The sequence below is a fragment of the Corynebacterium yonathiae genome, assembly GCF_027570195.1.
In the GTDB taxonomy this organism is placed as follows: domain Bacteria; phylum Actinomycetota; class Actinomycetes; order Mycobacteriales; family Mycobacteriaceae; genus Corynebacterium; species Corynebacterium yonathiae.
The window spans coordinates 1-55,489 of record NZ_JAKMUZ010000004.1 but is presented as its reverse complement, the minus strand read 5'-3'; the positions used below and the strand labels follow the sequence as shown (position 1 = coordinate 55,489).

The following is a 55,489-nucleotide window of genomic DNA, read 5'->3' as shown; positions in this document are numbered from 1 at the left end:
CTGCCTGATGATTGCACGACTGGCGACGGCACTCTTACCGGCCTGTCCATCATGGCGTGTATGGCAAAGTCCGGAAAGCCCCTCAAGGAATTGGCATCGGTGATGACCGTACTGCCGCAGGTGCTCATTAACGTGCCGGTTTCTGATAAGAGCGTCATCATGGATGCCCCCGAAGTACAGGAGGCCATCGCCCAAGCCGAGGAAGAACTTGGCGAGACCGGCCGCGTCCTGCTGCGCCCATCCGGCACAGAGGAAGTATTCCGCGTCATGGTAGAGGCCGCGGACAAGGAGCAAGCTCGTAAGGTTGCAGGGAGGCTTTCCGCCATCGTTTCTTCGGTCTAGAGTCACCGCTTGGTGCGGAAGATTTTTGTAATCCGAGGGAACCTTTTGGCGCAATCCCCAGTCCAATGAAGGTGAGAACTTTTACCGCATATGGATTTGGGGGAATACACCAGTGTCTGAGGTCTTTCTTCGCCCCTCGGAGGCGATGTCCGCACTACGACAAGCCGTAGCCGATAACGACGAACAACGCGACGCCCACTGGGCTGAGGCGCCGAATTTTCCGGTGGCGGCGGCCGGACGTAGTTTTGGCGGCCACGGTGAGCGTATTCGCGATGTTTTGGCGCGCATCCATGAGCGTGGTGGACAGCGGTTGGATAACTTGTCCGCCACCGCCCACGCCGCTCATGAACAGGTGCGCGCCTTCGCCGATTTTGATGAGTCCCTCGGCAGCTCCTTTGCACGCGGCAGGGAGGCTGGCAGCAAGTGAGTACGCTGACAAAATCCCTGTTGGGGGACTATTCTAACGCTATTTCTCAATTTCAATTCGCCTGCCTAGGTAGCTACTCGGGCCCCAGCATGCCGATGAATCTACTAGGAGAGTTAGTCGGTGCGGTTGATGGCATTGCGCCCGAAAATTTGGTGAAAAACACCGTTGCGGCCGTGGGCGGGAACCGTCCGAAAGGCGGCGGGGCTGGCCTAGCGGACTATTTGCAGCAGGATGATTCCCAGATTGCGCAGGGCACAATGCGCGAGCATCTGTGCGGGGTGCAGGATGACTTCGACATCGACCGTCAGGATGCCGCACACCTGACCAGCTCGGCGGAGCAATGCTCGGGTGCTATTGCTGACGTCGTCGATGTCTCCGATACTGCCTTAACCGAGCTCATCTCAGCAGTTATCCCGTTGCTGAACATCTTGTCCATGGTTGCTACCAAACATCCGCTGGCTAGGTTTATTATTCCCATTCTTTCCACCATCGGTGGGCGCGTTATCGAAGAGACGAATCACAATATCGCCAGCACCTGTCGTGACCGCGATGATGCGATCGAGTTGTGCTATAGCGAGTTTGAATCGCGCTGCGAGTGCGTGTGTGAGCGCCCCATGCCGAAAGAATGCCCTGTGCCGGAGAAGCCCACGGATGATGCCTGCCCGGCACCCGTAGAGAAGTGCCCAGAGACTCCAACTCCCACGAAGCCGATGCCGGAGCCTGATTCCAAGCCGGAATCACACCACACCACCTCCGTTCCACCACAACCGACGCCTCCTTCGCCACCGCTTACTCAACCTGAGGAATGTCGCGCGCCGGAGCCAATCAGCACACCCGAGCCCGACCCCGAGCCTGCAGCCAAGACAGAAATGCACACGGAGACCTCATCAGAGCACAGGGCTGAGTGCCATTGCCATGAATGCACTGAGCAATCAAGCACCGACCGGCCAGTACAGTCGGAGCGCGAAGTAGAGACCACTAGGCCGGCGCAGGCGGAGATTATCCCGCCGCAGGAGGCACCGGAACAGCCGCAGCAGATAGAAGAGCCATGCCCGGAACCAGAATCTAATCCAGAGCCGAAGCCCAAGCCAGAAATGGATACCGAACCCGCCTCTGAATCGGACACAAGCGAAGAACCACTGTGCCCAGAGAATACCGGGGAGAGTACTGAAGAATGTGTCGATACTACCCAGACCAGCTCAGAAGACTGTGAGATTGAATCCTCCTGTAGCGGTAGCCTCGGCCTGGTCGGTGCCGGAATCGCTTTGGTTGGCGTGGGCCTCATTGTTGAGGCCGCCGCGCAGTGCTTGGAGAATATGTCCGAAGTGGATTGCCCGGTGCAAAAACCCGAGCCAGTACCTGAGCTAGAACCGGAGCCATGCCCTGAGCTTAAGCCAGAGCGCGAACCAGAGCCATGCCCTGAGCCAGAACCAACCGGAGACGATGGTGTCATGACACCTCCTCCTGAGCTTTCTCAGGTAGAGGAGCCAACGCCGCCACCGGAGAAGGCGGCGCACCTCCAAGCCGCTGGTGCAGCGGAGACGCCAGCCCCAGCACCGGCAGTCGAACAGGCTCCTGTGCCTGCGCCAGCGCCGAGCCCGGAACCGGCCCCTGCACCGCAGCCTGAGGCAGCGCCTCTGCCGGAGGCAGGACCCGCGCCAGAAGAACCATCCATTAAGGCACGAAAGGCAGGTCAGTGGTAATGAATAATGATTTTGCGGAGTTTGCGCAGGGCTTTCGGGAAAGGACGGCTAAACGCCTGCTGGAATTTGAGAAAACGCTAGCAAAAGCGCAAGACGAGCTTGAAAAATCCGCAGATAAGGCCATGCAGGAGGCGCGAAGGGAACGGGGACAGGTGGGACGTCGGCAAGCGGTAGCACAAAGGCCTAGATATGACGCTGCCCCGGCGCGCTCACGAAACGCGTCGGGGCAGGTGCAATCTGTGCTGCGGCGGGGCTAAAGCCTTAGGCGTCGCGGGTTACGCCGGCACGCTCAGCCAAGTCTTCGCCCACCAGGCTTTCTACCTTCTTCGCGCTTGCCTCTGGATCTGCAAAGGCGGCGTAGGTGGAATCGTCATTTAGGGTGGCTAACAGGAAGCCGGTGACCAAACCGCGGGCGATTTCGGTGGGGCCGGACTGGAAAGCGGCGGTGCCGATTGCCAGCTTGCGCAGGCGATCCTCAGTAAAGCCGGCGTGGCTGCCTTTGTCGATGGCGCGGAAGCAGACCGGGCCATTCCAATTATGGGCCAGCTTGGCGGGGTTGCCGGCGTTGAAAATGTCTTCCTTGCCGGCACCGATGACCAAGCCCGGGGTATTGATGCGACGGGCGGCTTGCACCGCGGAAGGTGCGGTGATGGAAGGATAAATGGCAGCGACGGCGGCGACCTTCTTATTGTCCAAAGCGCCAAGTACGGCCGTGCCACCGCCCATACCGTGGCCAATCATGCCGAGCTTGCCCGGAGAGACCGTAATATTGCCAGCGCCGAGCTTTACCCCAGCGGCAATCTGCAACGCGGATTCCATATCCGCAGCTAGGTTGCGGTGGTTGGGGAAGGGGCCGGTCTCAGAATCGGGGGCTACCACGACGATGCCCCAACTAGCTAGGTGGCGCAGGGTAGCGTGGTAATCCTTAATCTTGTGCATCCAGTCATGGCCAAAGGCCACGGCGGGCAGGCTTTGGCCCTCCGCAGGGGTATAAACCTTGCCGGTGATTCCGGCATAGTCAAGGTCGCCAACCAGAACTCGGTTGCGGCCACGCTTCGACAATGTTGCTAGATGTTTATTCAAATTCGCAGACACGCATTCCAGGATAGATGAAGATCACCCGCTAGGCGGGAAAGGGTGCGGATTTAGCTGAGAAATGTCTGCGCATTATCCAGCTCAGTCGCGGGTGTGGCGGCAAGGCTTTACTAAGCCCCTCCTAACTTGCGCCCCTGTGCGTAGGGGAGTGCAATGTGTGGGCAACTACATACTCGTTTATTTTTATTTCTGGGAAGGCAGGCTGCGGTACATGACTACCGGCGTCGTTGATGTGGAAGGACTTTCTACTCGTTATGGGATGGAGGTAAAGACCGAGGTCATAGATCGTGTGGCACATGCCTCCGATGCCTCGCACTACCTGTATACCCCCAAGGCAGTCATTGAAGCTCGCTCCGCCGAGCATGTGGCCGCCATCTTCCGTGCGGGCCGGCAGCAGAATGTTCCGGTAACCCTGCGCTCCGGCGGCACCTCCCTGGCAGGCCAAGCCTCCGGTGACGGTTACTTGGTGGATGTGCGCAAGCATTTCCGCGGCATTGAAGTTCTTGATGAAGGAAAGCGCGTGCGCGTTCAGCCCGGCGCGACCGTGCGCCAGGTCAACGCTCGCCTAGGCCTGCGCAACCGCAAGCTTGGCCCGGATCCGGCAAGCGAGTCTGCCTGCACCATCGGCGGCGTGGTGGCCAATAATTCCTCCGGCATGGCCTGTGGTACTGAGCTCAATACGTATAACACGTTGGAATCGCTGACCTTTGTACTGCCCACCGGCACCGTAATTAACACCGCCGATCCGGACGCAGACCGGCAGTTCCAAGAGCAAGAACCGGAGCTGGTGGACACGCTTATCCGCCTGCAGCGCCGCGTGCGCGATAACCAGGAATCCGTGGATATTATCCGCCGCCACTTCCAGCTGAAAAACACGATGGGCTATGGGCTCAACTCCTTCCTAGATTTCGATAGCCCGGTCAAGCTCTTTGAACACCTGCTTATCGGTTCGGAAGGAACCCTGGCCTTCATTGCGGAAGCGGTTTTCCGCACGGTGCCGATTTCCAAGCTGACCACCACCACGGTGGCTGTATTTGATGACCTCACCGCTGCCACCAAGTCACTGCCGGCCCTGCTGGATACCGGGGCGGTCACCCTGGAGCTAATGGACTCCGCCTCTATTCGCGTGGGCCAAGGCTTTGATAAGGTGCCGCAGGCCATCACTGGTTTCGATGTGGACCAGCAGGCCGCACTGCTCATTGAGTACCACGCGGACGCAGAAGAAGAATTGCGCGAGAAAGAGGGCAAGGGCTCACAGCTTTTGCGTGAGCTGCCGTTGCAATCGCCAGCCGCTTTTTCGGCCGATGCTGCTTCGCGCAATACCGCATGGAACTTCCGAAAGGGTCTATATGCCCAGGTGGCTGAGGCTCGTCCGTCCGGGACGACCGCTCTATTGGAAGATATCGTCGTGCCCGTGGGAGACCTAGCTGATACCTGTTCTTCTCTGCAGGAACTCTTTGCCCGCTATGGCTATGACGATGCCGTCATTTTCGGCCATGCCAAGGACGGCAATATTCACTTCCTGCTCACGGACCGCTTTGAAGGCGATGACGCCATCGGCCGATATAACGATTTCAACGAGGGCATGGTGGACTTGGTCCTCTCGGCCGAGGGCAATCTCAAGGCGGAACACGGCACCGGCCGCGCCATGGCACCGTATGTGCGCCGTCAGTATGGCGACGAGCTCTATGAGGTTATGCAGGAGCTCAAGCGTGCTTGCGATCCCACCAACACCATGAATCCAGGCGTCATCTTGGACGATGACCCCGATGCACATATCAAAAACATCAAGCTCAACCCCACCGTGGAAGAGGAAGTAGACCGCTGTGTGGAGTGTGGCTACTGCGAGCCGGTCTGCCCGTCGCGCGACCTCACGCTTACCCCACGCCAACGCATCGTGGTGCGCCGCGCCCGCAAGCGCGCGGAAGAAGCTGGCGATACCCAACTCGTGGCCGAGCTGGATGAGGCCTATGAATACATGGGTATTGAGACCTGCGCCGTGGATTCGATGTGCCGCACCGCCTGTCCAGTAGGCATCGATACCGGCAAGTTCATCAAGCGTCTGCGCCGCGAGGAAGCCCAGCCAGCGCAGCAAAAGCTATGGGGCGCTGCCGCCAAAAATTGGCAGGTCGTTAGCCAGGGCGCTGGGCTAGCGCTGACCGGAGCACATCTGCTGCCTACGGACCTAGTCAAGAAGGTCACCGATGTGGGGCGCAGCCTCATCGGCACCGATAACCTGCCGCAATACCAGCCGGAGTTGGGCAAGGGCGGCAAGTCCCGCGGCCGCTTGGCTGGGCGTGTAGGAGACCGCTACGCGCAGACCACCGGCATTTACCTGCCAGCTTGCGTAAACACCATGTTCGGCCCTCAGGGCAGTGGCAAGGGCGCGACCGATTCTTTTATTGCCCTCTTGGAGCGCGCCGGGGTAGCGCTGGAGGTTCCGCAGGGCATCGACAAGCTCTGCTGTGGTACACCATGGTCTTCCAAGGGCATGCAGGCCGGCCACGATGCGATGGAGCAGCGCGTGCGCGATATCGTCATGGAGGCCACTGATGGTGCGCGCCTGCCGGTTATTGTGGATGCCAGCAGCTGTACCGCCGGTTTCAAGGACATGCTGGAATCCGTGGGCATTACCGTCATTGACGCCATTAGCTTTACCGCCGATACCCTCCTGCCGCAGCTCGATGTACAGCACCCGGTCGCTTCCGTGACCGTGCACCCCACTTGCTCGTCTTTCCAGCTCGGCATGATGGAGGATTTAGAAACGGTAGCCCGCGCCGCGGCGACTGAGGTCCACATTCCTACCGACTGGAATTGCTGTGGTTATGCCGGCGATCGCGGCATGCTCCACCCGGAGCTTACAGAGGCTGCTACCCGCGCCGAGGCAGCGCAAGTCAAGGAAATCGGCGCGCAATATCACGCCTCGACCAACCGCACCTGTGAGCTTGGCCTAACCCGCGCCACCGGCGAGGATTACCACCACATTTTGGAACTTTTGGAGCAGGCGACGCGCTAGTTTTCCCAGCGCATTAGCGGGTGGGTGTCATGCCCCGCTTGCCGACGCCCCGCCCGCCTAGAGCTTTGCCCTTGGTGCTGTAAAATCAGCAACCATGTGTGGAATTGTTGGATATATTGGTCACGCTGGTGGTGACCGTGATTACTTCGCCCTCGACGTAGTTCTGGAAGGGCTGCGCCGTTTGGAATACCGCGGCTATGACTCCGCTGGCGTAGCAATGTACGCCGATGGAGATATCAGCTGGCGTAAGAAGGCCGGTAAGGTCGCTGCGCTGGATTCTGAGATTGCAGCCCGCCCGTTGCCTGACTCTGTGTTGGGCATCGGCCATACACGCTGGGCCACCCATGGTGGCCCCACCGACCTGAATGCGCACCCGCACGTGGTCGATGGCGGCAAGCTGGCCGTGGTGCACAACGGCATCATCGAGAACTTTGCCGAGCTCAAGTCCGAGCTTTTGAATAAGGGCTATAACTTCGTCTCGGAGACCGATACCGAAGTTGCCGCCACGTTGTTGGGCGATGTCTTCCACAACGAGGCCGCTGGTGACCTGACCAAGGCGATGCAGCTGACCTGCGCTCGCCTAGAGGGCGCATTTACCCTGCTGGCCATCCACGCCGAGCAGGCCGATCGCATCGTTGCCGCCCGCCGCGACTCCCCGCTAGTTATCGGCTTGGGCGAGGGCGAAAACTTCCTCGGCTCCGATGTCTCCGGCTTTATCGATTACACCAAGTCTGCCGTGGAGATGGACAACGACCAGGTAGTTACCATCACCGCCGACGAGGTGGAAATCACCGACTATGAGGGCAACCCTGCACAGGGCAAACCTTTTGAGATCAAGTGGGATGCCGCCGCCGCGGAAAAGGGCGGCTTTGATTCCTTCATGGAAAAGGAAATCCACGATCAGCCCGCTGCTGTGCGCGATACCCTGCTGGGTCGCTTCGATGAGCAAGGCCAGCTGACCCTCGACGATCTGCGCATCGATGAGACCGTGCTGAAATCCATCGACAAGATCATCGTCATCGCCTGTGGTACCGCAGCCTACGCCGGTCACGTGGCGCGCTATGCCATCGAGCACTGGTGCCGCATTCCTACCGAGGTTGAGCTCGCTCACGAATTCCGCTACCGCGATCCGATTGTGAACGAGAAGACCCTCGTTGTTGCGCTATCCCAGTCCGGCGAGACCATGGATACCTTGATGGCCGTGCGCCACGCCCGCCAGCAGGGCGCCAAGGTTATTGCTATCTGCAATACCCAGGGCTCGTCCATCCCGCGCGAATCTGATGCTGCGCTCTATACGCACGCCGGTCCGGAAATCGCCGTGGCTTCCACCAAGGCTTTCTTGGCGCAGATTACCGCTACCTACCTGCTTGGTCTCTACCTGGCCCAGTTGCGCGGCAATATGTTTGCCGATGAGATCCAGAGCGTTCTTGCGGAATTACGCCACATGCCGGACAAGGTGCAGAACGTCATTGACGAAGAAGACCAAGTAGCGAACCTGGCCAACTCCATGAAGGACGCGGAATCCGTGCTCTTCTTGGGCCGCCACGTCGGCTTCCCCGTGGCTCTCGAGGGCGCACTAAAGCTAAAGGAAATTGCCTACCTGCACGCCGAGGGCTTTGCCGCCGGCGAGCTCAAGCACGGCCCAATTGCGCTTATTGAGGAAGGCCAGCCGGTCTTCGTTATCGTGCCATCCCCACGTGGCCGCGACTCCTTGCACTCCAAGGTCGTCTCCAATATCCAAGAGATCCGCGCCCGTGGTGCCATTACCATCGTGATCGCGGAAGAAGGCGATACCGCCGTGGAGGATTACGCAAACCACGTCATCCGCATCCCTAAGGCACCAACCCTCATGCAGCCGCTGCTGGCTACCGTGCCGCTGCAGATCTTCGCCGCTCACGTAGCCAAGTCCAAGGGCTACGACGTAGACCAGCCGCGCAACTTGGCTAAGTCCGTGACCGTGGAGTAATCCACCCCAAGCGTTCCCAGTTAAGCCCCCCTTACTTGCCGCGTTTCATGCGTGGTAGGAAAGGGGGCTTTGGCATTTCTTTGCAGCTTGAAGCTGTTATGCTTTTGAGAGCAATTGTTGTCGGTGAAAGGAGTAGGCAGTGCTCATCCGTCGTGTTTTCGCCTAAAACACCAAAGGAAGAACGGATTTAAGCATGCCTATTTTATTGAACGACCTTTCTCTAGTATGGCCCGATGGCACAACCTGCTTCAGTGGCCTAAACGGTGCCTTTTCTGGCCCTTTAACTGCGCTAATTGGGGATAATGGTGCCGGGAAGACAACTCTGTTAAACCTCATCATTGGACATATCTTGCCTACTGCCGGAACGGTGGAAAAGCCGGATTCGGTAGCGTACCTGCCACAAGATCTTGCTTGGAATGAAAATGATGTAGTAGCAGACATCTTCGGTGTTACCCAAGTGCTTGCAGCGATTGCCGCAGTCGAAGCTGGCGAGTATGACCCCGAACTCTATGAGTTAATTGGGGAGCAATGGGACGTCGGTGAGCGCATTACCGCTGCCCTTTCTGCCGCTGGATTGGATATCCCGTTGGACCGCCCTATCGAAAGCCTCTCTGGAGGGGAAGCGGTCCGCGTCGCTTTGGTGGCGGTGTTCTTGTCCGAGCCAGATTTCATTATCCTCGATGAACCGGCCAATAACCTCGACGGAGCTGCAAAGAAACATCTGAAAGATATGTTGGTAAATGCCGCGGCGCCGGTGTTAGTGGTAAGCCATGACAAAGACCTGTTGGATGTAGTTTCCGAGGTAGCGGAGCTAAGGGATGGGAACCTACGCTTCTTCCAAGGCAATTATTCCGCTTACCTTGCCACAATTGATGCAGAACAGGAAGCTGCTCAAAAGGCAGTATCTACCGCCAAAGCGACTTATAAGCAGCAACTGCGCGAACAACAAGCAATGCAAACGCGGATTGCGCGTGATGCGCGCCGAGGAAGGAAGTTCGCAGAGTCGAAACGCAAACCTGGCATGACGATGAAACTTGATAAACAGCGCGCCGAAAAGACGGCATCACGCAGAGCGCGGCTGCATTCGGGCGCAGTCGAAGCAGCCCAACGCTCTATAACTCGAGCTGAGCGAAACATACGAGATGATGACTCGGTGTATATCGAGCTGCCACGAACTGAGCTGCCAGAAGGAAAGCGGGTTATTTCGGTGCCCGGGCTATCGATTGTTGGCCCAGAACGCGTGCGCTTGTCAGGACCAAATGGAAGTGGAAAAACCACGCTCTTAAACCGAATTAACTCAGGTGAAGCAGGCTACGTTATCGACAACTCAGGGTACTTACGTCAACGAATTGAGTTAGACCATTCTCTCAGCGTGTGGGACGTGGTTACCAACGCGAATCCACAAGAGGAACCGCAGTTTATCCGCGATCAGCTTGCTCAGTTGTTGTTTCAATCTGACTCGGTTCATGCGTTGACAGGGACCCTTTCGGGAGGCGAAAGGTTTAGGGCGGAATTCGCCAGAGTGCTTTTGGCGGATCCGGCACCGCAATTGCTAATGCTCGATGAGCCGACCAACAACATTGATATTTCAACTGTTGATTGGCTGGTCTCGGTATTGAAAAAATATCGGGGCGCATTGCTGGTGGTGAGCCATGATGAAGATTTCTGCTCGCGGATAAAACTCACGAGGCAAGTTTCCATAGAGGACATTGGATGAGCCGACTCCTAGGTCGAGCTATCGCGGGTGAATGCGCCCCTACCCGCCCGAATTCAGCAAAAGGGTGAGCAGTGGCACAATGGTGGACATGCTGAAAACCACCATTGATCTCTCCGCCATTGCGCACAACGTCCGCCTCATCAAGGAAAAGGTGGGGCCTGAGGTCAAGCTCATGTGCGTGGTTAAGGCCGATGCCTATGGCCATGGCGCGGCTAAGGTTGTACCGGTGATGGCGCGCGCGGGCGCGGATTGCTTTGGCGTGGCAACCTTGCGCGAAGCAGTGGATCTGCGCCGGGCGGGCGTGGATGCGCCCATTGTGGCGTGGATCTGGCAGACGGATGAAATCCTCGAAGAAGCACTTGCCAATGGAATCGAGGTAGCGGTCAACTCTCTTGAACAGGCGCATAAGTTGGTCAAGGCTAATTTTCCCGCTGAGGTTTACGTCAAGGTGGAAACCGGCATGCACCGTTCCGGCGTGGATGAAGAGGATTGGGCGGAAACCTTTCAGGTGCTGCGGGATGCCCCGCATATCAAGGTCCTAGGCCTCATGTCCCACTTTGCTTGCGCCGATGAACCGGATAATCCGCACAACGATGCCCAAGAAGAGGCATTCCGCAAGTCCCTGCGGCTCGCGCGCGAGATTGGGTTGGAGTGCCCAGTCAATCACCTCGCTAATTCACCGGCAGCGCTGACGCGTCCTTCTTCTTATTTTGAACAGGTGCGTGTAGGTGCTGCCTGCTATGGCTTGGAGCCTATTGCAGGGCGCGAGCATGGCCTGCGCCCTGCAATGACCTGGTCCGGGCAGATTTTCAACGTTAAGCCCATCCAACCTGGCGAGGGTACGTGCTACGGACTGACCTGGAAGGCGGATAAACCGGGATTTTTAGCCACCGTGGATTGTGGTTATGCCGATGGCCTGCCGCGTGGTTATCAAGGCGATCTGCACGTGGGCATTGGCGGACACCTGTACCCACAGGTAGGCCGCATCTGCATGGATCAGATTGTGGTGGACCTAGGCGAAAATCCCCATGGCGTAGACACGGGACAAGATGCCGTAATTTTTGGCAACGGGGGAGTATCGGCTACGGATCTCGCCACGGCGGCAGGAACCATCAACTATGAGGTGGTGTGTCTGCCTGATGGTCGTACCGAACGCGAATACATAGGAGAAGATGATGCGCAGTAGCTTCCCGGAATCCGGCAGCCGCGACCTATCAACGGTGGAAGAAACCTATGCTTTCGGGAAAGAGCTGGGTGCGGGCTTTGAGGCTGGCGATGTGGTGATCCTGGACGGGCCGTTGGGGGCTGGAAAAACGACGCTGACGCAGGGCGTCGCCAAGGGCATGCAGGTCAAAGGACGGGTAACCTCGCCGACTTTCGTCATTGCCCGCGTGCACCGCTCAACTGTAGGTGGTCCGGATCTCGTTCATGTTGATGCCTACCGCCTGCTCGATGAAGGCGGTGCTAATTCCGGGGATCCGCTAGGGGAGCTCGATGCCTTGGACTTGGACACGGAGCTAGAAGACGCCGTGGTTATTGCCGAATGGGGAGGGGGACTAGTAGAGCAGATTGCGGAGCGCTACCTGTTTATCAGCATCGACCGCGAGCCGGCGGAATACGCGGATGCAGACCAGGATGTTCGCCGCTTTACGTGGTCGTGGCGGGGCGGCCTATAGCACGCATGTCCGCCTAAAGTGTGGATAAGTGATGAATATCCTAGACGGAGAACTTGCCGCGGGTATAACCAGTACGTAATTCTATTGGGGTGTTGAATTTTCTCGCCTCTAGTCCTTTGCTATCTCTCTTCGTCATCATGGCGGTGGGTCTAGCGATTGGTAAGATTAAGATCTTCGGCATCTCCCTCGGTGCCGCGGCTGCGATGTTTGTGGCGCTGGGTCTTTCTACTGCCAATCCTGATATCCAGATTCCGCCTCTGGTCTATCAATTTGGTTTAGCGATTTTCGTTTATGCCATTGGTCTAAGCTTCGGCCCCTCCTTCGTCCGCGAGTTCAAGACCCGCGGCTGGAAGCTCACCGTATTTATGTTGGGCATGCTGGTTATCTTGGTCGCGGTAGGCTATGGCCTCATCCGTGCCTTTGGCCTGAGCGCGCCAGAAGCCACCGGCATGTTTGCCGGTTCGCTCTCCTCCACGCCAGGTATGGCCGCCGTGGTAGAAATGGTGGGCGATTCTACCCCGGTTGTCGGATACTCCTTGGCTTACCCGGGCGCGGTGATAGGCGCGATTCTCGTTGCCGCCATCGGCGCTAAGGTGCTCAAGGTCAACCATGAAGAAGACGCCCGCGCGGAGGGCATGATTCCCGCTGAGCTCGTGGCCAAGGGCGTGCGCTTGACCAAGAACTTCAATGACACCGCTGGTCATATCTACCGTGTAACCGGCCAGACTGTCGTTGCTACTCGTATCATTTCTGACGAAGATCGCCACCGCCTCGCCGTCCCAGAAATGCCGCTATGCGAGGGCGAAGCATACCTCCTCAATGGCTCCGAAGAGGCCGTCGATAAGGCCATTGAGATTTTGGGTGAAGAATACCCGGTGGAGCTGACCGAGGAAGCCGGTCTAAAGTACGCCCGCGTTACCGTGTCTAACCCGGACATTGCGGGTAAATCGGTCCGCGAGATCAAGGCCCTAGACCACGGGTTTATCATCGCTCGTATTCGTAAGGGCGATAAGGACCTCGTTCCGCATCCAGATACGGTGCTTAACTATTCGGATCGTGTTCGCGTAGTAACCAGCCCGAGCCGCTTGTCTTATGTACGCAAGTATCTCGGTGACTCTGAAGCTGCTTTGGGTAACGCGGACCTGCTGTCCATGGCTATCGGCCTGACGCTGGGCATGTTGCTTGGCCTCATTCCGATTCCGATGCCAGGCGGTTCCACCTTGCAGCTGGGCTTCGGTGGCGGCCCCGTGGTTGTCGGCCTGCTATTGGGCTACCTCAACCGCACCGGCCGGCTGAACTGGCAAATGCCGTTCCAAACTCGTGAGACCTTGTCCAATATGGGCCTTACGCTGTTCCTCGCCGGAGTGGGCACCTCGGCCGGCGCTTCCTTCCGCGATGCCCTAACGGATCCGTCCTCCCTGACCATTATGGGCGTGGGCCTCATTATCACCTTGACCTCCGCTATCCTGATTGGCGTCATCGGCATGCTGGTGCTGAAGCTGAAGTGGGACGAGGCCATGGGCTGTGCGGCTGGCATGACCACCAACCCAGCAGTCTTTGCCTATATTCGCGACCAAACCGGCACTGAGCTGGCCGGTCGTGGCTGGGCTACGGTGTATCCCACCACGATCATCGGCAAGATTATTGCCTCGCAGGTATTGCTCCTGCTGTTGCTATAGCGCCAATACACCGCGTTAATTACTCACCCACAGGGGCGCCCGCCTACACTGGCAGGCATAACCCTGTGGGTTTTGTGTTGCGGTTAGACAGGTAGCATCGGTTGCCAGAATTACCGCCGCCCGCCTGAAAGTTTAAATTTTTCAAGGAGCTTTTCTCACCCCATGACTAAATTCGCTCGCAACCTTACCGCCGCCATCATCGCCATCTTTATTGTTGTCATGATGGTTCTCTTGGCCTCGTCTACCTTGCGCGAGGACAATCCATTGGAGGGAAACCTCAGCTCCACGCTGTCTAAGACCCCGAAAAACCTGGAGGCGATGAGCCTTATTCCTTCCGATGTCTACGGCAAGGACTATGCCGCTATTGGCTTCATCTGCCCGGGCATGAAGGAAGATAAGGTCAAAGAGGCTCAGATCGATACCAAGGACATCACCTTTGAAGATGGCAAGGTCCCAGAGGGCAAGAGCTACGCCGTCGCCATCTCCCAGAACACTGAGCCCTTCATCGAAGAGCTGGACCCGGAAAAGGTCGAGGTATGTGAAATGATCGATACCCAAATCAAGGCCATGGAGCAGCAGGGCCAGAGCCTGGATGGCGGAGTACCGATGGTCCAGGGCGCTCAGCCTTTGGCGTTCCAGCGTCAGGATGGAACCTGGAAGCTGGTTGGCTAATGCGCGTCCTCGCGATCGACACGGCAACCACCGCCCTGGTCGCTGGGGTAGTGGATACCGCCACTGGGCAGACCACCGAGCGGGTGCTCGAAGATACCCGTGCGCACAATGAGCTGCTCATACCTACGATCACTGACGTCCTCGCAGAGGTAGGAATGGAGTATTCCGATCTCGATGCGGTAGTCACCGGCATAGGTCCAGGCCCGTTTACCGGCCTGCGCGTGGGTATGGCGACAGCCTCCGCGCTTGCCGACGCCCTCTCCATTCCCCTCCACGGCGTATGCACCCACGATGCAATTGCCCATGCTGCCTGCCACCACGCCAACCCCGCAGATGCGGGCAGCGAGGCTACCGCCTTGGTGGCTACCGATGCACGCCGTAAAGAAATCTATTGGGCCACCTACCGCGCTACCGATTCTGGTGTGCAGCGCATCTCTGGTCCTGAGGTAACTAAGCCGGCAGATGTTAAGGTGGGACTTAACGCTACGGTCGAGGTCATCATCCCCGAGCGTCTCGCCGCACAGCTACCGGAGAAGCTGACTGAGCTGCCGCACCGCGCGGCCCATCCCACCGCAGCAGCCCTAGTGGCTGTAGCTGACCTCACTGCGGAACCAGCCCCCGTTGTGCCGCTCTACCTACGCCGCCCGGATGCGGTCCCGCCGAAGCAGCAACAGCTGTCGGCCGCCATCCCCAAGGTGGAACTGTGAAGCTGCGCGAGTTGACCCCGGCCGACGCGCCTCGGTGCGCCGAGCTGGAAAAGGTCCTTTTCCCCGGAGAGACCCCATGGTCCAGCGGAGTTTTCCGCCAGGAAATGGCCCAGCCCTTCAACTTCTATTTCGGGGTAGAAGGCGCGCTCGACTCCGCGCACGAATCCACAGTGCTGCTAGGTTATGCGGGAATCGGCATGATGGGGCCAGCGGCTGATCCAGAATTTGAAATCCACACCATCGGCGTCGATCCCGCCGCACAGCGCCGCGGCATCGCTCGCATGATGATGGACAATATTTGCCATATTGCGGATCTTAAAGACGCCCCGGTCTTCCTCGAGGTACGGGTAGGCAACGAACCTGCTATCGGCCTTTATGAGGGTTATGCCTTTGCCAAGCAGGGGATTCGTAAGAATTATTACCAACCTTCCGGAGCAGATGCGCACGTGATGGTGCGCCCGCGCCAGTCCGAGCGTTAAAGATAATTAAGGAGCAGTCATGAAGATCATGGGCATCGAGTCCTCCTGCGATGAAACCGGCGTGGGCATCGTCGAGCTTAGCGAGGACGGTCACATGGAGATCCTCGCAAATGCCGTCGCCTCCTCCATGGAGCAGCACGCCCGTTTCGGCGGCGTCGTCCCGGAAATCGCCTCCCGCGCTCACCTTGAAGCCATGCCGCAGGTCATGCAGGCGGCGCTCAAAGAGGCCGACATCGCCAAGCCAGATGCCATCGCCGCCACCGTGGGGCCCGGCCTGGCCGGCGCGCTGCTGGTGGGGGCCTCGGCAGCTAAGGCCTATGCCGCAGCCTGGGGCGTGCCTTTCTACGGCGTGAACCACCTTGGCGGCCACGTTGCCGTGGCCAACCTGGAAGGCGAAGAGCTGCCGCACTCGGTGGCCCTTTTGGTCTCGGGTGGGCATACGCAGCTGCTGGAGGTAGAGGCCGTCGGCAAGCCTATGCGGGAGCTGGGCTCCACGCTGGACGACGCCGCCGGTGAGGCCTACGACAAAGTCTCGCGCCTGCTTGGCCTCGGCTACCCGGGTGGCCCGGTGATTGATAAGCTCGCCGCGCGCGGTAAAGCCACCATCGATTTTCCACTCGGTATGTCCCGCGCCGAAGACCTGCGCGGCCCACACCGCCACGATTTTTCCTTCTCTGGACTAAAGACTTCCGTGGCTCGCTATGTCGAGCGTGCCGAAAAGGCAGGGGAGACCATCAGCGTGGAAGACGTCTGCGCTAGCTTCCAGGAAGCCGTGGCCGATGTCCTGACCGCCAAGGCTGTCCGCGCCTGCGAAGATACTGGCGCCCGCGTCCTGCTGCTGGGAGGAGGTGTGGCCGCAAATTCCCGCCTGCGCGAGTTGGCCGCCGAGCGCTGTGCCGCCGCTGGGGTCGAGCTGCGCGTGCCGCGCTTTTCCCTGTGTACCGACAATGGCGTGATGATCGCGGCCATTGGTGCGCAGCTTATTCATGAAGGTGCCCAGCCCTCTGGCCTCGGAGTTGGCACCGATACCCAGCTGGATGTAGAAGATCCGCAGTTAACCTAAAGTTCTTCTTTCTCGCCCTGCAGGCGGGGTGCGGGGCCGGTACCCTAAAAGGCGTTCATGCCCTCTTGGCTTTGTGAAGGAGCTCTCTCATGACCGTCGGTTTCCTTGTCAACCCTGATCTCACCCGCCGCAAGCTGGAATTCGAGCTGGAGCACGCCAATCAGTTCTTGGGCGGCACCACCGAGGACCGCGTCTCCGTAGTATTCCAAGAAGACGGCACCACCTATGCGGCGCTCTACAACCCCGAAGCCAAGGCTGAAGGCGCCGAGCCCAACCCAGTAGCCTCCCTGGCGCGCAACGCTGCCGCCACCGGCAATGCCGCCTTCTTGCAAGACCCCATCCGCTCCATTTGTGGTCCGGTCATTTTCGTTGATGCCGAGGGCGAAGATAAAACCATCGATACCGTCATCGAGTCCGTGGAGCAGGGCATTCGCGCCGTCAAGAATTATCGGGAAGATAACCCAGAGGAGTACACGCTCTGGCGCGCGGCCGTTATCAATTCCACCAAGAGCCTTTAAGCTCCACTCCCTCACAGGTAGGGTTCAAGCGCTTTTCGCGCGCTCGTAATACGGTGTTCACATTCTTATGGTGTTCTAGGGAGCCGTACTGCTTTTTCTAAGACTCCAAAAGGTGAATACTGTATGCTCCGTTCAACGCGCTTTGTCGCCTCCCTCGTTACCGCCCTTGCCGTGGGCGGTGCCGCCACCATCGTGCCCGCCACCCCGGCGCTGGCTGCTGATTCGCCCATCTACCGCACCATCCTGCAGCCGGGCGAGGACGAATCCCAGGTAATGGTTACGTGGCGCACCAAGTCCAAGGCGGACGAAGTCCTCGAGGTTACCGGCCCGGAAGGCACCCAGACTTTCCGCGCCGAGGAACGCGATTACGGCGCTCTGCTTTATAAGTCCCAGTTCGCCACCGCCACTGACCTGCAGCCGGATACCGAGTACTCCTACCGCGTTGGCTCCGAGGAAGGCGGCTGGTCCGAACCAGAGACCTTTAACACCGGCTCCAACGGTGATGAGTGGTCTTTCCTCACCGTTGCGGACCCGCAAATCGGCGTGGACCTCAAGGTCGATGACCAAGCGGAGCAGTGGCGCAAGACCATCGCTCACGCGGCTTCCCATGTGCCCAATGCCAACATGATCTGGTCCCTAGGGGATCAAGTAGAAGGCTGGGGCGCCCAAGTGCCGCAGTACGATGCCTACTTCTCCGCCCCGGAAATCCGCCACATCCCGACCAATACCGTTCCGGGCAACCACGAGACTTATAACCTCACCATGAAGCATCATGATGAGCATTTCTCCAACCCCCACCAGGCCGACGATATCCGCGACCACTACTTCGAGCGCAATAACGTGCTCTTCATCGGCCTAGACTCTAATGCTTCCTCCGACGCCGATATTGCTCGCCACGAGCAATTCCTGCGCGAGGCCGTGGAATCCCGCGGCGCGGATAATGACTGGATCGTAGTTGGCATGCACCATGGTCCTTATTCCCAGGGTTCGCACCATTTTGATAAGGACGTTACCAACTTGCGCGAGAAGCTTACCCCGGTACTTTCCGAGCTCAACGTGGATGCCGTGCTCTCCGGCCACGACCACATCTATACCCGCAGCCACCTGATGAAGAACAATAAGCCGGTCCTGCCGGAGAAGAAGCCGCAGCGCGGCGATGTCCTCGAACCCAAGGATGGCGAGGCCCTGTACCTGACCACCACCACCGCGGGTGGCGGCAAGTTCTACGATTTCACCGACGTCAACAATAAGAAGCACAAGGGCGCGCGCATGGAGACCATCGATCCAAAGCTCGCCCATGAATCTACCGCCATGTGGCGCCAGGACTACACCGAGGACTACATGCGCGTCGACGTCTCTGATGACAAGCTCACCTTCGCTACCTTCAACGAAGCCGATAACACCCTGGTGGACAAGGTTTCGCTCAAAAAGAAAGACCGTGGCGCTGCGCCTGCCGACGACGCCACCGACCCCACCGAGCCCGACACCCCAGAGGTGCCAAAGGATCCGGAAAGCGGCAGCTCCCTGAGCTCCGGCGATGCTTTTGGTGGGCTCAGCTCCAAGAAGTAGCCAACACCGCGACCGGTGCGGCTAGCGCCCGGTGGGGCTAGCGCTCAGTGTGGCGCAGCCACGCCAATACGGCTTTTACCCGCCGGTTAGAGTCCTCGGACCGAAACCCTAGTTTCATAAACACATTGGAGACATGCTTGCTTACCGCTCCTGCGCTAAGAACGAGCGTGTCTTCAATTTCTGTATTGCTCAACCCTTGCGCCATCAGTCCCAGCACCTCTCGTTCGCGGGCGGTGAGTTGGGCGAGACCGGTGCGCTTTGCAGACAGCAGTGCCGTGACCACTTCTGGGTCCACGACGGTACCGCCGCGGGCGACCTCGTCGAGAGTGCGCACGAATTCTTCTACATCAGAAACGCGCTCTTTGAGCAGGTAGCCAAATCCCCCGTGCTCCAAGAGGCGGTCGAGGTAGCTTGCCGCTACGTATTGGCTAAGCACTACCACTGGCTGGGTGGGGTTGGACGCGCGCAGGTCGTGGACGGCGCGCAGTCCGTCGTCGGTCATGGTGGGAGGCATGCGCACATCGCTGATAATAAGGTCGAAGGTTTCTTGCCCAGCGATTGCGCTCAGTTCTTCGGCATCCATGGCGGCTGTAACGCTATGGCCCAAAGAGCTGAGCAGCTGCTCGAGCCCCGCGCGCAGCAGCGCGGAATCTTCCGCGAGTAAAAGTTTCATTCCGCCTCCTTCAGCGGCAATTCGAGCAGCAGCCGGCCGCCGCGTTCACCTGCGGCAGCATCATGAGCCGCGGCAAAGTTTAACGTTCCGCCTAGTGCGGCGGCACGCTCGCGTAGCCCCGCCAAGCCGGTACCGGCTCCCGCCGTGGCGGCTGCGTTGGTCGTGGAGCTGAGGGCCGGGCCGGTGCCATTATCAACGATGTCCAGGCGCAGCATGTCCCCGAAAGAAACCCTTACCATCGCCTCGGTGGCCGCGCCGTGCTTGGAGGCATTGGTAAGTGCTTCGGCCACCGCATGATAGGCCAGCAGGGCAGTGGTCTCGTCCACGGAGCGTTCCGGCCCGTCCACGTGTAGTTCAGTCTCCAGCCCGGAGTGGGCGAGTAGCTCGTCGAGGGCAGGGATAAGTCCGGCGTCGAAAAGCACCTGCGGGGCAATACCGCGCACCGTCGCGCGCAGGGAAGCCAGGGCCAAAGAGGCGTTATGCTCCGCATCAGCCAAGGCAGGAAGCGCCTCGGACGGGGCCTGCAACTTTGCCGCCGCCAAGTTGAGCTTGAGTGCGGTCAGGTACTGCTGCGGTCCATCGTGCAGCTCGCGCTCGATGCGGCGGCGCTCGCCGGAGAAGGCATCGATAAGCGTGGTGCGCGAGGCCGCCAACTCCTCGGCCGATGGGCTCAATGCCAGTCGGGTCAGCGCGGTCGACGCCACAACCAGGAGGCGGTTTATCCCCACCAGTAGCGCCACCAGCAGTGCCGCGGCCAGCCAGCAGGTTAAGAAAATCAGCGGCCGGTTGGTGGTAGACCATTCGCCAAAGGAGAATTCGGCTTTGGGTACAAACGGCGCTATCACCAGCACACCCGCTGTAAAACCCAAGGCTGTCCACGCGGCAAAGCATGCAGCCGAAATCAATAGCTGCACAATAAGGTGGTAAAACTGCTGCCAATCAAACCAACGGCCGGAGCGCCGCGGCGGGATCTCCACGCCCATCCACTGCGCACCCAACCTGCCGACAAACTCCGCAGCCCGACCCACTAGCGGAATCCACGGCAACATCAGCACCGAAACCACCAATGCCGGGATACACAGGGCGCCGAGGACGAAGCTCCACGCGCAGGCTTTGAGGGTTCGCATAACCCATGAGCCTAGCTGCCTTACCCGGCGTGGGGCAGTAGAGCTAGCTCTACCATTTTCCGGGCAGCCCGCCCCATGTCTTTCTTCTGCGCGGCCGAGTGGAATCAAAGGCATGTTAAAAGCAGAAAACCTCACTAAGCGCTACGGCCGCCGCACTGTACTCAAGCGGGTCACTGTTTCCATCGCCCCGGGCGAATTCGTCGCCATCATGGGCCCTTCCGGCAGCGGTAAAACCACGCTCCTTAACCTGCTATCCGGGCTGGATAAGCCCACGTCCGGCCAAGTTAACGCGCCGGGGCGCAAGCAGCGTGCCTTTGTCTTCCAAGACTATAACCTCTTGGAATCCCTCAATGCGCAGCGCAATGCCACCTTGACCGCGCGCTTTTCCGGCCGGCGCCCGTCACGCAGCCGGGTGGCGGAGGTCTTTGATTCGCTCGGCCTTGCTGGCCTGGAGCGCCGCCTGCCCGCACAGCTTTCCGGTGGTCAGCAACAACGCGTGGCTGTAGCCCGGGCACTGCTGGCTCAGGCACCCTATATCTTCGCCGACGAGCCCACGGGCGCGCTTGACGACGCCACCGCATCCACCGTCCTTTCCCACTTGCGCGCCGCCGCCCGCGAGGGAGCCAGCGTGATTATGGTGACCCACTCCCACCTTGCCGCTGAAGCGGCCGACCGCGTTATTTCCCTTGAGGAGGTAGCCCATGCTGGTGTGGCTTAAGGACTTGCAGTCCAATTGGCTCTCGTGGCTAGCCGTGGCGCTGACCCTGGTGGTCTCTTCCACCTCGTGCACCCTGGCGCTAGCGATGCTGGTCGCCTCCTCCGGGGCCGAAGAAAACCCCGCCGGCCCAGTGGGCGGCACGGTACTCGGCATGGCCCTGTGCGTGGTGGTGTTGGTGACGCTGTCGCAGATGCGCCTTATCATCGCCGAGCGCGAGCCGGTCTACCGTTCCTGGCGCATGGTGGGCATGCCCGGGTGGATGATTATTGCCTTCATTCTGGGGCAGGTCGCAGTAGTCAGCGCGGCCGCAGGGCTCCTTGGCGTGCTGCCGGCCGGCCCGCTGCTCGCTCCGTGCGTACGCGCGCTACGCAGCGATGGCATCCCCATGCCGGACCTTGCCATTACCGGCCAGGTCACGGTCATTGCGGTCATAGTCTGCATGTCCGCAGCGCTAGTTGGCGCGCTGCCTCCACTGCGCCGAGTCTTCCGGCCGCGCACCACCGCACACCCGGCCTGGACCGTGGTGAAATTCTTGCTCGCGTCCGCGGCCATCGGCAGCACGGTTTACGGGTGCCTGCACATTGCCGATCCCGGCGATCTTCTCTCGGCCGAGATGGGCTTGGTCATCCTCGTCGCCCTCTTTTGGCCCTGGCTTATGCCCACTATCGACCAATGGACCCGCGCGGCCGGCATCGCTGGGGCCAATGTGCGCGTGCGTCGCAACTTTTCTACCCCGCACATCGTGCCGTGGGTTCTCGTCGGCGGATTTATCGTCGCCGTAGGCTCTGGCCTGCGCTTTGAAAGCGCCGCAGGCGCCGGCGGAGCCCTATCGTCCTGGCAGGTCTTCGTCGCCCTTTTAGGGCCTGTCTTTGCCCCCAGCATCGTGAGTGCCGTGCTCACCTCGCTGCTCATGCACGGGCGCATTGCCTCCGATATCCGCGGCCTCACCCTCGCCGGCGCCGCTCCTCTAGCCTGGATCCGCGTGCAGGTGGGGGAGGCGGCCTGCCTCACCCTGACTGCGGCCGGCGTGGTCTGGGCGCTGTGCTTGGCGACGCTCCTCCCACTCCACCGCCTCCTTACCCCACAGGTTTTCTTCGCTCGGACTCTGATGGAGGAGCTGTGGTGGCCGGCGTATGCCGTAATCTTCGGTGCCATGTTTATCGCCTTGGGCGTCGTCAAGCTGGTGCTTGCAGCCTTCGTGCAAGCCCGGGCTCAGCAGCGTTCAAGGTAGTGTTGCAGGCGCCAAGGGGGAGATCGCTGCGGGCGTAGAAATGTGGGCCGGGTCATTGTTGAGGGTTAGCAGTCGCGAGGGTAGAGTGCTAATCAGGTTGTTTGACCCACAGTTGTTCACCCGCGACGACGGCTGTGCTGGACATCCACAACCGGCACGCGCGTGCCATACCGGCGCGCATACGAACACTACGGAGGAAACATCATGGCAAACATTAAGCCTCTCGAGGACCGCGTCCTCGTACAGATCGTAGAAGCTGAAACCACCACCGCTTCCGGCCTGGTTATCCCAGATTCTGCTAAGGAAAAGCCGCAGGAAGCTACCGTCGTTGCAGTAGGCCCAGGCCGCACCAACGACAAGGGTGAGGTCACCCCGGTAGGCGTCAACGAGGGCGATACCGTGGTCTTTTCCAAGTACGGCGGCACCGAGCTGAAGTACAACGGTGAGGAGTACCTGCTGCTGTCCTCCCGTGACCTGCTCGCTGTCATCGAGAAGTAGGCCTCACTATGGCAAAGCTTATTGCATTCGACCAAGAGGCCCGCGAGGGAATCCAGCGCGGCGTCGATACGCTGGCTGATGCCGTCAAGGTCACCCTCGGCCCGCGCGGCCGCAACGTCGTGCTGTCCAAGGCTTTTGGCGGCCCCACCGTCACCAATGACGGCGTGACCATCGCCCGCGATATCGACATCGAGGAACCATTCGAGAACCTTGGTGCCCAGCTGGTTAAGTCTGTTGCAGTCAAGACCAATGACATCGCAGGAGATGGCACTACCACCGCCACCTTGCTGGCTCAGGCACTCATCTTCGAAGGCCTGCGCAACGTCGCAGCCGGCGCTAACCCAATCGAGCTTAACCGCGGCATCGCGGCGGCGGCCGAAAAGGCCGTCGAGGAGCTCAAGGCCCGCGCCACTGCAGTCAACTCCTCGTCCGAAATCGCTCAGGTAGCCACCGTCTCCTCCCGCGACCCGGAGGTCGGAGAGATGGTTGCTGGCGCCATGGACAAGGTAGGCAAGGACGGCGTGGTCACCGTCGAGGAATCCCAAACCATCGACTCCGCAGTCGATGTCACCGAGGGCATTTCCTTTGACAAGGGCTATCTTTCCCCGTACTTCGCTACGGAAGAAGAGACCTACCACGCCGTGCTGGACGACGCCGCTGTGCTTCTCGTCCGCAATAAGATCTCCTCGCTGCCGGACTTCCTGCCGCTGCTGGAGAAGATCGCCGAGACCAACCGCCCAACCCTCATCATTGCAGAGGACGTTGAGGGCGAGCCGCTGCAGGCGCTCGTCGTCAACTCCATCCGCAAGGTGCTCAAGGTCGCGGCCGTGAAGGCTCCGTACTTTGGCGAGCGCCGCAAGGGCTTCATGGATGACCTGGCTGTCGTTACCGGCGCCACCGTCATCGATCCAGAGGTAGGCGTCAACCTCAACGAGGCTGGCCTCGACGTGCTGGGTTCGGCCCGTCGCGTGACCATCACCAAGGATGACACCGTTATCGTCGATGGAGGTGGCACCGCCGAGGCAGTAGAGGAGCGCCGCGAGCAGATCCGTCGCGAAATCGAGCGCACCGATTCCACTTGGGATAAGGAAAAGCTCGAGGAGCGCCTGGCAAAGCTCTCTGGTGGCGTGGCCGTCATCCGCGTCGGCGCCGCTACCGAAACCGAGGTCAACGAGCGCAAGCTGCGCGTCGAAGACGCCATCAACGCCGCCCGCGCGGCCGTGGAAGAGGGCGTCATCGCCGGCGGCGGTTCCGTGCTGGTCCAGATTTCCAAGGAACTCGAGTCCTTCGCCGAGGGCTTCGAGGGTGAGGCAAAGGTCGGTGTTCTAGCCGTCGCCCGTGCCCTGACTCGTCCGGCATACTGGATCGCCGAAAATGCTGGCCTTGACGGCGCAGTTGTTGTCTCCCGCGTTGCCGAGATGTCCAACGGCGAGGGCTTCAACGCTAATACCCTCGAGTACGGCAACCTCATCGATAATGGCATTATCGACCCGGTCAAGGTCACCCACTCGGCCGTGGTCAACGCCACCTCCGTGGCCCGTATGGTTCTTACCACCGAGGCCTCCGTGGTGGAAAAGCCGCAGGAAGAACAAGCTGCTGACGCCGGTCACGGCCACCAGCACTAATCCTTCCCAACATCGCCCGCCCCGCTTCTCGCGCGGCGGGTTTTGTTGTGCCTAGACTAGGGCCGTGGAATATATCAAGGTCACCGGCGCTCTTGGCCCCATTCGCAAGGCCAATGGCGTCAAACCCGCACTCTTTTCCGCGAATTCCGAGGGTGCCTGCCCCAAGCGCAGCGGCGCCGGTGTGGTCTACGTGGAGCCGGGCGTGATGAACGGGTGGACTCCGGATATACCGTCATTTGCATTGATCACAATCTTGCTGTGATTGCCCATGCGGATCACGTCATTGACTTGGGTCCCGGAGCCGGTTCGGCCGGCGGTCAGGTGGTCTTTAGCGGCACACCAGCAGACTTAGCCGAACAGCGCGACTCGGTGACGGGGCGTTTTCTTGCCGACGCCCTCGTCTCCCCCTAACTTTCCTGCCTTAAGCGTTGACCGGCGCGGCGGCGCGGCGACGCTGGCGAAGCTCTACCACGCGTTCGGATTCGCTCATTCCGCCCCATACGCCGTAGGGCTCGGCGGATTGCAAGGCATGCTCGCGGCACAAATCAATGACCGGGCAAGAATTGCAGATGGCTTTGGCGCGATTCTCGCGCTGGGCGCGGGCGCGGCCGCGCTCGCCATCCGGGTGATAAAATACGTCCGAGTTTTCTCCGCGGCAGGCGCCTTGTAGCTGCCAATCCCACAGGTCAGCGGTGGGACCGGGAAGCAAATGAGGCTGAGACACGTTACTAAGCTCCTTTTTAAGGGCGAGAATTCTTGTGTGGCTTCCGCAGTGTCGCGAAAAGCAACCTCACGTAGTGTTTCGCGCGCGGGTAAACGGTGGGTTACCGATTTTTGACTTTTAAGTATTGTCCTCGCAATTCCTTCACCGACACCACGGTTTACCAGCGCAAACGCCGAAGGTTAACGGTTCATGAATTTTCCGCCGTGCCGGTTGCATAGCCAAGGACACCGCGCCTTGCCTTTGCATAAACTTCCCGTGTGCCAATATGGTTAGTTACCGGTTTAAAACATGTCAGAGGGTGCATTCGTGAGTGATAAGGAACAGGAGCTAGCGGATCTCGTTCCGCATGCCGTCGACGGCAGCCGTCGAGCGCTGCAAAAAGTCCTGCAGATCATTCACCCGCAGGTCCTGCGTTACTGCCGCGCCCGCATCGGGGGCGGCCGCCAACCCACCGCGGAAGATGTGGCCCAAGAGATTTGCCTAGCAGTGGCTACCTCGATTGGTTCCTATGAGGACAAGGGCCGTCCTTTTATGGCCTATGTTTATGGCATCGCATTTAATAAGGTCACTGATGCTCACCGCGCGATGGGCCGCGATAAGTCCACGCCTACCGAAGAAATTCCGGAAGACTCCGCGCGTGAAGCCACTCCTGAAGAGTGGGCGCTAGAGGCCGACGGTAGTAACAGAATGCGCGCCTTGCTCGATACATTAAGTGATAAGGCAAAAAACATCGTTATTCTGCGCGTGTTCAACGGTTTGTCGGCAGAAGAGACCGCGGAAATTGTGGGTTCCACTCCAGGCGCGGTCCGTGTGGCACAACACCGAGCACTAGCTCAATTGCGAAAGACCCTCCAAGCCGCGCAGGAAACTGCACGCTAAAGGGCTTATAGCCCAATCTCACAGCAGATATTTCATAACAGAAAGGAAGGGGGAGAGACACCATCATGGCTCCTAAGCACCACGGCGATAACGACGACCTAGTGGACCAGCTCCAGCCCTTGGTCGATGATGATGCATTCCTCACTGAGCTTTCGAAAGGGAACGACCCTTCCGACCGTCAGGATGACCTGGCGGGGTTGCTGCTGGAGTTAAAGGGGGACGTCGACAAGCAAATGCCCCCGGCCCCACTGGTAGAAGGCGCTGAGGCGGAGCCTGAGGTTATTGACCTTGGTAAGGCACGCAAGCGTCGCCGCGGCGGGCCTTTCGTGCATGGTCTCATTGGCGCGGCCGCCGCAACCCTAGTCATTGCTGGAGCCGGTGGCGCAATGCTGCATGCCGGAACCTTTGATAAAGGGGATAAAACCCGCAATGTAGAGCTGGCCGGAACGCTGGAAGAGATGGAATCTCGCGCGGCCGAAGGCGATATTGAAGGCGCTCGGGAACTGATGAGGGATGCCCGAGCTAAGCTGGACGAGGCCGAAGGCAAGGAAGAAAAGGCCATCGCCGCCAACCGCGAGGCGGAACACAAGCGCTCTGCGCACCCGAAGCCCGCCCCGCACACCGTGACGGAGACCGCCACCGAAACCGTGGCGGAAGAAGCTTCCCAGCCGGAACAGCAGCCGGAACAGGTTACCGTGACCGAAACTCAGTACGCCACCGAAACCGTGGTAGTCACTGAGCAGGCGCAGCCTAACCCGCAGCCCAACCCCAACGTGGAGGGTGAGCCGACGACCACCATCGAGCTGGGGCAGCAGTAGAGCTAGCGGCCCTCCAAGCCATCTAAGTAGCCCAAGGCATAGTCCCAGGGGACATAACGGGAGGGATCCGGCTCGGCGCCTGGTTCATGCACCGGCGCTAGCTCCCCTTCGAGCGTGGCGCGCATATTGGCGGCCATAATATCCCACTCATAGAAGTGGTTTTCCTGGCAGTCCTCGCACAGGAAGAAGATGCCATCGATGCCGCGCGGGCCGAGGATGGACGCGAATTTCTGCACCAGCGCGAGGTCGTGGATGATGGCGATTCGGTCGTCGTCGGTAAGCGGCATGACCTGCTCGTCCTCCTCCAGGAAGGAGGCGGGGTCATTCGGGTCATCGGCGAAAGGATCGCGGGGCATATTGGCGAAGAAGTTCACGCCTGCGAGCCTATTGAACTTACCCTCCCGAGGCAATTTACCCCTGCCCAAATGGTGTCGTCGGCCGGCAAAGCACTACAGTTGTGGTAGCCGCTAAACCTGTTAAGGAGAGACCTCGATGAGCGAGAACCGTATTCATACTGGTGGAGATGACCCGAACAAGGTGGCCCTGCGCGGCCTGACCTTTGACGATGTGCTTCTGTTGCCCGCCGAATCCAATATCGTGCCCTCCGAGGTCGATACCGGCGCGCAGTTTACCCGCAATATTCGCCTCGGCGTCCCGCTTGCCTCGGCCGCCATGGATACCGTGACTGAGGCCCGCATGGCCATTGCCATGGCCCGCCAGGGTGGCATCGGCGTGCTGCATCGCAACCTTTCTACCGAGGACCAGGCCGAGCAGGTAGAAATAGTCAAACGCTCCGAGTCCGGCATGGTCACCGACCCCATTACCGCCCGCCCGGACATGACCATTAGGGAAGTAGACGCGCTGTGTGCTCGTTTCCGCATTTCCGGCCTGCCGGTGGTAGATGAGGACGGCACCCTAGTCGGTATTTGCACCAACCGCGATATGCGCTTCGAGCCTGACTTTGACCGCAAGGTCAGCGAAGTTATGACGGCCATGCCGCTTGTTGTTGCGCGCGAGGGCGTATCCAAGAAGGAGGCCCTCGAACTGCTCTCGGCCAATAAGGTGGAAAAGCTGCCCATCGTCGATGCGGATAATAAGCTCACCGGCCTGATCACCGTCAAGGACTTTGTCAAGACCGAGCAGTATCCCAATGCGTCTAAGGACTCGGCCGGGCGCCTGTTGGTTGCGGCCGGCATCGGTACCGGCGAGGAGTCCTACCAGCGCGCCGCCGCGCTTGTCGACGCCGGCGTAGACGCCCTCGTCGTCGATTCCGCCCATGCCCACAATAACCGCGTGCTGGAAATGGTCTCCCGCGTCCAAAAAGATTTCGGTTCTAAGGTCGATGTCATCGGCGGTAACCTCGCCACCCGCGAGGCGGCCCAGGCAATGATTGATGCCGGCGCGGATGCCATCAAGGTCGGCATCGGCCCGGGCTCCATTTGCACCACCCGCGTCGTCGCTGGCGTGGGAGCGCCGCAGATTACTGCCCTGATGGAAGCTGCCGCAGTAGCTGGCCCGGCCGGTGTACCGGTGATCGGCGATGGCGGCATGCAGTACTCCGGCGACGTCGCTAAGGCCTTGGCGGCCGGCGCCGATACCGTCATGCTGGGATCCATGTTCGCCGGCACCACCGAGGCACCCGGTGACATCGTGGTCTACCAGGGCAAGCAGTACAAGCGCTACCGTGGCATGGGCTCCATGGGTGCCATGCAGGGCCGCGGCCTCTCTGGCGAGAAGCGCTCCTACTCCAAGGACCGCTACTTCCAGGCAGACGTGCGCAGCGAGGACAAGCTGGTTCCGGAAGGCGTTGAGGGGCGCGTGCCTTTCCGCGGCGATATCGATGCCATCGTGCACCAGATCATCGGTGGCCTGCGCGCTTCCATGGGCTATACCGGCTCCGCTACTTTGGCCGAGCTGAAGACCAAGCGCTTCGTTCAGATCACCGCCGCAGGTCTAAAGGAATCCCACCCACACCACCTGCAGCAAATCGCAGAAGCACCAAACTACCGCTAGGAATATCATGCGTGAATACGCCGAAATCGGCATCGGCCGCGAGGCTCGCCGTACCTTTGATCTAGAGCAACTATCCATCGTGCCGCAGCGCCGCACCCGGTCCTCCAAGGACGTGGACACCACCTGGAATATCGATGCCTATACCTTCGATATTCCCTTTGTGTCCCACCCCACCGATGCGCTCGCCACGCCCGAGTTCATCATTGAAATGGGCAAGCAGGGGGGCTTGGGTGTCATCAATGCCGAGGGCTTGTGGGGCCGCCATGAGGACCTCGAGGGCGCCCTGGCCCGCATTTACTCGCAGCCGGGCGATAATTCCATCATTCAGGAGCTACACGCTGCCCCGCTTGACGACGCCCTCCTTACCGAACGCATCTCCCAAGTCCGTGACTCCGGCGTCACCGTTGCTGTGCGCGTTTCCCCACAAAATGCTCGCGAGATGGCCCCGAAGGTCATCGCGGCCGGTGCTGAGTTGCTGTTTATTCAAGGCACCTTGGTTTCGGCCGAGCACGTAGCTACCGGCGGTGAGCCGTTGAACCTCAAGGAGTTCATCGGCTCACTGGATGTTCCGGTTATCGCCGGCGGAGTTACTGACTACACCACCGCGCTGCACCTGATGCGCACCGGCGCGGCCGGTGTCATCGTGGGCGCGGGCGTGACGACCAACGCCGAGACCGTCGGCATTGACTCGGCCATGGGTACCGCGATTGCTGACGCCGCCGCAGCTCGCCGCGACTACCTCGATGAGACCGGCGGCCGCTATGTACACATCATCGCCGATACCGAGTTTGAAAACTCCGGCAGTATTGCCAAGGCCTTTGCCTGCGGCGCCGATGGTGTGGCTCTTGGCCCATTGCTTGCCCAAGCTCGCGAGGCTGGCGGAAAGGGCTGGTACTGGCCTGCTACGGCCGGCCACCCGCGCTTCCCACGCGGCTTTGTCCAGTTCTCTGGGGCTGATACCGATTTGGACGTTGATTTCCTCACCACCGGCACCCCGGCCGAAGCTGCAGAAGAGTCTGCCGCTCCTTCGCTGGAAACCGTGCTGCACGGACCCTCTAGCGAGCCATTCGGTCGCACCAACTTGGTCGGCGCGCTGCGCCGTTCCATGGCAAAGTGTGGCTACACCGACCTGAAGTCCTTCCAGAAGGTCGAACTCGCTGTTCGTTACTAACCGTACGAGAGTCCCCGACGCGGCTGTGCTTTCTTGGCGCAGCCGCGTTTTGCTTCAAAGCTCTTTCTCCTCTGGAGAGGTAAAGCGTGGCGGAGAAGGAGAGTGGTTAGGAAATCAACTGCCAACCGCCTTCCCGCTTCCATGTGGTCTCGCGTGCCATCGGCTGCCATTGTCCTGCATCTTGGACTGGGCACACGCGTGCGCCCGCTGGATTGAGCTCTACGACTTTCTCTTCTGTGGCCGCGCGTAGGACTACCGAATTATGCGCAACCTCTGGGTACCCCACGTGCTCTGCCTGCCGAGTTCCGCACAAGGGAATCCACTCATCCCACTTGCTTCCAAAGACTTCTTCGGCTGGAAGTGTTACCTGCTGCGGGCCTTGTTCATCCAGCACAGACGTCACCTCGGCGGTGGTAGGAGTGGCGTCACAACCGCACAACAACAGTCCCGTGGTGAGCACAATGGCCAAGCGCTTCATAAGCTATCAGTTTAGTGGGTTAGACTATGGGGCGTGACTAAGCCAAATACTACCCCGCGCCCCGTCCTCGTAGTGGACTTTGGCGCTCAGTACGCGCAGCTTATTGCCCGTCGCGTGCGCGAGGCCAAGATTTACTCCGAGGTTGTCCCTCACTCTGCGTCCGTGGAGGAAATTAAATCCAAAGATCCCGCCGCGCTAATCCTGTCGGGCGGTCCGTCTTCTGTCTATGCTGACGGCGCCCCGGCTTTGAAGCCAGAGCTGCTTGAGCTCGGCATTCCGGTTTTCGGCATCTGCTACGGTTTCCAAGCCATGAACCATGCTCTTGGTGGTACCGTCTCGTCGACCGGCGAGCGTGAGTACGGCCGCACCGACATGAATGTCAAGGCAGGCGTGCTTCACGATGGATTGGAGGCCACTCACAAGGTGTGGATGTCTCACGGTGATGCCGTATCTGCCGCTCCCGAAGGTTTCGAGGTTACGGCAACGTCGGCCGGTGCTCCGGTTGCAGCCATGGAGTGCCTAGACAAGAAGATGGCCGGCGTGCAGTACCACCCTGAGGTGCAGCACTCGCCGCACGGCCAGGAAGTGCTTACCCGCTTCCTGACCGAGATTGCGGGCCTAGAGCAGAATTGGACGGCCGATAATATCGCCGAGCAGCTCATCGCGGACGTTCGCGCTCAGGTGGGCGAGGAAGGCCGCGCCATCTGTGGCCTTTCCGGCGGTGTGGACTCTGCTGTGGCGGCCGCACTGGTGCAGCGTGCCATCGGTGATCGCCTCACCTGTGTTTTCGTAGATCACGGCTTGCTGCGTGCCGGCGAGCGTGAGCAGGTGGAAAAGGACTTTGTTGCCTCCACCGGCGCGAAGCTGGTGACTGCGGATGAACGCGCTGCGTTCTTGGAGAAGCTGGCAGGCGTTAGCGACCCTGAAGCCAAACGTAAGGCCATTGGCGCGGAGTTTATCCGGTCCTTTGAGCGCGCGGTTGCGGGCGTGCTTGACGACGCCCCCGCAGGCTCCACCGTCGATTACCTTGTCCAAGGCACGCTGTACCCAGACGTGGTGGAGTCTGGCGGCGGTGACGGCACGGCGAATATTAAGTCTCACCACAATGTTGGCGGTTTGCCAGATGACGTGGAGTTCGAACTGGTCGAGCCGCTGCGCCTCCTGTTTAAGGACGAGGTTCGCGCCGTCGGCCGCGAGCTGGGCTTGCCAGAAGAGATCGTTAGCCGTCAGCCATTCCCCGGCCCAGGTTTGGGTATCCGCATTATCGGTGAGGTAACCGAGGAACGCTTGGAGACGCTGCGCGAGGCGGATCTTATTGCCCGCACCGAGCTGACCAATGCCGGCCTGGATGACCAGATTTGGCAGTGCCCGGTAGTACTGCTGGCCGATGTCCGCTCCGTTGGCGTGCAGGGCGACGGCCGCACCTATGGCCACCCCATCGTGCTGCGCCCAGTGTCCTCGGAGGACGCCATGACCGCAGACTGGACCCGCCTGCCATACGAGGTACTGGAGAAGATTTCTACCCGTATCACCAACGAGGTGAAGGATGTCAACCGCGTGGTCTTGGACTGCACCTCCAAGCCCCCGGGAACCATTGAGTGGGAGTAAAACGGTATGCGTAGAAGGCGCTCAGACTATCTCTGAGCGCCTTTTCGCTCGTTTTAGAGGCGGCGCTTACTCGCGCGGGGTAAACGGCGGCCGCCACACGATGCGGCCACCCACCCGCTCGAGGCGGCCACGCCGGGGTGGGGCGTTGGGGTCATCGTCATTGACGCCATTATGGTAAGCGCAGCACATGACCAGGTTTTTCATATTCGTCTCCCCACCGTTGCTCCATGCCTTGAGATGGTGGACTTGGGAGAGATCGGCCGGCTGGTTACAGCCCGGCCAGGCGCAGCGTGGGTTTTCTGCAGCGGCCATGATGCGCTGTTTATCATTGGCCACGCGTGCCGTGCGGTAGAGGTTGACCGGCCCTTCCTCGGGGTGCACGAGGGTGACGTAGCCGGTTTCTCTATCGCCAGAAAAGCCGACGTCATTGAGCACACGTCGCAGATATTCGGTTCCGCTAATGGTGGCGCCATTGGTCAGATCGAGCTCGATATCGTCGCCATGGCCGTCGCGGATACGGATGAATTTGTCCAGCGGCACGATAGCATTGGTTATCACCTCTGCCCGTGCGGCCACCGCTTGGTCGAAGAAGATCTTTTCTACCGCCTCGAGCGATTGCTTTCCTGTAGCAGCCAGTGCGGCATTGAGATCCGCGATGAAACTGGAGGTTCCGGTGATGGCCAGCGTCCAGTAGTCATTGGGACGTCGATAAGTGCGCACGCCTGGAGTAACGGTGTTGTCTTTCATCTCGCGCAGCCGCCGGCGGGCGTGCTTGAGAATATGGCTCATCGCGCCGGTCATTGCACAGCACTCCGCGCGTAGCTCCCAGGCCTGTTTCTTGCTGGGTGCGCGGTTAACTATGCGCTCTAGGGCGGTGAGCGTGGCGATGGAATGGGTGTTGCGGCGGGCGTCGGCAATAGCGCAGCGCTGCAGGCGCGTAAATTTGGTGCGGCCGAAATAACTCTCGCACAAAAGAAGCAGATCGGCCGCGATGGCATCGGGTGCGCCGTGGTCCATAAGCTCGGACCCAGACATACCTTGGCACCCGGCGATGATGTCCATGCCGGGGCTCAAGGCAGTGAGGTAGGTCTCGAGTGCGTTCATACCTGCAACGCTACGGCGCACCCTGCACCGCCGCGCGGCCGGTGCAACCGCTGCGGCCGATTCTGTGGATAACCCGGCCCGTATACCCTTGGAGGGCCGGAAAGCTGTGGATAACTCCGAAAAGTGTCGGATAGATTAGGCAAATGCGAGCCGGCGCGTGCCATCCACATGGGGGAAGACGAAAAAGCTTAGCCCAAAGACCGCCAGCCACACCAGGCCGGCGCCCCACGCGGGCAGGGCCACGATGGGCGCGAGCATCACCATCAGCCACAGAATCATCAGAGGCACGAGCTGCGTGATGGTAGGAACCAGAGTGACATTGCGCTTGGTGGCATAGGCACGCATCGCGCGGCGGTACGGGTGGGCGAAGACGAGGACGAAGGCTGCCACAAGGCATACGAGTGCTCCGGTCAAGGCGGCGAAGATATGCGCGCGGCTGGCCAAAAGTGCCACGGCCGCGCCGATGAGGATGGACGAGCCCAAGCGCACCCATGGCGGAGTGGGGATGGGGGTGGTGTGCTCGCGCATGGCACCGTAGGCAGCGTTGAGGTTCATGCCGCTAAGGCTACCATTCGAACATACACTTGCATGTGTCCGGGTGAGGGTTCATACTATCCGGGTGAGTCAAACGAGCGTTCGTCTAGAAAAAGCGGTGGCCGGGCTAAGTGGGCCGGACCGTGTGGCGATGCTGCGTGCTCGCATGCGCGCTATGGAGCGCGGCCCGGAAGAAGAGCTGGTAGATACCCTCCCTGGCCTGGCCTGCTTGCTTCCTGCAGGTGGGCTGGCGCGCCGGCAGGTGGTGCACTGTGCGAACTGTCCAGCGCTGGTGGTGGAGCTTATCTGTCACCTCACCGCCCGTGGCGGGCATGTGGCAGTGGTGGGGTGGCCGGATTTGCTACTCGCACACGTGGCCGATAAGGGCGATATCGAACGTGTGGTGACCGTGCCGGATCCGGGCCTGGAATCCTGGATGGTGACGGGAGTATTGGCGGAAGGGCTAGACCTTGTTGTCCACCATGGGCCGCCCGGTGAGGTGAGCCCTACCAAGGCTCGGCCGGTGCTGGCGAAAGTGCGTGGCGGGCACGCGGCGGTGCTGACGGTAGGCACGCGCCTGCCCGGCACAGCGGTGGGGATAAGGGCAAGGGTGAGTACTTACCGGGGCGTCGGCAAGGGCAGTGGGCGCATTCGCGGCGTGGACATGGAGGTGGAGGTGACCTCGAAGCAGGGTGCCTCGCGCGGGGTGCTCACGGTGGGTGAGCGCCGCCGGTTGGAGGCCGTATGAGGGTAGCGGCCGTGTGGTTTCCGGATTGGCCCATCCAGGCTGCCGGCGGGCAGGGTCCTATGGTAATTGCGCGCAATCACGCGGTGGCGGTGTGCGATAGGAGGGCGCGCCGGGCGGGCGTGCGGCGCGGGATGCGCCTGCGCCAGGCCCAAGCGCTGTGCCCCGAGGCCGCAGTGGTGGAGGCCAATCCGGATCGGGATGGCGCGGCGTTTGCGGAGGTCGCGGCCGGCTTAGATGCGGTGGCGTCCTCGGTGGAGGTGTTGCGCCCAGGCCTGGCGATTGTGGATGCGGGCGCGGCTCTGCGCTACCACGGGGAGAAAGCACTAGAGATGCTTGTCGACGCCTCTTCGTACGCCGGCTTCGACTCCACCCTCGGCGTCGCCGATGAGATTGCCACGGCCGTCATCGCGGCCCGGCACCGTGGTGTGGGCGCAGTGGTGCCGGAGGGCGGCTCGCGGGAGTTTTTGGCCACCCAGCCCATAGGCGTGCTGGCGGCCGATGAGGCCTTGGGCTTTGAGGCTGGGTTTATCGCACAGCTGGATAAGCTGGGTGTGCGACGCCTGGGCGACTTAGCCGCGCTGCCGTTTAAGCAGGTAGCCACCCGGTTTGGTGAGCCGGGCCGGCGTGCCCACGAACTGGCCCAGGCCCGTGCGGATAGGCGCGTGGCCCCAGAGCTGGCGCGCCCGGATCTGGCGGTGGAAATGGAAGAGCGCATCGAGCGTGTGGACGCGGCCGCCTTCGCAGCTCGCCAGTTAGCGGCCCGGCTGCATGCCCGCTTGGAGGAGGCCGGCAAGGTGTGCCTGCGGCTGCGCGTGGTGGCGGAGTTTGGCACCGGTGAGGAGCTGGCGCGGGTATGGCGCACACAGGAAGCGCTGACGGAACAGGCCACCGCGGACCGGGTGCGCTGGCAGCTCGATGGTTGGCTCACGCGCGCTACTGGTGAGGGCGCGGCCATCCGCCGCCTAGCGCTGGAGCCGGTGGAGGTTGCTGCCCCGTCCGCCACCGGTCTCTGGGGCGGGGAAGGATCGCAGGAGCAGGTCAAACGCGTGATCGCCCGTGTGCAATCGCAGCTGGGGGTTGACCGCGTGCTGCAGCCGCGGGCAGTGGGCGGCCGTGGGGTGGCCGAGCGCATCGAGTACGTGCCCTATGGCGAGCAGCGTGACGCACCGCCGCAGGGCGAGTGGCCCGGCCGCATTCCCGCGCCCCTGCCTGCACGGCTGGGCGGTGGTCCGAATCATCCGGCCGCGCGCATTCGGCTTATCGACGCCGCCGGGCGCCCCGTCTTTGTTACTGCCGAAGCCCTCTTGTCCGGGGTGCCGGTGGCCTTGAGCTGGGGCGCGCATCGCTTTCGCGTGCTGGGCTGGGCCGGACCCTGGCCGGTGGATACGCAGTGGTGGACCGATACTCCACAGCACGTAGCGCGCCTGCAGGTGGTGGGCCAAGCCGAGCACGAAGAGCATCAGCGGGCGTGGCTTTTGGTATGGGCCGGTGGGCGCTGGCGGGTTGAGGCGACTTACTAATTGCGAATATCGACCACGAGGCGAGTGGGGTTATCGAGCACCTGCACGGAATAAGGCTTGCGAGAGGTCATGCCGATGACAAATTGGCAGCGGCCCTCGTAGGTGCCGCCATTGACCACTTGGGTGACAATTCCTTCCGTAGGGGCATCCACCACGCCGATGCGGGGATCATCTTTGCCGGCTTCGAAGGGGTAGACCACGCCGTCGATATTGACATTGAGTGCGGTCTCTCCGGAGTGGTCAATGGTCTTGCCGGAACCCTGCTGTGTGGGTGTATCGGCGTAATCCACGAACCAGCCGGGAGCGCCGCCGCCATCAAGCTCGAAGACGACGCGCTCAAAACCCTCGTGCCGGCCGATGCGCACGTCGGTCACCGTAAGTTCGGAGGGCGCCTGCGGCCGGAGGGTTTTCATCTCCATATTGGCCTGGCCTAGCGGATTGAGCTGGGAGTTATCCGCAGACGCGGCCATGGTGGTGCGGTCCGTCTCGTGGGCAGCGCAGCCGCTGAGGAAAGCTGCGACGAGAAGCGTTGCGGCGAGACGAACTTTCAACATGTCCCCTAGGTTATATTTTCGGCCGTGAACTGTATAGCTGAGGGGGTACTTCGTGGCCGAATTGTTGCCAAGGGTGTGAGCTGAAAAGCAGAAAGGTTAGGCTTAGGTATATGACCGAGTTCTGTTCAGATATCCAGGTAGAGCCGCTGCCAGGCACGGCGAAGAAGGAATCCGTCTATGTGCTTTTCGAGTGGCCGGGCGGATGGTCGCGAGACGTGCTCGACGGCGATACCTTTGGGCCGGAGCTCACAGCGCAGCTCAAGACCAAGCTGAAGGGTATGGCAGGGCTGCAGCTTATTCGCCGGCCGGGCCGCGATGGCCGCCAAGTAGGCAAGATGCACCGTTGTTACCTGGTGTGGGCCGAGCAGGGCGTGATGGAACTCGTGCTGCTGACGGGCCCGGAGAAGATCCTCGATCTGGACCTGACCGGGCCTGGCCGCAATGGGGGTGGCGCTTTGGATACGCCGCTGGTGCTGGTGTGCACGCATGCGAAGCGCGATACGTGCTGTGCGGTCAAGGGTCGCCCGCTGGCCGCGGAGCTGGTGGCGGACTATCCGGATATGGTGTGGGAGACCTCGCACACGAAAGGGCACCGATTCGCGCCGTCGGTCATGCTCATGCCGTGGGGCTATTCTTTTGGCCGAATGAATAAAGAAGCCGCCGCGCAGATGATTGCGGCGGCGGCGAAGGGGAAGTATTTCTACCCGGTAAATCGCGGGCGCGGTATTTTCGGCCCGCGCGGCCAGGTGGCGGAGTTGGCGGTGGCCCGCTCGCTTATCGACGCCGGCGAGGACCTCGCCTACGGCCAGCTCACCGCCACCGACAGCGGCGAGGTCAGCCACGCTGACGGCCGGCGCTGGCGCGTGGCGCTCGAGGAGCGCGAGGTAGAAGGCGTGGTGTCTTCCTGCGGCGATGCGCCGAAGAAAGGCCAAGCCATCGTAGCGACCGGCGTGGAGCCGATCGCGGAGTAGGCCGCGCGGGGCGGGGGCGGCGTCGGCAAGCGGGGGCTAGCGGCGCATGACCTTGGAAGAGAGCCAGTTGCCGAAGAACTGGGCGGCCTGCACCAGCACGATGATGATGAGCGTAGCCACGACGGTGACTTCCCACTCGAAGGCGCGGTAGCCGTAGACGATGGCGAAGTCGCCCAAGCCGCCGCCGCCGACGTAGCCGGCCATGGCGGACATATCCACGATGGCGATGAACAAGAAGGTGTAGCCCAGAATCAGCGGGCCGAGGGCCTCCGGAACGATGACGGAGGTAATGATCTTCCACGGCGAGGCGCCCATGGAGCGGGCGGCCTCGATAACACCGGGATCGATAGCCACGAGGTTTTGCTCCACCACGCGGGCCACGGAGAAGGTCGCGGCGATGACCATGACGAAGGTCGCTGGGCCGCGGCCGATGGAACCTCCCATTACGGCGACGGTCAGTGGCTGGGCAAAGGCCAGCAAAATGATGAAGGGGATGGGGCGGACGAAGTTCACCAGCAGGTTAACAATGACGTAGACAAACCGGTTTTGCAGGATGCCGCCCGTGCGGGTGGTGTAGAGCAGCATGCCTAGGCCAAGGCCGAGGATGCCGGAGACGATGAGGGTGGTCGAGACCATGATGAGGGTGTCGACGATGGCGTCGGCGAGCGAGGGGCCAAGGCGATCCCAGTTGGCTTGGGCGAGGTTGGTGACGGTCATCGTGCAATCTCCTCAATCTGGGTGGTGGTAGAAAGCGTGCGGTAGAACTCTTCGATGGCGTTATTATCGCCGCTGAGTCGCACGGTCAGTTTGCCAAAGGAATGCTGCTGCAACGTGGTGATACCGCCGTGCACGACGGCGATGGACACGCCGGCTTCCTTGAGCCGAGCGGCGGCGGTGAAGAAGCCAGATTCCTCGGTGAGGTTGATGGTAAACAGGCGGCCTTCGTGCGCGAGCAGGTCGTCGGTTTCGACGACGTCGGGTTCGTTGCGCAGCGAGGTGGCCACGAACTTGGCGGCCACGGAGGTCTGCGGGTTGGAGAAGACTTCGTAGACGCTGCCTTGTTCTACTACGCGGCCGTTTTCCATCACGGCGACCTTATCGGCGATGGAGCGAACGACTTCCATCTCGTGGGTAATAACGACGATGGTGATGCCGAATTCCTTGTTCACCCGGCGCAGCAGGTCGAGGACTTCCTGCGTGGTGGTGGGGTCGAGGGCGGAAGTGGCTTCGTCGGCAAGCAGCAGCGAAGGGTTGGTGGCCAGCGCACGGGCAATGCCAACGCGCTGCTTCTGGCCGCCGGAGAGCTGCTCCGGGTAGCTCTTGCCCTTGTCTCCCAGGCCGACGAAGTCCAGCAGCTCTTGCACGCGCTGGGCGCGCTCCTGCTTGCTGACGCCCTGCAGCTGCAGCGGGTATTCAATATTGCCGGCCGCGGTGCGCGAGTTCATCAGGTTGAACTGCTGGAAGATCATGCCGATATTGCGACGAATGCCGCGCAGCTTCTTCTCGGACATGCCAACGATATTGGTCTCGTCGAGCAACAGCTCGCCGGCGGACGGGGTGTCCAGGCCGTTGATCATGCGCACGAGGGTGGACTTGCCGGCGCCGGAATAGCCAATGATGCCGACGATTTCGCCGGGCTCGATGGTCATGGAGACATTGTCGAGGGCCTTGACTCGTGCCTTTTTCTGTTTAAAGACTTTGGTGATCTCGCGGAACTCGATGCGGGTGCCGCGTTGAGTGGAATCTGCCACGTGTTTGCGTCCTTAGCTAGGAAAGTGCCAAACCCCGCCGGGGGCTCCGGCGGGGTAAAAGCAAGGGTGATTAGTCCAGATCTGCTTCGAGCTTATCCAGGATCTTCTGCAGATCCTCCTGGCTGCGCTCCACCTCGACGGAGGTGCCGGCAGAGTCTTCGTCGACGCCCTCCTGGACGGCGTCGCTGTGCCATAGCTCGGCGAGCTTCTTGATGTCCTCGTTATCGGCATCTTCCTCGCGAACGGCGAAGACGTTGATGTACGGCTCTGCCTCTTCAGAGCTCGGATCGTCCTGGAAGATGGCGGTGGCTGGGTCGATGCCGGCGCGCTCCAGGAAGGAGTTATTGATAATCGCCGGGGTGCCCTCGCCGTGTGCGGACGTGGTCTGTGCCGCGTCTACCGGGGTGACCTTGACCTTGGACTTCGCCTCGTCAATATCCAGCGGCGTGGGCTCCAGGTTGTTCTTGTCCTTCAGAGTGAGAAGGCCGGCCTGAACCAGCACGTTGATGGCGCGAGCCTGGTTGGTGGAGTCATTCGGGATGGCGACTTCTTCGCCCTCGATGCCGTCGAGGGAGTCGTGGTCCTTCCAGAACAGTGCCAGCGGCACGATCTCGGTAGCCACGATAGGCACCAGGTTGGTGCCGTTGCCGTGGTTATACTCCGCCAAGAACTTCAGGTGCTGGAAGTTATTGGTGTCCAGCTCGCCCTGGTCCAGAGCCTGGTTCGGGGTGTTGTAATCCGCGAAAGGCTGGATATCGATGTCATAGCCTGCGTTCTTTGCTTCCTGCTCGAACGCTACCCAAGCCTTCTTTGCGTCATCGGTGGTGCCGACTTTGATGGACTTGGAGTCATCGGAGTCGGAAGAGCATGCCACCAGGCTGGTGGCAGCGATGGTTACGGCGGCGGTAGAAGCCACTACGCGACGGATCTGCATGGGGAATCCCCTTCTTGTAGGAGTTGAAATAATTTGCTTGTTTAGCAACTTAGCAATCAGCGAACCGCTTTGTCTATTGCGGCCATCACGTCCCACCGGCTTGGCTAGAACAATGATTCGATACTACGCTGTCTGGAGTGGAATTTAATGGCGGAAGGGCACTGTCGTGGTCGCGGGTGGAGCGCATCCTCTCCGGCCGCGAATCTGCTGCGCCCGTGCCGGTGGATCACCTTCACGGACCTACGGTTCCTGCCCAGCGCGGCCAGTCCACCGTGCCCTTTGCGGAGCTGCACGCGGTAAGTTCCTATAGTTTTCTTGACGGCGCTGCCGAGCCGGAGGAACTGGTGGCCCGGGCTGTGGAGCTAGGCCTTGAGGGGTTGGCCATCGTGGACCGCGATGGTTTTTATGGCCTGATGAAATTTGCTGAAGCCGCAGCTAAAGTGGACCTTCCGGCTGTATATGGTGCGGAGCTATCGCTCGCGGAGGGTTCGGTGACCGTGCTGGCGCGTACCCCGGAGGGCTATCGCCGCCTGTCGCGCCTCATCGCGCTCGCCCGGATGGAAGCCGGGGAGAAGGATTGCGTGGCTTATCCGCCCTTGGATGAGGTGGCGCGCGAACTGGAAGGGGAGTGCTTCTTTCTGGTGGGGCCGGAGGTGCTAGCAGAAATCGATAACTTGCTCGAAAGAATAAAAATAGACAGCATAGTTCTCGAATATTCGTGCAGCATGTCCCCCGAGGATGCGGATCGGCACCGTTTCCTCGATAAATACAATAACCTGCGGGCCATCGCAACCGCACGGCCCGCGGCCGCGACCCGCGACCAAGCTCGGCTCGCCGCCGCCAAGCGTGCCCTGGCCCGGCGCGAATCCCTCGCGGCCGCCGCGCCGCACGCCCACCCCATGGGAGCTGGCTGGCTGCGATCCGGCGAGCAGATGGCGCAACTCTTGCCGGATCGGCCGGAGCTCATCGCCGAAACCGTGGCGCTCGCCCGCGAGTGCTCCTTTACCTGGGACGCCCTTGCGCCCAACCTGCCGCATTTCCCCGTGCCGGAGGGGTATACCGAAATGAGCTGGCTGGAGCATGAGGTCTGGCGCCGCGCCAAGGACCGCTATGCTTCGCGCCCGGCCGAGATTAGGCAGGCGGCAAGGAAACAGATTCGGCATGAGCTGGACGTCATCAAGCAGCTGGGCTTCCCCGGCTACTTCCTGATCGTGTGCGACCTGGTGGATTTTTGCCGCCGCGAGAATATTCTGTGCCAAGGCCGCGGCTCGGCCGCCAACTCCGCGGTGTGCTTTGCGCTGGGCATTACCAATGCGGAGCCCATCTCTGCGCAGCTGCTTTTCGAGCGTTTTCTCTCCCCAGACCGTGATGGCCCGCCCGATATTGATATCGACATCGAGTCCGGCCGCCGCGAGGAAGTCATCCAGTATGTCTACCGCACCCACGGCCGCGATCGCGCCGCGCAGGTGGCCAATGTCATTACCTATCGCCGCAAGGGAGCGACCCGCGATGCCGCCCGCGCGTTGGGCTACCCGCAGGGCTCGGCCGATGCGTGGTCGAAAGGTACCTCCGAGCCGCCTGCCGACGTCTCCTCTTTAGCCGAGCAATTCCTCGGCCAGCCCCGCCACCTGGGCATCCACTCCGGCGGCATGGTGCTGTGCGATCGGCCCATTGCGGACGTCGTTCCTATGGAATGGGCGCGCATGGACAACCGCTCCGTACTCCAGTGGGATAAGGATGATTGCGCGGCCGCCGGCCTGGTGAAATTCGATCTTTTGGGCCTGGGCATGCTGGAGGCGCTGCACCACATGATTGATGCCGTGCGCGCCACCACCGGCCGCGAGGTGCACCTGTGGGAGCTCGACCTCGCCGAGCCGGAAGTTTATGACATGCTCTGCCGCGCCGATGCGGTGGGCGTCTTCCAGGTGGAATCCCGTGCGCAGCTAGCCACGCTGCCGCGCCTGAAGCCGCGCCGCTTCTTTGACTTGGTGGTCGAGGTTGCGCTCATTCGCCCCGGACCTATCCAAGGCGGGTCCGTGCACCCCTACTTGCGCCGCCGCGATGGCCTTGAGGAGGTGACCTATGACCATCCGGTGCTGGAAAAATCCCTGGGCAAGACGTTAGGCATTCCGCTCTTCCAGGAACAGCTGATGCAGATCGCGGTCGACGCCGCCGGCTTCTCCGGTGCCGAGGCCGATGACCTGCGCCGCGCCATGGGCTCGAAGCGCTCCCCGGAAAAGATGACCGCGCTGCGCAGCCGCTTCTTTGCCGGCCTGCGCGAGACCAACGGTATTGAGGGTGAGGTAGCGGATAAGCTGTGGACCAAAATCGTGGCCTTCGCCGCCTATGGTTTTCCGGAATCGCACTCGCAGTCCTTTGCCTCGCTGGTGTATTTTTCCGCGTGGTTTAAATACCACTACCCGGCGGAATTCTGCGTGGGATTGTTGCGTGCGCAGCCGATGGGTTTCTATTCCCCGCAGTCGCTCATCCAGGATGCTCGGCGCCACGGCGTGCAGGTGCTGCCGGTGAGCATTAATGACTCCGGCGCCCAGGCCCGCGCGACGGGCTCGGCCGAGATTCGCTTGGGCCTTAACCTCATCAAGGGGCTGGGGGAGTCCGCCGCCGAGCGCGTGGAGGCGGCCGCGCCTTTTACTAGCGTGTCTGATCTTTCGCGCCGGGCGGATCTCAGCGTGGGGCAGGTGGAGGCGCTGGCTACGGCCGGGGCGCTGGAGTGCCTGGGGCTGGATCGTCGCCAAGCACTGTGGCAGGCCGGCGTCGCCGCCACCGAGCGTGAGGGCATGCTGCCCGGTACATCCGCCCTGGCCTCGCCGCACCTGCCCGGCATGTCCGCGTTTGAGCTCATGGCTACCGACGTCGCCGCTACCGGCGTGACCCATAACCAGCAGCCGATGGAGCTGGTGCGTGCCTCGCTTGCCGACGTCCTCCCTGCCTCCCAGCTCCCCCATGTCCCCGATGGCACCCGCGTGCGCATCGCTGGCATCATTACTCACCGCCAGCGCCCGCGCACTGCTTCTGGCCTGACCTTTTTGGGTGTGGAGGATGAAACCGGCCTGATGAACGTGATGGTCTCACCCGGATTGTGGTCGCGGCATAAAGTTCTGGCCCGCACCGCCCGGGCAATGATCATCCGCGGCATCGTACAAAATGCCACCGGCGCGGTCAGCGTGGTCGCAGATAAGCTTGAGCCGTTGGACTTTGGCGAATTCCTCTCCCGCGGCTCCCGTGACTTCCGCTAGTTGCCGCCGCTGCGTAGCTCGTCCGCGTTGAGCTTATTGGCCAATTCCTTGGCTACCGCAAACGGAATCCACAGCAGCTGGATATAGATGAGCTTGGCAAAGAAGATGGCGATATTAGCCCCCGAGGTCGCTTCCTCCACCGCAACCTGCTCCGCGCCGGAGAAGCGCAGCCCAAATGCGGTGGCGCCGGCGACGAGGAAGAGTACTATAGCCGTGGCCAATGCGGTTTTCAGGCCTTTGTCGCGGGCGTCGGTATGCAGGCGCAGCTCGTACTCATCCATTTCCGTAGTGGGAACGTCGAGGTGCCGAATGGACTGGCGCAGCCACGTGGTGCACGTGGTCGCCGCAATGCCGGCTATCGGCCACAGCAGATTAGACAAGCCAAGCGCGAAAAAGTGCAGGGCCGCCGCCACGATGGCCAAGCCGAGAAAAATATCGCCGGCCAGGATCAAGCGCTTGCGGCGGGAAACAGAGGCGGGAATTGTGGTAGCCATTAGGAATTCTTCCTATAGATTTCAGTGGACATAGGGGCAAATTCCTGGCGGGAAAAGATAGCCTCCACCGGAAGGTCAAAGACTTCGCAGACGCGAAAGGCTAAGTCCAGGCTGGGGGAGTGGTCGCCGCGCTCAAGTGCACCGACGGTCTGGGGGTTGACGTCGATGGCCTCAGCCAACTGCGCGCGCGACATGTCCCGTTCGGCGCGCAGCACACGAACCCGGTTATAAATGGGTGCGGAGGGCTTCTTCTTTGGGGACATAAGTCAAAGTATTGCATAAACCCAACATACTGGCAAGGGTTGTTACTCGACGCCGAAGATATCTCCCGGCTGGCAGTCCAGTGCCGCGCACAGTGCTGCCAGGGTGCTAAAGCGTACGGCCTTGGCGCGATTATTCTTCAGTACGGAGAGGTTAACTGGGGTGATTCCTACTTCTCTAGCGAGCGCCGCGCCGGTAATGTCGCGCTCTTGCATAATCCGGTCGAGGTGGCAGATTACTTGGGGTTCATGTATCTCAGACAAGGCCTTCGACCTCCTCTTCTAGCGTGCAGCCGCGCTTGATGGCGGCTGAGAAGAGCTGCAAGGTACAGACGAAGAGGTAGGGCAGGGCGAGCTCGCCAAGGGACGTTCCGTCCTGACTAGCCCACCAGTCGATTCCAAGCTGTGAGGAGGCCCAGTTATTGCCCAGGCCTTCGAGTACGAACCGTCCGATAAACCAGACGAGGATGCCGGCGGTCATTCCGTTCAGGAGGCGGATATTTTTCGTATTAAAAACCTGCCCGCGAAGCATCGGTTTAACTAGGCGATAGGCAAAGAACGCGATGATTAAGATTGCCGCAATCTTGACGGCGAGCGCTGCGGTGAGCATCCAGAATGGTCCGCCGTCGAGGTTGTGTTTGCTTAGGCCTTCTGGGATGGCTGCGCTCAGTGCGGTGGAAAAGCGGCCGGTGGCAAGGTCGCGCAGGTAGGTGGGGCCGAGGATGATGATGGTGAGGAGGGCGAGACCGGCTGCCGCATTAATTTCGCGACGCTCGGCCTTAGGGGTGGGTTGTGGGGTGGTCATGACAATCCTTTCCGCCGATAACTTATCGACTATCGATGTTGTCGTAATTCGATAATATCGAATAGCGATAAGTGGCGCAAGGGGTGAACCCGATTGATACTGTCAATAGCTATGAGCGAAGAAATGAATCCCGTCTCACAGCGACTGGTGACCTCGCGCTATATCCACCACCTGAGCTGGATGTTTCTGCTCGCCGCGGTCGCCGCTGCTGCAGGTTTTTGGTGGACCCCGTGGTTCTACTGGGCGGCCGGAATTTTCGTCGCCCTTTTCTTCTGGCTGCTCTGGCTCATCCCCGCCCAAGTGCGCAACATGGGCTGGCTCGAAACCGACGATGAGCTACTTATCACCCGCGGCAAGCTCTGGTACACCTTCACCGTCGTGCCCTATGGCCGCATCCAATTCGTCGATGTCACCTCCGGGCCCATCGACCGCGCGCTCGGGCTGAAAAAGTTGCAGCTCCACACGGCCTCAGCCAGCACAGACGCCACCATTAAGGGCCTAGAAGCCCCGCTTGCCGACGCCCTCCGTACCCGCCTTGCCCACCAAGCCCGCGAACGGATGAGCGGCCTATGAGAGACCAGTCCAGCACGCAACCGCAGTATCAACGCGTCCACCGCCTCACCCCGCTGCTGCGTCTGTGGTCGATCATCTTGGCCCTCATCGCGGCCTTCGCCCTCAACGTCAACATGGCAGCCCTGCGCGATATCTTCGCTTTTATTACCGGCGAACACCGCGGCGAGGCCTTGCGCGATACCGCCCTCGCCCTAGCCGGTTTCATCGCGGTCTGCGCGGTGGTGTGGCTCGTCTCCGGCCTATGGTGGCGCCGCATGGGCTATCGGCTCGGCGCAGAAGAGCTTTCTCTGCGCCGCGGCCTATTATCTGTCCAGCTGCGCACCGCACGCTATGACCGCACGCAGGCCGTTGACGTCGTCGAGCCCGTCATTGCCCGACTCTTTCGCCTCGCGGCCGTGCGCGTGGAAACCGCAGGCGGTCAATCGTCCGCCATCGAAATCGCCTACCTAAAAAAGTCCGACGCCGAGGCCCTACGCGATGACATCCTCGCCCGCGTTCACGGTGCTCCCATCTCCCACACCGAGACACCGGCCGAGGAACCAGCTCTCGTGCCTGAAATCCCCATCGCCCGCTCCCTGATTGCAGCCGCGTTACGTACGTCCACGCTCTTCCTCGTCGGCTTCCTCATCCTCGTCGTGGTCACCCGGTTGCCGCTCTCGACCGCGCTGCCCATCCTCGTCGGCGCGATACCCAACGCCTGGAACGTGCTCGATTCTTCCTGGCGCTACACCGCCCGCACCGACGGCGAGGTACTCAACATCACCTACGGTCTGGCCGACCGCCGCCGCCAAAGCATCCGCCTCGACCGCATCCACGCCGTACAAATTACTCAGCCCTTCCTCTGGCGGCCGCTGGGCTGGTACGAGGTGAGGGTTTCGGTGGCGGGATATGGGGCGTCGGCAAGCGGCAAGGCTTCTGGCTCCACCCGCATCCTGCCGGTGGGCACCCTCGCCCAAGCTCGGCAATTCCTCCCGGCCGACGCCGCCCCCACCTACGCCTCGCCGGCCCGCGCCAAGTGGGTCTCCCCGCTGGACTACCGCCAGCAAACCGTCGCGCTCATCGGCGACTACGTCATCGTGCGCAACGGCCGGCTCAACCGCCGGGTCAAGGCCATCCACGCCTCCCATATCCAGGAGCTCACCTACCGCCGCGGGCCGATTTCCCAGGCGCTCGGCCTAGCCACCGTCGACCTCGACCTAGTCCAGGGGCCCGTGCGCATGGCCGCGCGCAACCTCACGCTTGCCGACGCCACCGCACTCCTTGCCCGCCTGCGCTCCCGCCAGCTGCCAGGGCTTAAACCGCCCCGTTAAATCCCAGCTGGCGCCACGCCTCGAATACGGCCGTCGACGCCGAATTCGACAGGTTCATCGAGCGCCTAGCCGGCACCATCGGAATGCGCACGCGGTCCGTCACGCGCGGATGGTTAATATGCTCCTCCGGCAGGCCGGTCGGCTCCGTGCCGAAAAGCAAGACATCGCCCTCCTGGTATTCGATATCCGTAAACCACTTATCCGTATGCGTGGTAAACGCGAATACGCGCGCCCCCGGCAGCGCGTCCATGCAGGCCTGAAAATCCTTGTGAATCTGCACATCGGCCAGATCGTGATAATCCAGTCCAGCGCGCTTTAAGTGCTTATCGTCGAAATTAAAGCCCAGCGGCTCAATCAGGTGCAAGCTCGCGCCCGTCACCGCGGCCGTACGGATGGCGTTGCCCGTATTAGTAGGGATGACTGGGTTATCAAAGACAATGTGCAGCTGGCTCATGCCTTCAGTCTAGGATGGTGGCTATGAGCGCTACCAAACTAGATGGCACACTGTACCGCGACGAGATTTTTTCCGACCTTGCCCAGCGCGTGTCCGCGCTGAAGGAGAAGGGGATTACCCCCGGCCTCGCCACTGTCCTCGTAGGCGAGGATCCAGGCTCCCAATCCTATGTGAAGATGAAGCACCGCGACTGCGAAAAGCTTGGCATCAACTCCATCCGCAAGGACCTGCCGGCCGATATCACCCAGAAAGAACTAGAAGCCGTCATCGATGAGCTCAATGCCGATGACGCCTGCACCGGCTACATCGTCCAGCTGCCACTGCCTAAGCACTTGGATGAAAACGCCATCCTCGAGCGCATCGATCCTGAAAAGGACGCTGACGGCCTGCACCCGGTTAACCTGGGCAAGCTCGTGCTCAACGAGGAGGCGCCCCTGCCGTGCACCCCGAACGGCTGTCTGCACTTGCTGCGCCGCTTCGGCGTCGAGCTTAACGGCGCCAAGACCGTGGTCATTGGTCGCGGCGTGACCGTTGGTCGCCCCATCGGCCTGATGCTTACCCGCCGCAGCGAGAACTCCACCGTCACGCTGTGCCACACCGGCACCAAGGAATTGGCGGCAGAGACCCGCGAGGCCGATATCGTCATTGCCGCAGCCGGCCAGCCCCACATGCTCACCGCGGACATGATTAAGGAAGGCGCCGCGCTTCTCGACGTCGGAGTCTCCCGCGTCGACGGCAAGCTCACCGGCGACATTCACCCAGATTGCTGGGATAAGGCTGGGTTCGTCTCGCCGAACCCCGGCGGCGTCGGCCCGCTGACCCGAGCTTTCTTGGTGCGCAATATCGTCGAGCGCGCGGAAAAGTTGGCGTGAATCTAGACAATCCGCATGACGCTAACCTCCAGCCCTCCCCGCTGCCGCCTGCCGCGCAGTGGGCAGCAATTGGCATCTTCGTGGCTGGCGTGGTTATCTCCGGCGGCTATGCCGTCTTCGAATACTGGCGCCGGGCCACGTTCCTCCTCGGCCTAGCCTTGCTGTGGCTCACCGTGGTCCGACTGACGTGTGATTCCAGCCGCGTTGGCGTGCTGGCCGTACGCTCGCGCCGCTTTGATGCCTGCTTTACCGGCCTGGTCGGCGCCGTGATGGCCTTTCTGGCCTTTTCTGTGGACTCGCTCGGGAGCTAGTTATCCACAGGTTTTTCGTAGAGTCTTCACCTATTTCGGCCTGAAAGGGTGTGGTTCGGCCGGTTATCCACAAGCTCCGGGCCGCCACCGCGCGCTGGTATGCGCAGCCGGCTTAGGCTCGGGGCCATGATTTCGAACTACCTGGCAGCCGTGAACTCCCCGATGGTGCTCATCGGGGAGTGCGTTGGGCTGTCGGTAGAAGAGCTCGTCGATAAGGGCTTTAGTGATCGCGAGGCCGCCGAGTTTGCCCGCCTAGCCGATACTTACTTTGGCCGCACCTCCTTTGGTGCCAAACAGCGCGCCGCCCGCCGCACTTTGTTGCCGCTCGACGCGTTGAAGATTATCGAGCACTTCGCGCAGAAGATGAAAACCCAGCGGGCGGCCTGGGCATTGCGCGAGGAACTATGCGCACTGCGCCTTTCTACTAGCGAGATTGAAAAGCGCGCCCGCCGCATGGTGCGCGAGGAGCGCGCCACCAAGCGCTCCGAAGGCGTGCGCCTGACCCGCCGCCGCGATGACCTGTGGACACTGACAATTACCGCCGAGTCCGAGTTGGTTGTAGAGATTAATAACCACGTCTCCACCGTCGCCGATGCCCGTCGCGTCTTCGCCGAGGGCGCCTCTACCTCCACAATCACCACCAATATGGTGCTTAGCCTGAATGAGATGGTGAAGGTCATCCATGGCGAGGACGTCACCTTGCAGCTGACCAATGGCGCCCAGATAACTGGTGCGGACCTAGTCCGCCGCGCGCTTTCCGACGTCGGCCTTATCACCCTCATCCACCCCGTCACCGGCCCCGTAAACCTTTATCAATCGCGGCGCTTGGCTACATGGAAGCAACGCCAAATGGCGATGGCAGAAAACCCTGTGTGCCCGTGGCCCGACTGCCACACGCCGGCGGATGAATGCCAGGTCCACCATCTCACCCCGTGGCTGCTCGGTGGGGACACCAATCCCGAAAACCTCACCATGGCCTGCAAGTATCACAATGGGGTCAATGATGATGACCCCAATGCGCCGCCGCGCCGCGGCCGACTCGAGCGCCGCCCCGGCGAAGGCATCGTCTGGCGCCCGCCCTGGGCTACACCGCCCGAAGATCGCTGAGCCGCGTTCCGCCTCTGCTCGCCCCGTCAATCCATAGGCCCAGCGCAGCGTGCCGCACCGCTTACCGCTAGTGCGCGCTGCGCGGCTTTGGCGATCCTTGCTGCCGCGAGCTTTTTAAATCGAGTACTCGGTGGGATCGCCTGCCGCTGAATCAATGCGCGGGTCCGGCTGGGAAAGTCTAAGGAAGTTGCGCAGTATGCGATCCATTTGGCGTGATTCGGTAAGAAAAGCGTCGTGGCCTACCGGGGAGACGACCTTCGCCATCGCCAATAGGTTGCCAAGATTGCGCGAGATGTGTTCTTGCTGGTGATACGGGTACAAGATATCCGTGTCCACGCCGACGACCATCGTTGGCACCTCGGACGAGCCCAGCGCGCGGTTGAGACCGCCGCGGCCGCGGCCAATATCGTGGCGGTTGAGCGCCTCGGTGAGGGTGACGTAGGAGCCGGCGTCAAAGCGGTCGGCCAGCTTGATGCCCTGATAGTCCAGGTAGGAGTTGACGGCAAAGCGCTCATTGCGGCGGCGGTAGGGCCCGAGCGGGTTCTCGCCGGTCTGGGCTTGGACGCCGAAGCGCTCGTCGATTTCCTGCTCGCCGCGATACGTCAGGTGTGCAATGCGACGCGCGGCCGCCAGCCCCTCGCGCGGGCGCTGGGCGGAGGCGTAGTAATCGCCGCCGTGCCAGAAGGAATCCTGCTCGATGGCCGCGATTTGCGCCGACTGGATGCCAATCTGCCAGGCGGAAGCGCGGGCCGATACGGCAATGACGCAAGCCGCATCAACGGCCTCGGGGTGCATCAGCGTCCACTCCAGCGTGCGCGCGCCGCCCATCGAGCCGCCAATGATGGCGTGGACGTGGGTGATGCCGAGCTCGCGGAGCGCGGCGCGCTCGGCCGCGACGAGGTCGCGCACCGAAAGCGCAGGGAAGCGCGAGCCCCAGGCGCAGCCGTCGTCTGGGTGCGGGGAGGCGGGGCCGGTGGAGCCGCCGCAGCCGCCCAGTGCGTTGGTGGCGATAACGCACCACTTCGTCGTATCTAGCGCCTTGCCAGGGCCGACCAGATCAGCCCACCATTCGGCCACATTCGAGTCACCGGTCAGGGCGTGTTCAACCACAATGACGTTATTGCGGCCGTGGGGATCGCCGAGGAGGTGGCCGAAGCGGTGGTAGGCAATGTGGGCGTCGGCAAGCGTGGCGCCGGCTTCGGTGTGGAAGTCGCCGATATTAACTAGCTTCATGCCAGTGCGTTAAAGCCTAGCTCGAGGTCCGCGATGATGTCATCGATGTGCTCGATGCCCACGGATAGGCGGATGGTGGACTGGGTGATGCCGGCCGCGGCAAGCGCAGGCTCGTCGGACTGGGAGTGCGTGGTGGTTGCCGGGTGCACGGCCAGGGAACGGGTGTCGCCGATATTGGCGAGGTTGGAGTGGAGCTTGAGGGCGTCGATAAACGCCCAGGCTTCCTCGCGCCCGCCGTCGATGTCGAAGGAGAGCACGGAGCCGGTATAGGCGTAGCCGAGCTTTTCCTTGGTGGCCTTATACGGTGAAGAATCCAGGCCGGCGTAGTTGACCTTGGTGACCTTGGCGTGGCCTTCCAGGTACTCGGCAACGGCTTGGGCGTTGGCATTGTGCTTTTCGACGCGCAGCCCCACCGTCTCGATTCCATTCAGCGTCAGCCAGGCGTTGAAGGGGGAGATGGCGGCGCCGGTATCGCGCAGCAGGCCGGCGCGGGCCTTGAGCGCGAAGGCTGGGGCGCCAAGATCGGCGTACTTTAGGCCGTGGTAGGCCTCGTCTGGGGAGACGAAGTAGGGGAAGACGGGCTCACCGTTGCGGGTGACGGTCCAGTCGAAGGAGCCGCCGTCGATAATCGCGCCGCCGATGGCCGAGCCATTGCCGGTGTAGAACTTGGTGGTGGAGACCACGACGATGTCCGCGCCGAGGTCCAGCGGCCGCGCGAGGGCGGCGGTGGCGATGGTGTTATCCACGATGAGCGGGACCTGGTTGTGGTGGGCGATCTCGGCGATGGCCGGGATATCGAGAACATCGGCCACGGGGTTGCCGAAGGTCTCGCCGTAGAAGGCCTTGGTATTCGGCTGGACGGCGTCCTGCCAGGACTGCGGGTCATCCGGGTCCTCGACGAGGGTGACGTCGATGCCTAGGCGCTTGAGCGTGACGGTAAAGAGGGTGGAGGTGCCGCCGTAGAGGCGCGGGGAGGTCACGATGTGGTCGCCGGCCGAGGCGAGGTTCAAAATGGCCGCGGTCTCGGCGGCTTGGCCCGAAGCGAAGGCGACGGCCGCGACGCCGCCCTCGAGGGAGGCGAGGCGTTCTTCCAGCGCGTCCTGGGTGGGGTTGGTCAGGCGGGTGTAGATGGGGCCGGCGTCGGAAAGGTTGAAGCGGTTGGCTGCGTGCTCGGCGTCGTTAAAGACGTAGGAGGTGGTCTGGTAAATCGGCACGTTGCGGGCGTTGTGGTGCCCGTCGAGGTTTTGGCCCGCGTGTACGGAGCGGGTAGCGAAGGACCAGTCGGAATTGGAGTTATCGTATTTCGTCGTCATGCTTGGCAAGACTAGACCAAGCGGTATGTACTGCGGAAGGGTTTAGGAAAAACCGCTGGCAGGAACGAGAATAAAAATAGACCAAGCGGTCGGTTAAATTAGGGGCAGCGGTTGTGATTTTGGGGATTATCGGCGGCGTGGTGGCTCTTGTCGTTGCCGCGGGAGATTCGTGTAATGAGAGCAACGACCCCGGCGGCCACGACGATAAAAAGAAGAATGAGTGCAAGTTCCCAGATGCCGATAGACATGCATTACCTTTCTTTTATGGTCTTTGGGGTTACGGTATCACTCGCCTAAGGCGGCCGCGACCGCGGAGAGGCTCGTACGCAGCTCGGTGTCGCTAAGGTGGCCGAAGCCGAGGACGACGCCGTCTTCGGCGTCGGCGCCGCCCCAATAGTCGCGCAGCGGGGTGAGCTTAATGCCGCGGGCGGCGGCGCGGGGGACCACGGCCGGGTCGCACAGCAATACCGCGTGGAGGCCACCGTGGATGGGGAGGAGTTGGGCCCCGTCGATAGGACCAAGCGTTTCGGCTACCAGGTTGCGGCGGCGTTTGTAGGTGCGGCGCATGCGGCCGGTGTGGCGTCGTAAAGCGCCGCTGGAAAGGTAGTGGGCGAGTGCGGCCTGGGGGATGGCGCCGACGGGTTGGCCGAAGACCTCGCGCACGCGGTCGACGGCCGGGCGCAGGCGCGGTGGGACGACGAGGTAACCGCAGGCAATGGAGGGGGAGATGACCGAGGAGAAGGTGCCTAGCAGCACGGTGTGCTCCGGGGCGAGGGCGGCCAGGGCGGGCAGTGGCTGGCCGACGTAGCGCAGTTCGGAGTCGAAGTCGTCCTCGATGAGGAGGGCGTCGTGTGTGCGGGCCCATTCGACGAGTTCGGCGCGCCGGGCTGCGGGCAGCGAGCCGCCGTAGGGGTATTGGTGGCTGGGGGTGACGATGAGAGCGTCGAGATCGGCCGCGGGGACGGTGACGCCTTCGGGGCCGGTGGGGATTTCCACCAAGGTGTGGCCGAGGGCGTGGGGCACCCGGCGCAGGCTGGGGTAGCCGGGGGATTCCACGCCCACGCGCAACTGGCGGCCGAGGGCGCGCAGGAGCACGGAGAGGCCGTCGCGGGCGCCGGCGGTGATGAGAACGCAGGCTGGGTCCACGGTGAGCCCGCGCATGTGGCGCAGGTGGGCGGCGACCTCGCGGGGCAGATCGCCGGAGGGGTCGACGGCCGCCGCACGCCACGCGGCCCTCCATTCAGGGGTGAGGATGCCGGCGGTGTCGGGAAGGCCGGGTGTCAGCGACACCAGTTCGGGCTCAGCGGCCGGTTCGGGGGTTGGCTCCGGCCGTGGGGCACGCGCGTGGGGGAGCAGCGGGTTGATGACGGTGCCGGAGCCAACCTCGGCGGTGAGGTAGCCCTCGGCCGTGAGTTGGTCGTAGGCAGTGACCACGCTGCCTCGGGAAATGCCGAGCTGCGAAGCCAAGTGGCGGGTCGAGGGAACGCGCTCGCCGGGCAGGAGGACGCCGGCGGCAACCTGGGCGCGCAAGGCGGCGGCGATTTGCACGGGCAGCGGCCGCGTATCAGAGGGGTCGAGGCGAAGGGGCACGGACCCATCATAAGTGGTCCAATCCAACACGCTGAAAATGGCTCTTGTCTTGTACCAATTATGTGGGCCACTATGGTACCTATGACTGAACAGGTAAATGAACAAGGACGCGCTACCACGCGCGTGAAGCGAGGACTAGCCGATATGTTGAAGGGCGGCGTCATCATGGACGTCGTTACGCCGGAACAGGCGCGCATTGCGGAGGACGCGGGCGCCTCGGCCGTGATGGCGCTGGAGCGCGTGCCGGCCGATATCCGCGCGCAAGGCGGTGTGGCCCGCATGTCTGACCCGGAGCTTATCGAGGGCATCGTCGAGGCCGTGGATATCCCAGTCATGGCCAAGGCCCGTATCGGCCACTTTGTGGAGGCGCAGATCCTGGGCGAGCTGGGCGTGGACTTCATCGATGAGTCCGAGGTGCTCAGCCCGGCAGATTACGTCAACCACATCAATAAGTGGGACTTTGACGTGCCGTTCGTGTGCGGCGCCACCAACCTGGGCGAGGCGCTGCGCCGCATCACCGAGGGCGCGGCCATGATTCGCTCCAAGGGCGAGGCCGGCACCGGCGATGTCTCCGAGGCCGTGAAGCACCTGCGCACCATTAAGGCGGAAATCGCGCGCCTGCGCCACCTGGACCGAGACGAGCTTTATGTCGCGGCCAAGGAGCTCCAGGCACCGTACGACCTGGTCGCAGAGGTTGCGGAGACCGGCAAGCTTCCGGTCGTGCTCTTCGTGGCCGGTGGCGTGGCCACGCCTGCCGACGCCGCCCTTGTCCGCCAGATGGGCGCCGAAGGCGTCTTCGTGGGCTCCGGCATCTTCAGGTCCGGCAATCCGGCGGCGCGCGCGGAGGCCATCGTGAAGGCTGCCACGCTGTACGACGACCCCGCAGAGCTCGCCAAGCTTTCCCGCGGCCTGGGCGAGGCCATGGTGGGCATTAACGTCAACGACGTGCCTGCACCGCACCGCCTGGCTGAGCGCGGATGGTAGCCACTGTCGGGGTGCTGGCGCTGCAGGGCGGCGTCGAGGAGCACCTGCGCATTCTGGACGGGCTCGGTGTGGTGACTCGCAGGGTGCGGGTCCCGCGCGACCTGGACGGGCTCGATGGGCTGGTGATTCCGGGCGGCGAGTCGAGTGTCATCGATAAGCTGGCGCGTAGCTTCGGACTGACCGAGCCGCTGCGCGACGCCGCGGCCGCAGGATTGCCGGTGCTCGCGACCTGCGCGGGGCTCATTTATTGCGCCCGCGAGCTCGATAACCCCGCGCCGGGGCAGCAAACCCTGGGCCTATTGGACGTGACTGTACGCCGCAATGCCTTTGGCAACCAGCGCTTTTCCGAAGAGCGCACGGTGCCCGTGACGGCGGGCGAGGAAACTCTCGACATCGAGGCGAGCTTTATTCGCGCGCCGCTGGTCACCCGCGTGGGCGAGGGCGTCGAGGTCATCGCGACGGTGCCGGGTGAGAACGGCGACGCGGTGGTCGGCGTGCGCCAGGGCCGCGTGACGGCGCTGAGCTTCCACCCAGAAGAAAATGGCGACGCCCGCGTGCACGCCGCCTGGCTCGAAAGCTTCTAGGCACGCACACCAAAGCCGCCCCGCAGCGAATCGA

General features: G+C 61.6%; 57 protein-coding genes and 1 pseudogene (1 of these 58 cut by a window edge). 37 read left to right on the top strand and 21 right to left on the bottom strand.

All coding sequences use genetic code 11. The annotated features are described in order from the left end of the window. The 4 genes from glmM to L8V22_RS02910 form a co-directional block, all read left to right on the top strand. Window positions 1-342, top strand: the end of a protein-coding gene (gene glmM / locus L8V22_RS02925; protein ID WP_269966390.1) for a phosphoglucosamine mutase. 1,002 nt of this gene lie to the left of the window's left edge; 342 of the gene's 1,344 nt are visible here — the last part of the coding sequence; its start codon lies off the left edge, out of view; the stop codon is at window positions 340-342. Window positions 343-487: 145 nt separating this feature from the next. Next, a complete protein-coding gene (locus L8V22_RS02920) occupies window positions 488-769 on the top strand; it encodes a hypothetical protein (protein ID WP_238800259.1) in 282 nt (93 codons plus the stop codon). Then, window positions 766-2,472, top strand: coding sequence for a hypothetical protein (locus L8V22_RS02915; RefSeq protein WP_238800257.1), 1,707 nt, complete (start codon window positions 766-768; stop codon window positions 2,470-2,472). The genes L8V22_RS02920 and L8V22_RS02915 overlap by 4 nt, the downstream gene beginning before the upstream one ends. Continuing rightward, window positions 2,472-2,729 carry a hypothetical protein gene (locus L8V22_RS02910; protein ID WP_238800255.1) on the top strand — a complete coding sequence of 86 codons (258 nt, stop codon included), beginning with the start codon at window positions 2,472-2,474 and terminating at the stop codon, window positions 2,727-2,729. The genes L8V22_RS02915 and L8V22_RS02910 overlap by 1 nt, the downstream gene beginning before the upstream one ends. 4 nt (window positions 2,730-2,733) lie before the next feature. Here L8V22_RS02910 and L8V22_RS02905 read toward each other — a convergent pair whose 3' ends face one another. Then, a complete protein-coding gene (locus tag L8V22_RS02905) occupies window positions 2,734-3,567 on the bottom strand; it encodes a dienelactone hydrolase family protein (protein WP_238800253.1) in 834 nt (277 codons plus the stop codon). A 211-nt stretch (window positions 3,568-3,778) separates the two neighbouring features. Here L8V22_RS02905 and L8V22_RS02900 point away from each other — a divergent pair, with 211 nt between their 5' ends. The 12 genes from L8V22_RS02900 (at window position 3,779) to L8V22_RS02845 (ending at window position 18,629) form a co-directional block, all read left to right on the top strand. Beyond that, window positions 3,779-6,583, top strand: coding sequence for an FAD-binding and (Fe-S)-binding domain-containing protein (locus L8V22_RS02900; protein WP_238800245.1), 2,805 nt, complete (start codon window positions 3,779-3,781; stop codon window positions 6,581-6,583). Window positions 6,584-6,677: 94 nt separating this feature from the next. Beyond that, a complete protein-coding gene (glmS, locus tag L8V22_RS02895) occupies window positions 6,678-8,549 on the top strand; it encodes a glutamine--fructose-6-phosphate transaminase (isomerizing) (RefSeq protein WP_238800240.1) in 1,872 nt (623 codons plus the stop codon). A 193-nt stretch (window positions 8,550-8,742) separates the two neighbouring features. Next, window positions 8,743-10,266 (top strand): ATP-binding cassette domain-containing protein, encoded by a 1,524-nt coding sequence (locus tag L8V22_RS02890; RefSeq protein WP_238800234.1) that lies wholly within the window; start codon window positions 8,743-8,745, stop codon window positions 10,264-10,266. A gap of 82 nt (window positions 10,267-10,348) precedes the next feature. Next, a complete protein-coding gene (alr, locus tag L8V22_RS02885) occupies window positions 10,349-11,452 on the top strand; it encodes an alanine racemase (protein ID WP_238800741.1) in 1,104 nt (367 codons plus the stop codon). After that, window positions 11,442-11,942, top strand: a complete 501-nt coding sequence (gene tsaE, locus L8V22_RS02880) for a tRNA (adenosine(37)-N6)-threonylcarbamoyltransferase complex ATPase subunit type 1 TsaE (RefSeq protein ID WP_238800739.1) — start codon at window positions 11,442-11,444, stop codon at window positions 11,940-11,942. The genes alr and tsaE overlap by 11 nt, the downstream gene beginning before the upstream one ends. An 89-nt stretch (window positions 11,943-12,031) precedes the next feature. Beyond that, window positions 12,032-13,621, top strand: coding sequence for an aspartate:alanine exchanger family transporter (locus L8V22_RS02875; RefSeq protein ID WP_238800232.1), 1,590 nt, complete (start codon window positions 12,032-12,034; stop codon window positions 13,619-13,621). Window positions 13,622-13,783: 162 nt separating this feature from the next. Beyond that, window positions 13,784-14,293, top strand: coding sequence for a hypothetical protein (locus L8V22_RS02870; RefSeq protein WP_238800230.1), 510 nt, complete (start codon window positions 13,784-13,786; stop codon window positions 14,291-14,293). Next, a complete protein-coding gene (tsaB, locus tag L8V22_RS02865; RefSeq protein ID WP_238800228.1) occupies window positions 14,293-15,000 on the top strand; it encodes a tRNA (adenosine(37)-N6)-threonylcarbamoyltransferase complex dimerization subunit type 1 TsaB in 708 nt (235 codons plus the stop codon). The genes L8V22_RS02870 and tsaB overlap by 1 nt, the downstream gene beginning before the upstream one ends. Beyond that, the gene (locus tag L8V22_RS02860; RefSeq protein ID WP_238800211.1) at window positions 14,997-15,479 is read left to right on the top strand and encodes a GNAT family N-acetyltransferase; all 483 of its coding nucleotides are present in this window, start codon (window positions 14,997-14,999) and stop codon (window positions 15,477-15,479) included. The genes tsaB and L8V22_RS02860 overlap by 4 nt, the downstream gene beginning before the upstream one ends. A 19-nt stretch (window positions 15,480-15,498) precedes the next feature. Then, on the top strand, window positions 15,499-16,542 hold the full coding sequence (gene tsaD / locus L8V22_RS02855; protein ID WP_238800202.1) for a tRNA (adenosine(37)-N6)-threonylcarbamoyltransferase complex transferase subunit TsaD: 1,044 nt from the start codon (window positions 15,499-15,501) through the stop codon (window positions 16,540-16,542). A gap of 89 nt (window positions 16,543-16,631) precedes the next feature. Continuing rightward, a complete protein-coding gene (locus L8V22_RS02850) occupies window positions 16,632-17,060 on the top strand; it encodes a hypothetical protein (protein WP_238800200.1) in 429 nt (142 codons plus the stop codon). Window positions 17,061-17,183: 123 nt separating this feature from the next. Next, entirely contained in the window at window positions 17,184-18,629 is a 1,446-nt protein-coding gene (locus L8V22_RS02845; RefSeq protein ID WP_238800192.1) for a purple acid phosphatase family protein, read from the top strand. A gap of 37 nt (window positions 18,630-18,666) precedes the next feature. On the opposite strand, the gene L8V22_RS02840 is transcribed toward L8V22_RS02845, so the two are convergent. Both L8V22_RS02840 and L8V22_RS02835 read right to left on the bottom strand, forming a co-directional pair. Next, window positions 18,667-19,302 carry a response regulator transcription factor gene (locus L8V22_RS02840; protein ID WP_238800190.1) on the bottom strand — a complete coding sequence of 212 codons (636 nt, stop codon included), beginning with the start codon at window positions 19,300-19,302 and terminating at the stop codon, window positions 18,667-18,669. Further along, window positions 19,299-20,429, bottom strand: coding sequence for a sensor histidine kinase (locus L8V22_RS02835; RefSeq protein ID WP_238800188.1), 1,131 nt, complete (start codon window positions 20,427-20,429; stop codon window positions 19,299-19,301). Before L8V22_RS02835 ends, L8V22_RS02840 begins: the two co-directional genes overlap by 4 nt. 112 nt (window positions 20,430-20,541) lie before the next feature. Here L8V22_RS02835 and L8V22_RS02830 point away from each other — a divergent pair, with 112 nt between their 5' ends. From L8V22_RS02830 to L8V22_RS02810, 5 genes and pseudogenes are all read left to right on the top strand, one after another. Beyond that, a complete protein-coding gene (locus L8V22_RS02830; protein WP_238800186.1) occupies window positions 20,542-21,147 on the top strand; it encodes an ABC transporter ATP-binding protein in 606 nt (201 codons plus the stop codon). Further along, window positions 21,131-22,378, top strand: a complete 1,248-nt coding sequence (locus L8V22_RS02825) for an FtsX-like permease family protein (protein ID WP_238800184.1) — start codon at window positions 21,131-21,133, stop codon at window positions 22,376-22,378. The genes L8V22_RS02830 and L8V22_RS02825 overlap by 17 nt, the downstream gene beginning before the upstream one ends. A gap of 204 nt (window positions 22,379-22,582) precedes the next feature. Next, on the top strand, window positions 22,583-22,876 hold the full coding sequence (groES, locus tag L8V22_RS02820) for a co-chaperone GroES (protein ID WP_005322702.1): 294 nt from the start codon (window positions 22,583-22,585) through the stop codon (window positions 22,874-22,876). A gap of 8 nt (window positions 22,877-22,884) precedes the next feature. Continuing rightward, entirely contained in the window at window positions 22,885-24,501 is a 1,617-nt protein-coding gene (gene groL, locus L8V22_RS02815; RefSeq protein WP_238800179.1) for a chaperonin GroEL, read from the top strand. An 82-nt stretch (window positions 24,502-24,583) separates the two neighbouring features. Continuing rightward, a pseudogene (locus L8V22_RS02810) lies at window positions 24,584-24,912 on the top strand (hypothetical protein); the annotation flags it as partial. Window positions 24,913-24,922: 10 nt separating this feature from the next. Here L8V22_RS02810 and L8V22_RS02805 read toward each other — a convergent pair. Beyond that, window positions 24,923-25,225 (bottom strand): WhiB family transcriptional regulator, encoded by a 303-nt coding sequence (locus tag L8V22_RS02805; protein ID WP_023020627.1) that lies wholly within the window; start codon window positions 25,223-25,225, stop codon window positions 24,923-24,925. Window positions 25,226-25,531: 306 nt separating this feature from the next. Between L8V22_RS02805 and L8V22_RS02800 the strand changes: the two genes are divergently transcribed. Next, window positions 25,532-26,104 (top strand): sigma-70 family RNA polymerase sigma factor, encoded by a 573-nt coding sequence (locus L8V22_RS02800; RefSeq protein ID WP_238800177.1) that lies wholly within the window; start codon window positions 25,532-25,534, stop codon window positions 26,102-26,104. 65 nt (window positions 26,105-26,169) lie between these two features. Then, window positions 26,170-26,922 (top strand): hypothetical protein, encoded by a 753-nt coding sequence (locus L8V22_RS02795; protein ID WP_238800169.1) that lies wholly within the window; start codon window positions 26,170-26,172, stop codon window positions 26,920-26,922. A gap of 2 nt (window positions 26,923-26,924) precedes the next feature. Here the strand turns inward: L8V22_RS02795 and L8V22_RS02790 are convergent, their stop codons facing one another. Continuing rightward, window positions 26,925-27,296 carry a DUF5319 domain-containing protein gene (locus L8V22_RS02790; protein ID WP_005326826.1) on the bottom strand — a complete coding sequence of 124 codons (372 nt, stop codon included), beginning with the start codon at window positions 27,294-27,296 and terminating at the stop codon, window positions 26,925-26,927. A gap of 118 nt (window positions 27,297-27,414) precedes the next feature. On the opposite strand from L8V22_RS02790, the gene guaB reads away from it, so the two are divergent. Then, window positions 27,415-28,935, top strand: a complete 1,521-nt coding sequence (gene guaB, locus L8V22_RS02785) for an IMP dehydrogenase (RefSeq protein WP_238800167.1) — start codon at window positions 27,415-27,417, stop codon at window positions 28,933-28,935. 7 nt (window positions 28,936-28,942) lie between these two features. After that, complete coding sequence (locus L8V22_RS02780) at window positions 28,943-30,106, top strand: GuaB3 family IMP dehydrogenase-related protein (protein WP_238800165.1); 1,164 nt, start codon at window positions 28,943-28,945, stop codon at window positions 30,104-30,106. A 106-nt stretch (window positions 30,107-30,212) separates the two neighbouring features. Here L8V22_RS02780 and L8V22_RS02775 read toward each other — a convergent pair whose 3' ends face one another. Further along, entirely contained in the window at window positions 30,213-30,584 is a 372-nt protein-coding gene (locus L8V22_RS02775) for a hypothetical protein (RefSeq protein WP_238800163.1), read from the bottom strand. Window positions 30,585-30,617: 33 nt separating this feature from the next. Here L8V22_RS02775 and guaA point away from each other — a divergent pair, with 33 nt between their 5' ends. Further along, a complete protein-coding gene (guaA, locus tag L8V22_RS02770; RefSeq protein WP_238800161.1) occupies window positions 30,618-32,192 on the top strand; it encodes a glutamine-hydrolyzing GMP synthase in 1,575 nt (524 codons plus the stop codon). 66 nt (window positions 32,193-32,258) lie between these two features. Here the strand turns inward: guaA and L8V22_RS02765 are convergent, their stop codons facing one another. Together L8V22_RS02765 and L8V22_RS02760 are read right to left on the bottom strand one after the other, a co-directional pair. Continuing rightward, window positions 32,259-33,296: an HNH endonuclease signature motif containing protein gene (locus L8V22_RS02765; protein WP_238800159.1), complete on the bottom strand. Its 1,038-nt coding sequence runs from the start codon at window positions 33,294-33,296 to the stop codon at window positions 32,259-32,261. A gap of 135 nt (window positions 33,297-33,431) precedes the next feature. Then, a complete protein-coding gene (locus L8V22_RS02760) occupies window positions 33,432-33,851 on the bottom strand; it encodes a hypothetical protein (protein WP_238800157.1) in 420 nt (139 codons plus the stop codon). 130 nt (window positions 33,852-33,981) lie between these two features. Here L8V22_RS02760 and L8V22_RS02755 point away from each other — a divergent pair, with 130 nt between their 5' ends. Both L8V22_RS02755 and L8V22_RS02750 read left to right on the top strand, forming a co-directional pair. After that, on the top strand, window positions 33,982-34,578 hold the full coding sequence (locus L8V22_RS02755; protein WP_269966395.1) for a hypothetical protein: 597 nt from the start codon (window positions 33,982-33,984) through the stop codon (window positions 34,576-34,578). Beyond that, complete coding sequence (locus tag L8V22_RS02750; protein WP_238800155.1) at window positions 34,575-36,098, top strand: Y-family DNA polymerase; 1,524 nt, start codon at window positions 34,575-34,577, stop codon at window positions 36,096-36,098. The genes L8V22_RS02755 and L8V22_RS02750 overlap by 4 nt, the downstream gene beginning before the upstream one ends. On the opposite strand, the gene L8V22_RS02745 is transcribed toward L8V22_RS02750, so the two are convergent. Next, a complete protein-coding gene (locus L8V22_RS02745) occupies window positions 36,095-36,652 on the bottom strand; it encodes an AMIN-like domain-containing (lipo)protein (protein WP_238800153.1) in 558 nt (185 codons plus the stop codon). The genes L8V22_RS02750 and L8V22_RS02745 overlap by 4 nt on opposite strands. Window positions 36,653-36,762: 110 nt before the next feature. On the opposite strand from L8V22_RS02745, the gene L8V22_RS02740 reads away from it, so the two are divergent. After that, the gene (locus L8V22_RS02740) at window positions 36,763-37,623 is read left to right on the top strand and encodes a sucrase ferredoxin (RefSeq protein ID WP_238800151.1); all 861 of its coding nucleotides are present in this window, start codon (window positions 36,763-36,765) and stop codon (window positions 37,621-37,623) included. 36 nt (window positions 37,624-37,659) lie between these two features. Here the strand turns inward: L8V22_RS02740 and L8V22_RS02735 are convergent, their stop codons facing one another. The 3 genes from L8V22_RS02735 to L8V22_RS02725 all read right to left on the bottom strand — a co-directional run bounded on the left by L8V22_RS02735 (window position 37,660) and on the right by L8V22_RS02725 (window position 40,308). Beyond that, the gene (locus L8V22_RS02735) at window positions 37,660-38,340 is read right to left on the bottom strand and encodes a methionine ABC transporter permease (RefSeq protein WP_238800148.1); all 681 of its coding nucleotides are present in this window, start codon (window positions 38,338-38,340) and stop codon (window positions 37,660-37,662) included. Beyond that, window positions 38,337-39,374, bottom strand: a complete 1,038-nt coding sequence (locus L8V22_RS02730; RefSeq protein WP_238800145.1) for a methionine ABC transporter ATP-binding protein — start codon at window positions 39,372-39,374, stop codon at window positions 38,337-38,339. The genes L8V22_RS02735 and L8V22_RS02730 overlap by 4 nt, the downstream gene beginning before the upstream one ends. 70 nt (window positions 39,375-39,444) lie before the next feature. After that, window positions 39,445-40,308 (bottom strand): MetQ/NlpA family ABC transporter substrate-binding protein, encoded by an 864-nt coding sequence (locus L8V22_RS02725; RefSeq protein WP_238800143.1) that lies wholly within the window; start codon window positions 40,306-40,308, stop codon window positions 39,445-39,447. 137 nt (window positions 40,309-40,445) lie between these two features. Here L8V22_RS02725 and L8V22_RS02720 point away from each other — a divergent pair, with 137 nt between their 5' ends. Beyond that, window positions 40,446-43,565 carry an error-prone DNA polymerase gene (locus tag L8V22_RS02720; RefSeq protein ID WP_269966389.1) on the top strand — a complete coding sequence of 1,040 codons (3,120 nt, stop codon included), beginning with the start codon at window positions 40,446-40,448 and terminating at the stop codon, window positions 43,563-43,565. On the opposite strand, the gene L8V22_RS02715 is transcribed toward L8V22_RS02720, so the two are convergent. The 4 genes from L8V22_RS02715 to L8V22_RS02700 are packed head-to-tail and all read right to left on the bottom strand — an operon-like array spanning window position 43,562 to window position 45,124. Beyond that, window positions 43,562-44,059: a hypothetical protein gene (locus L8V22_RS02715; protein WP_225745927.1), complete on the bottom strand. Its 498-nt coding sequence runs from the start codon at window positions 44,057-44,059 to the stop codon at window positions 43,562-43,564. The genes L8V22_RS02720 and L8V22_RS02715 overlap by 4 nt on opposite strands. Beyond that, window positions 44,059-44,322: a helix-turn-helix transcriptional regulator gene (locus L8V22_RS02710; RefSeq protein ID WP_005322660.1), complete on the bottom strand. Its 264-nt coding sequence runs from the start codon at window positions 44,320-44,322 to the stop codon at window positions 44,059-44,061. The genes L8V22_RS02715 and L8V22_RS02710 overlap by 1 nt, the downstream gene beginning before the upstream one ends. A gap of 42 nt (window positions 44,323-44,364) precedes the next feature. Continuing rightward, on the bottom strand, window positions 44,365-44,574 hold the full coding sequence (locus L8V22_RS02705; protein WP_420839939.1) for a helix-turn-helix domain-containing protein: 210 nt from the start codon (window positions 44,572-44,574) through the stop codon (window positions 44,365-44,367). Window position 44,575: 1 nt separating this feature from the next. Continuing rightward, window positions 44,576-45,124 (bottom strand): hypothetical protein, encoded by a 549-nt coding sequence (locus tag L8V22_RS02700; RefSeq protein WP_238800138.1) that lies wholly within the window; start codon window positions 45,122-45,124, stop codon window positions 44,576-44,578. 111 nt (window positions 45,125-45,235) lie between these two features. Between L8V22_RS02700 and L8V22_RS02695 the strand changes: the two genes are divergently transcribed. After that, window positions 45,236-45,697 carry a PH domain-containing protein gene (locus tag L8V22_RS02695; RefSeq protein WP_238800136.1) on the top strand — a complete coding sequence of 154 codons (462 nt, stop codon included), beginning with the start codon at window positions 45,236-45,238 and terminating at the stop codon, window positions 45,695-45,697. After that, window positions 45,694-47,007 carry a PH domain-containing protein gene (locus L8V22_RS02690; RefSeq protein ID WP_238800134.1) on the top strand — a complete coding sequence of 438 codons (1,314 nt, stop codon included), beginning with the start codon at window positions 45,694-45,696 and terminating at the stop codon, window positions 47,005-47,007. Before L8V22_RS02695 ends, L8V22_RS02690 begins: the two co-directional genes overlap by 4 nt. On the opposite strand, the gene L8V22_RS02685 is transcribed toward L8V22_RS02690, so the two are convergent. Beyond that, on the bottom strand, window positions 46,991-47,461 hold the full coding sequence (locus tag L8V22_RS02685) for a tRNA (cytidine(34)-2'-O)-methyltransferase (RefSeq protein ID WP_005322648.1): 471 nt from the start codon (window positions 47,459-47,461) through the stop codon (window positions 46,991-46,993). The genes L8V22_RS02690 and L8V22_RS02685 overlap by 17 nt on opposite strands. A gap of 23 nt (window positions 47,462-47,484) precedes the next feature. Between L8V22_RS02685 and L8V22_RS02680 the strand changes: the two genes are divergently transcribed. The 3 genes from L8V22_RS02680 to L8V22_RS02670 all read left to right on the top strand — a co-directional run bounded on the left by L8V22_RS02680 (window position 47,485) and on the right by L8V22_RS02670 (window position 49,751). Continuing rightward, the gene (locus L8V22_RS02680) at window positions 47,485-48,333 is read left to right on the top strand and encodes a bifunctional methylenetetrahydrofolate dehydrogenase/methenyltetrahydrofolate cyclohydrolase (RefSeq protein ID WP_238800112.1); all 849 of its coding nucleotides are present in this window, start codon (window positions 47,485-47,487) and stop codon (window positions 48,331-48,333) included. Next, on the top strand, window positions 48,330-48,644 hold the full coding sequence (locus L8V22_RS02675; RefSeq protein WP_238800111.1) for a DUF3017 domain-containing protein: 315 nt from the start codon (window positions 48,330-48,332) through the stop codon (window positions 48,642-48,644). The genes L8V22_RS02680 and L8V22_RS02675 overlap by 4 nt, the downstream gene beginning before the upstream one ends. 126 nt (window positions 48,645-48,770) lie before the next feature. Continuing rightward, window positions 48,771-49,751 carry an HNH endonuclease signature motif containing protein gene (locus L8V22_RS02670; RefSeq protein ID WP_238800109.1) on the top strand — a complete coding sequence of 327 codons (981 nt, stop codon included), beginning with the start codon at window positions 48,771-48,773 and terminating at the stop codon, window positions 49,749-49,751. A 114-nt stretch (window positions 49,752-49,865) separates the two neighbouring features. Here L8V22_RS02670 and metX read toward each other — a convergent pair whose 3' ends face one another. The 4 genes from metX to pdxR form a co-directional block, all read right to left on the bottom strand. After that, entirely contained in the window at window positions 49,866-50,984 is a 1,119-nt protein-coding gene (gene metX, locus L8V22_RS02665; RefSeq protein WP_238800107.1) for a homoserine O-acetyltransferase MetX, read from the bottom strand. Then, window positions 50,981-52,297 (bottom strand): O-acetylhomoserine/O-acetylserine sulfhydrylase, encoded by a 1,317-nt coding sequence (locus tag L8V22_RS02660; protein WP_238800091.1) that lies wholly within the window; start codon window positions 52,295-52,297, stop codon window positions 50,981-50,983. The genes metX and L8V22_RS02660 overlap by 4 nt, the downstream gene beginning before the upstream one ends. Window positions 52,298-52,395: 98 nt before the next feature. Next, window positions 52,396-52,545 (bottom strand): hypothetical protein, encoded by a 150-nt coding sequence (locus tag L8V22_RS02655; RefSeq protein WP_238800089.1) that lies wholly within the window; start codon window positions 52,543-52,545, stop codon window positions 52,396-52,398. Between the two features lie 37 nt (window positions 52,546-52,582). After that, window positions 52,583-53,887 carry a MocR-like pyridoxine biosynthesis transcription factor PdxR gene (gene pdxR, locus L8V22_RS02650; RefSeq protein ID WP_238800087.1) on the bottom strand — a complete coding sequence of 435 codons (1,305 nt, stop codon included), beginning with the start codon at window positions 53,885-53,887 and terminating at the stop codon, window positions 52,583-52,585. An 81-nt stretch (window positions 53,888-53,968) separates the two neighbouring features. Here pdxR and pdxS point away from each other — a divergent pair, with 81 nt between their 5' ends. Together pdxS and pdxT are read left to right on the top strand one after the other, a co-directional pair. Next, window positions 53,969-54,871 (top strand): pyridoxal 5'-phosphate synthase lyase subunit PdxS, encoded by a 903-nt coding sequence (pdxS, locus tag L8V22_RS02645; protein ID WP_238800085.1) that lies wholly within the window; start codon window positions 53,969-53,971, stop codon window positions 54,869-54,871. Further along, window positions 54,865-55,455, top strand: a complete 591-nt coding sequence (pdxT, locus tag L8V22_RS02640) for a pyridoxal 5'-phosphate synthase glutaminase subunit PdxT (RefSeq protein ID WP_238800082.1) — start codon at window positions 54,865-54,867, stop codon at window positions 55,453-55,455. Before pdxS ends, pdxT begins: the two co-directional genes overlap by 7 nt. The last annotated feature ends 34 nt before the right edge of the window (window positions 55,456-55,489 follow it).

Coding starts and splice junctions, on each gene's coding strand:
- L8V22_RS02830 (WP_238800186.1), top strand. CDS start 20,542: ATGTTAAAAGCAGAAAACCTCACTAAGCGCTACGGCCGCCGCACTGTA.
- L8V22_RS02680 (WP_238800112.1), top strand. CDS start 47,485: ATGAGCGCTACCAAACTAGATGGCACACTGTACCGCGACGAGATTTTT.
- L8V22_RS02710 (WP_005322660.1), bottom strand. CDS start 44,322: ATGTCCCCAAAGAAGAAGCCCTCCGCACCCATTTATAACCGGGTTCGT.
- L8V22_RS02735 (WP_238800148.1), bottom strand. CDS start 38,340: ATGACCGTCACCAACCTCGCCCAAGCCAACTGGGATCGCCTTGGCCCC.
- L8V22_RS02870 (WP_238800230.1), top strand. CDS start 13,784: ATGACTAAATTCGCTCGCAACCTTACCGCCGCCATCATCGCCATCTTT.
- pdxS (WP_238800085.1), top strand. CDS start 53,969: ATGACTGAACAGGTAAATGAACAAGGACGCGCTACCACGCGCGTGAAG.
- L8V22_RS02690 (WP_238800134.1), top strand. CDS start 45,694: ATGAGAGACCAGTCCAGCACGCAACCGCAGTATCAACGCGTCCACCGC.
- groES (WP_005322702.1), top strand. CDS start 22,583: ATGGCAAACATTAAGCCTCTCGAGGACCGCGTCCTCGTACAGATCGTA.
- tsaD (WP_238800202.1), top strand. CDS start 15,499: ATGAAGATCATGGGCATCGAGTCCTCCTGCGATGAAACCGGCGTGGGC.
- L8V22_RS02900 (WP_238800245.1), top strand. CDS start 3,779: ATGACTACCGGCGTCGTTGATGTGGAAGGACTTTCTACTCGTTATGGG.
- L8V22_RS02715 (WP_225745927.1), bottom strand. CDS start 44,059: ATGGCTACCACAATTCCCGCCTCTGTTTCCCGCCGCAAGCGCTTGATC.
- metX (WP_238800107.1), bottom strand. CDS start 50,984: ATGAAGCTAGTTAATATCGGCGACTTCCACACCGAAGCCGGCGCCACG.
- L8V22_RS02795 (WP_238800169.1), top strand. CDS start 26,170: ATGGCTCCTAAGCACCACGGCGATAACGACGACCTAGTGGACCAGCTC.
- L8V22_RS02700 (WP_238800138.1), bottom strand. CDS start 45,124: ATGACCACCCCACAACCCACCCCTAAGGCCGAGCGTCGCGAAATTAAT.
- L8V22_RS02890 (WP_238800234.1), top strand. CDS start 8,743: ATGCCTATTTTATTGAACGACCTTTCTCTAGTATGGCCCGATGGCACA.
- pdxT (WP_238800082.1), top strand. CDS start 54,865: ATGGTAGCCACTGTCGGGGTGCTGGCGCTGCAGGGCGGCGTCGAGGAG.
- L8V22_RS02825 (WP_238800184.1), top strand. CDS start 21,131: ATGCTGGTGTGGCTTAAGGACTTGCAGTCCAATTGGCTCTCGTGGCTA.
- L8V22_RS02920 (WP_238800259.1), top strand. CDS start 488: ATGTCCGCACTACGACAAGCCGTAGCCGATAACGACGAACAACGCGAC.
- L8V22_RS02685 (WP_005322648.1), bottom strand. CDS start 47,461: ATGAGCCAGCTGCACATTGTCTTTGATAACCCAGTCATCCCTACTAAT.
- L8V22_RS02750 (WP_238800155.1), top strand. CDS start 34,575: ATGAGGGTAGCGGCCGTGTGGTTTCCGGATTGGCCCATCCAGGCTGCC.
- L8V22_RS02670 (WP_238800109.1), top strand. CDS start 48,771: ATGATTTCGAACTACCTGGCAGCCGTGAACTCCCCGATGGTGCTCATC.
- L8V22_RS02660 (WP_238800091.1), bottom strand. CDS start 52,297: ATGACGACGAAATACGATAACTCCAATTCCGACTGGTCCTTCGCTACC.
- L8V22_RS02745 (WP_238800153.1), bottom strand. CDS start 36,652: ATGTTGAAAGTTCGTCTCGCCGCAACGCTTCTCGTCGCAGCTTTCCTC.
- L8V22_RS02835 (WP_238800188.1), bottom strand. CDS start 20,429: ATGCGAACCCTCAAAGCCTGCGCGTGGAGCTTCGTCCTCGGCGCCCTG.
- L8V22_RS02755 (WP_269966395.1), top strand. CDS start 33,982: ATGCTGCGTGCTCGCATGCGCGCTATGGAGCGCGGCCCGGAAGAAGAG.
- L8V22_RS02695 (WP_238800136.1), top strand. CDS start 45,236: ATGAGCGAAGAAATGAATCCCGTCTCACAGCGACTGGTGACCTCGCGC.
- L8V22_RS02655 (WP_238800089.1), bottom strand. CDS start 52,545: ATGTCTATCGGCATCTGGGAACTTGCACTCATTCTTCTTTTTATCGTC.
- L8V22_RS02765 (WP_238800159.1), bottom strand. CDS start 33,296: ATGAACGCACTCGAGACCTACCTCACTGCCTTGAGCCCCGGCATGGAC.
- L8V22_RS02850 (WP_238800200.1), top strand. CDS start 16,632: ATGACCGTCGGTTTCCTTGTCAACCCTGATCTCACCCGCCGCAAGCTG.
- groL (WP_238800179.1), top strand. CDS start 22,885: ATGGCAAAGCTTATTGCATTCGACCAAGAGGCCCGCGAGGGAATCCAG.
- L8V22_RS02775 (WP_238800163.1), bottom strand. CDS start 30,584: ATGAAGCGCTTGGCCATTGTGCTCACCACGGGACTGTTGTTGTGCGGT.
- L8V22_RS02910 (WP_238800255.1), top strand. CDS start 2,472: ATGAATAATGATTTTGCGGAGTTTGCGCAGGGCTTTCGGGAAAGGACG.
- L8V22_RS02840 (WP_238800190.1), bottom strand. CDS start 19,302: ATGAAACTTTTACTCGCGGAAGATTCCGCGCTGCTGCGCGCGGGGCTC.
- tsaB (WP_238800228.1), top strand. CDS start 14,293: ATGCGCGTCCTCGCGATCGACACGGCAACCACCGCCCTGGTCGCTGGG.
- L8V22_RS02725 (WP_238800143.1), bottom strand. CDS start 40,308: ATGCAGATCCGTCGCGTAGTGGCTTCTACCGCCGCCGTAACCATCGCT.
- guaB (WP_238800167.1), top strand. CDS start 27,415: ATGAGCGAGAACCGTATTCATACTGGTGGAGATGACCCGAACAAGGTG.
- L8V22_RS02760 (WP_238800157.1), bottom strand. CDS start 33,851: ATGAACCTCAACGCTGCCTACGGTGCCATGCGCGAGCACACCACCCCC.
- L8V22_RS02780 (WP_238800165.1), top strand. CDS start 28,943: ATGCGTGAATACGCCGAAATCGGCATCGGCCGCGAGGCTCGCCGTACC.
- glmS (WP_238800240.1), top strand. CDS start 6,678: ATGTGTGGAATTGTTGGATATATTGGTCACGCTGGTGGTGACCGTGAT.
- L8V22_RS02845 (WP_238800192.1), top strand. CDS start 17,184: ATGCTCCGTTCAACGCGCTTTGTCGCCTCCCTCGTTACCGCCCTTGCC.
- L8V22_RS02740 (WP_238800151.1), top strand. CDS start 36,763: ATGACCGAGTTCTGTTCAGATATCCAGGTAGAGCCGCTGCCAGGCACG.
- tsaE (WP_238800739.1), top strand. CDS start 11,442: ATGCGCAGTAGCTTCCCGGAATCCGGCAGCCGCGACCTATCAACGGTG.